This window comes from Caldalkalibacillus mannanilyticus JCM 10596 (genome assembly GCF_000615945.1).
GTDB lineage: Bacteria > Bacillota > Bacilli > Caldalkalibacillales > JCM-10596 > Bacillus_AT > Bacillus_AT mannanilyticus.
The window spans coordinates 1-43723 of the sequence record NZ_BAMO01000042.1; the positions used below are offsets into that span (position 1 = coordinate 1).

The 43723-nt window shown below is 37.6% G+C and carries 42 protein-coding genes and 8 pseudogenes; 7 read left to right on the top strand and 43 right to left on the bottom strand.

Annotated elements, in window-relative coordinates; all coding sequences use genetic code 11:
* Positions 1 to 426: 426 nt before the first annotated feature.
* The 20 genes and pseudogenes from JCM10596_RS19240 to JCM10596_RS29805 form a co-directional block, all read right to left on the bottom strand.
* Complete coding sequence (locus tag JCM10596_RS19240; RefSeq protein WP_025028524.1) at positions 427 to 1236, bottom strand: hypothetical protein; 810 nt, start codon at positions 1234 to 1236, stop codon at positions 427 to 429.
* Between the two features lie 798 nt (positions 1237 to 2034).
* Positions 2035 to 2631 (bottom strand): AAA family ATPase, encoded by a 597-nt coding sequence (locus tag JCM10596_RS19245; protein ID WP_025028525.1) that lies wholly within the window; start codon positions 2629 to 2631, stop codon positions 2035 to 2037.
* 47 nt (positions 2632 to 2678) lie between these two features.
* Positions 2679 to 3074: an aminoglycoside 6'-N-acetyltransferase gene (gene aac(6') / locus JCM10596_RS26540; RefSeq protein WP_199900160.1), complete on the bottom strand. Its 396-nt coding sequence runs from the start codon at positions 3072 to 3074 to the stop codon at positions 2679 to 2681.
* Between the two features lie 231 nt (positions 3075 to 3305).
* On the bottom strand, positions 3306 to 3962 hold the full coding sequence (locus tag JCM10596_RS19255; RefSeq protein ID WP_025028526.1) for an alpha/beta hydrolase: 657 nt from the start codon (positions 3960 to 3962) through the stop codon (positions 3306 to 3308).
* 126 nt (positions 3963 to 4088) lie between these two features.
* Positions 4089 to 4721, bottom strand: a complete 633-nt coding sequence (locus JCM10596_RS19260) for a hypothetical protein (protein WP_025028527.1) — start codon at positions 4719 to 4721, stop codon at positions 4089 to 4091.
* 645 nt (positions 4722 to 5366) lie between these two features.
* Entirely contained in the window at positions 5367 to 5987 is a 621-nt protein-coding gene (locus JCM10596_RS19270) for a DUF3885 domain-containing protein (protein ID WP_025028529.1), read from the bottom strand.
* Between the two features lie 484 nt (positions 5988 to 6471).
* Positions 6472 to 6657, bottom strand: coding sequence for a DIP1984 family protein (locus tag JCM10596_RS30480; RefSeq protein WP_234410569.1), 186 nt, complete (start codon positions 6655 to 6657; stop codon positions 6472 to 6474).
* Positions 6639 to 6932 (bottom strand): DIP1984 family protein, encoded by a 294-nt coding sequence (locus JCM10596_RS30485; protein ID WP_234410570.1) that lies wholly within the window; start codon positions 6930 to 6932, stop codon positions 6639 to 6641. Before JCM10596_RS30485 ends, JCM10596_RS30480 begins: the two co-directional genes overlap by 19 nt.
* Positions 6933 to 7205: 273 nt before the next feature.
* Positions 7206 to 7559 (bottom strand): DUF4279 domain-containing protein, encoded by a 354-nt coding sequence (locus JCM10596_RS31515; RefSeq protein WP_148302647.1) that lies wholly within the window; start codon positions 7557 to 7559, stop codon positions 7206 to 7208.
* Positions 7560 to 7665: 106 nt separating this feature from the next.
* Positions 7666 to 8244: a hypothetical protein gene (locus JCM10596_RS19285; protein WP_025028531.1), complete on the bottom strand. Its 579-nt coding sequence runs from the start codon at positions 8242 to 8244 to the stop codon at positions 7666 to 7668.
* 139 nt (positions 8245 to 8383) lie between these two features.
* On the bottom strand, positions 8384 to 8563 hold the full coding sequence (locus tag JCM10596_RS19290; protein WP_025028532.1) for a hypothetical protein: 180 nt from the start codon (positions 8561 to 8563) through the stop codon (positions 8384 to 8386).
* 6 nt (positions 8564 to 8569) lie between these two features.
* Positions 8570 to 8809, bottom strand: coding sequence for a hypothetical protein (locus JCM10596_RS19295; protein ID WP_025028533.1), 240 nt, complete (start codon positions 8807 to 8809; stop codon positions 8570 to 8572).
* A 619-nt stretch (positions 8810 to 9428) separates the two neighbouring features.
* Entirely contained in the window at positions 9429 to 10151 is a 723-nt protein-coding gene (locus JCM10596_RS28240; protein WP_025028534.1) for an HNH endonuclease, read from the bottom strand.
* A 183-nt stretch (positions 10152 to 10334) separates the two neighbouring features.
* The gene (locus tag JCM10596_RS19310) at positions 10335 to 10937 is read right to left on the bottom strand and encodes a DUF2087 domain-containing protein (RefSeq protein ID WP_025028535.1); all 603 of its coding nucleotides are present in this window, start codon (positions 10935 to 10937) and stop codon (positions 10335 to 10337) included.
* Between the two features lie 222 nt (positions 10938 to 11159).
* A complete protein-coding gene (locus tag JCM10596_RS19315; RefSeq protein ID WP_025028536.1) occupies positions 11160 to 11771 on the bottom strand; it encodes an FMN-binding negative transcriptional regulator in 612 nt (203 codons plus the stop codon).
* Between the two features lie 2 nt (positions 11772 to 11773).
* A pseudogene (locus JCM10596_RS26555) lies at positions 11774 to 12297 on the bottom strand (YfiT family bacillithiol transferase).
* A gap of 68 nt (positions 12298 to 12365) precedes the next feature.
* Positions 12366 to 12812 (bottom strand): GNAT family N-acetyltransferase, encoded by a 447-nt coding sequence (locus JCM10596_RS19325; RefSeq protein ID WP_025028537.1) that lies wholly within the window; start codon positions 12810 to 12812, stop codon positions 12366 to 12368.
* A gap of 28 nt (positions 12813 to 12840) precedes the next feature.
* Positions 12841 to 13349 (bottom strand): annotated as a pseudogene (locus tag JCM10596_RS26560) (DinB family protein).
* Between the two features lie 19 nt (positions 13350 to 13368).
* Positions 13369 to 14127 carry a metallophosphoesterase family protein gene (locus JCM10596_RS19335; protein WP_034681792.1) on the bottom strand — a complete coding sequence of 253 codons (759 nt, stop codon included), beginning with the start codon at positions 14125 to 14127 and terminating at the stop codon, positions 13369 to 13371.
* Positions 14128 to 14337: 210 nt separating this feature from the next.
* Positions 14338 to 14484, bottom strand: a complete 147-nt coding sequence (locus JCM10596_RS29805; protein WP_199900161.1) for an eL24 family ribosomal protein — start codon at positions 14482 to 14484, stop codon at positions 14338 to 14340.
* A 301-nt stretch (positions 14485 to 14785) separates the two neighbouring features.
* On the opposite strand from JCM10596_RS29805, the gene JCM10596_RS19345 reads away from it, so the two are divergent.
* Positions 14786 to 15037, top strand: coding sequence for a hypothetical protein (locus JCM10596_RS19345; RefSeq protein WP_025028539.1), 252 nt, complete (start codon positions 14786 to 14788; stop codon positions 15035 to 15037).
* Positions 15038 to 15119: 82 nt separating this feature from the next.
* Here the strand turns inward: JCM10596_RS19345 and JCM10596_RS26565 are convergent, their stop codons facing one another.
* Both JCM10596_RS26565 and JCM10596_RS28245 read right to left on the bottom strand, forming a co-directional pair.
* Positions 15120 to 15452 carry a DUF309 domain-containing protein gene (locus JCM10596_RS26565; protein WP_234410571.1) on the bottom strand — a complete coding sequence of 111 codons (333 nt, stop codon included), beginning with the start codon at positions 15450 to 15452 and terminating at the stop codon, positions 15120 to 15122.
* 298 nt (positions 15453 to 15750) lie between these two features.
* Complete coding sequence (locus tag JCM10596_RS28245) at positions 15751 to 16857, bottom strand: DUF5667 domain-containing protein (protein WP_025028540.1); 1107 nt, start codon at positions 16855 to 16857, stop codon at positions 15751 to 15753.
* Positions 16858 to 17017: 160 nt separating this feature from the next.
* On the opposite strand from JCM10596_RS28245, the gene metA reads away from it, so the two are divergent.
* The 4 genes and pseudogenes from metA to JCM10596_RS19385 all read left to right on the top strand — a co-directional run bounded on the left by metA (position 17018) and on the right by JCM10596_RS19385 (position 21573).
* The gene (gene metA, locus JCM10596_RS19365) at positions 17018 to 17926 is read left to right on the top strand and encodes a homoserine O-acetyltransferase MetA (RefSeq protein ID WP_025028541.1); all 909 of its coding nucleotides are present in this window, start codon (positions 17018 to 17020) and stop codon (positions 17924 to 17926) included.
* 162 nt (positions 17927 to 18088) lie between these two features.
* Positions 18089 to 19102, top strand: coding sequence for a cell wall hydrolase (locus tag JCM10596_RS28250; RefSeq protein ID WP_025028542.1), 1014 nt, complete (start codon positions 18089 to 18091; stop codon positions 19100 to 19102).
* A gap of 79 nt (positions 19103 to 19181) precedes the next feature.
* Complete coding sequence (locus JCM10596_RS19375; RefSeq protein ID WP_025028543.1) at positions 19182 to 19580, top strand: YhjD family protein; 399 nt, start codon at positions 19182 to 19184, stop codon at positions 19578 to 19580.
* A gap of 1307 nt (positions 19581 to 20887) precedes the next feature.
* Positions 20888 to 21573, top strand: a pseudogene (locus tag JCM10596_RS19385) (methyl-accepting chemotaxis protein).
* Between the two features lie 100 nt (positions 21574 to 21673).
* On the opposite strand, the gene JCM10596_RS19390 reads toward JCM10596_RS19385, so the two are convergent.
* Complete coding sequence (locus JCM10596_RS19390) at positions 21674 to 22027, bottom strand: HesB/IscA family protein (RefSeq protein WP_025028546.1); 354 nt, start codon at positions 22025 to 22027, stop codon at positions 21674 to 21676.
* A 127-nt stretch (positions 22028 to 22154) separates the two neighbouring features.
* Complete coding sequence (gene thmT, locus JCM10596_RS19395; RefSeq protein WP_025028547.1) at positions 22155 to 22340, bottom strand: 2-hydroxymuconate tautomerase; 186 nt, start codon at positions 22338 to 22340, stop codon at positions 22155 to 22157.
* A gap of 234 nt (positions 22341 to 22574) precedes the next feature.
* Between thmT and JCM10596_RS26580 the strand changes: the two are divergent.
* Positions 22575 to 23098 (top strand): annotated as a pseudogene (locus JCM10596_RS26580) (YwhD family protein).
* Positions 23099 to 23206: 108 nt separating this feature from the next.
* Here the strand turns inward: JCM10596_RS26580 and JCM10596_RS19405 are convergent.
* From JCM10596_RS19405 to miaB, 10 genes and pseudogenes are all read right to left on the bottom strand, one after another.
* Positions 23207 to 23641, bottom strand: a complete 435-nt coding sequence (locus JCM10596_RS19405) for a BrxA/BrxB family bacilliredoxin (RefSeq protein WP_025028548.1) — start codon at positions 23639 to 23641, stop codon at positions 23207 to 23209.
* A 77-nt stretch (positions 23642 to 23718) separates the two neighbouring features.
* A complete protein-coding gene (hfq, locus tag JCM10596_RS19410) occupies positions 23719 to 23952 on the bottom strand; it encodes an RNA chaperone Hfq (protein WP_025028549.1) in 234 nt (77 codons plus the stop codon).
* Between the two features lie 39 nt (positions 23953 to 23991).
* Positions 23992 to 24930 carry a tRNA (adenosine(37)-N6)-dimethylallyltransferase MiaA gene (miaA, locus tag JCM10596_RS19415; RefSeq protein ID WP_025028550.1) on the bottom strand — a complete coding sequence of 313 codons (939 nt, stop codon included), beginning with the start codon at positions 24928 to 24930 and terminating at the stop codon, positions 23992 to 23994.
* Between the two features lie 5 nt (positions 24931 to 24935).
* Positions 24936 to 25718 (bottom strand): class I SAM-dependent methyltransferase, encoded by a 783-nt coding sequence (locus tag JCM10596_RS19420; RefSeq protein WP_025028551.1) that lies wholly within the window; start codon positions 25716 to 25718, stop codon positions 24936 to 24938.
* A pseudogene (gene mutL / locus JCM10596_RS26585) lies at positions 25718 to 27630 on the bottom strand (DNA mismatch repair endonuclease MutL). Before mutL ends, JCM10596_RS19420 begins: the two are co-directional and overlap by 1 nt.
* Before the next feature lie 15 nt (positions 27631 to 27645).
* Positions 27646 to 30260: pseudogene (gene mutS, locus JCM10596_RS26590) on the bottom strand (DNA mismatch repair protein MutS).
* A gap of 57 nt (positions 30261 to 30317) precedes the next feature.
* Positions 30318 to 31640 (bottom strand): putative amidoligase domain-containing protein, encoded by a 1323-nt coding sequence (locus JCM10596_RS19435; RefSeq protein WP_025028552.1) that lies wholly within the window; start codon positions 31638 to 31640, stop codon positions 30318 to 30320.
* Positions 31641 to 31753: 113 nt separating this feature from the next.
* Positions 31754 to 32322 (bottom strand): annotated as a pseudogene (locus JCM10596_RS26595) (outer spore coat protein CotE).
* Between the two features lie 120 nt (positions 32323 to 32442).
* Positions 32443 to 32877, bottom strand: coding sequence for a YlbF/YmcA family competence regulator (locus JCM10596_RS19445; RefSeq protein WP_025028553.1), 435 nt, complete (start codon positions 32875 to 32877; stop codon positions 32443 to 32445).
* A 3-nt stretch (positions 32878 to 32880) separates the two neighbouring features.
* Complete coding sequence (gene miaB / locus JCM10596_RS19450) at positions 32881 to 34425, bottom strand: tRNA (N6-isopentenyl adenosine(37)-C2)-methylthiotransferase MiaB (protein WP_025028554.1); 1545 nt, start codon at positions 34423 to 34425, stop codon at positions 32881 to 32883.
* A 230-nt stretch (positions 34426 to 34655) separates the two neighbouring features.
* Here miaB and JCM10596_RS19455 point away from each other — a divergent pair, with 230 nt between their 5' ends.
* Positions 34656 to 34850: a hypothetical protein gene (locus JCM10596_RS19455; RefSeq protein ID WP_025028555.1), complete on the top strand. Its 195-nt coding sequence runs from the start codon at positions 34656 to 34658 to the stop codon at positions 34848 to 34850.
* Positions 34851 to 34912: 62 nt separating this feature from the next.
* Here JCM10596_RS19455 and JCM10596_RS19460 read toward each other — a convergent pair whose 3' ends face one another.
* From JCM10596_RS19460 to JCM10596_RS19500, 9 genes and pseudogenes are all read right to left on the bottom strand, one after another.
* Positions 34913 to 35233, bottom strand: a complete 321-nt coding sequence (locus JCM10596_RS19460; protein WP_025028556.1) for a cytochrome C oxidase subunit IV family protein — start codon at positions 35231 to 35233, stop codon at positions 34913 to 34915.
* A 115-nt stretch (positions 35234 to 35348) separates the two neighbouring features.
* On the bottom strand, positions 35349 to 36182 hold the full coding sequence (locus JCM10596_RS26600) for a cytochrome c oxidase assembly protein (protein ID WP_051541389.1): 834 nt from the start codon (positions 36180 to 36182) through the stop codon (positions 35349 to 35351).
* A gap of 182 nt (positions 36183 to 36364) precedes the next feature.
* Entirely contained in the window at positions 36365 to 36703 is a 339-nt protein-coding gene (locus JCM10596_RS19470) for a cytochrome C oxidase subunit IV family protein (RefSeq protein ID WP_025028557.1), read from the bottom strand.
* A 15-nt stretch (positions 36704 to 36718) separates the two neighbouring features.
* The gene (locus JCM10596_RS26605; RefSeq protein ID WP_034681794.1) at positions 36719 to 37333 is read right to left on the bottom strand and encodes a cytochrome (ubi)quinol oxidase subunit III; all 615 of its coding nucleotides are present in this window, start codon (positions 37331 to 37333) and stop codon (positions 36719 to 36721) included.
* Positions 37333 to 39198: a cytochrome c oxidase subunit I gene (gene ctaD / locus JCM10596_RS19480; protein ID WP_025028558.1), complete on the bottom strand. Its 1866-nt coding sequence runs from the start codon at positions 39196 to 39198 to the stop codon at positions 37333 to 37335. Before ctaD ends, JCM10596_RS26605 begins: the two co-directional genes overlap by 1 nt.
* 30 nt (positions 39199 to 39228) lie before the next feature.
* Positions 39229 to 40245 (bottom strand): cytochrome c oxidase subunit II, encoded by a 1017-nt coding sequence (coxB, locus tag JCM10596_RS19485; protein ID WP_025028559.1) that lies wholly within the window; start codon positions 40243 to 40245, stop codon positions 39229 to 39231.
* Positions 40246 to 40507: 262 nt separating this feature from the next.
* Positions 40508 to 41683: a glycine C-acetyltransferase gene (locus JCM10596_RS19490; protein WP_025028560.1), complete on the bottom strand. Its 1176-nt coding sequence runs from the start codon at positions 41681 to 41683 to the stop codon at positions 40508 to 40510.
* Positions 41684 to 41697: 14 nt separating this feature from the next.
* Positions 41698 to 42737, bottom strand: a pseudogene (gene tdh, locus JCM10596_RS26610) (L-threonine 3-dehydrogenase).
* 127 nt (positions 42738 to 42864) lie between these two features.
* Positions 42865 to 43602, bottom strand: a complete 738-nt coding sequence (locus JCM10596_RS19500) for an MBL fold metallo-hydrolase (protein ID WP_025028561.1) — start codon at positions 43600 to 43602, stop codon at positions 42865 to 42867.
* Positions 43603 to 43723 lie beyond the last annotated feature (121 nt).

A 43723-nucleotide genomic window follows, 5' to 3' on the forward strand; every position in this document is an offset into this window, starting at 1 on the left:
TCTCTTAAGATAATAGGTATTTCTAACGAAGCCATTTCAAAGATCATGTTAGTTGAATTACCTAAAGCCTTTTCATTTATAGCATTTGAATTATAAAGTATTTCTGCTTGATTCAATATTTTTTTACATGTTCACTCATTCCCATATCCCTTTTTTCTCACCATCTTCATTTTTAAAACATTTTCTTCTCCTAATCGAATGTATGTTTCTGTTATATCATAATAATGAAATAACAGGGTAATCGATTACGTATTGTTTGTTCTATAGCAATTAAATATAACATGCTATTAGATAATGATGTGGTTATTTGGTCCAGATGTATCCCCGTTCTCGTTCCTTGCTCATATTTCTGGTACTCAGGAGCGTATGTCCCAATACATGAACATAGAGTGTAATGCGACGTTTCCGCTTCTCAGAGATACCACTCTATCGTTCTGTCCATGTAGTTCTTACATATCCTAATCTCATACCTACACGTTCCATATTCCTGTGACTTTGAGATATATAGGCACACTGTCCGACAACCAATTCACAATTTTGCTTGAAAGACTCATGAATTCTAAAGTTGAGTAGATACTTATGGAGTCCTTGTTCCCTAAACTCCGGTAATGTAGCTGCAAAAGTCAATGAACAGATTCCATTCTTGATGAACATTACTCCCGTTGCAGCTGGTTGCCCAGATACACATGCAATATAAAACTTCCACCCCGGACGCTGCCACAATATCCTGTTATTCTCTGCTACGTAGGGTATCCCATTGTCCGGTAAACCTGTTCCCCGACAATGTATCCTCGCGTATGTCTTAAAATCCTCATCACTTATTTCCCTGATTTCTACATGACTAGGTACATGAGATAACTCGCTAAACGGAAGGCAGTAGGTAGAAGCATGAAATCCAGACTGATACATACCACGATCATTCAGTTCAGATAATATCCGCTGATCGACTCTGGATGGAACAATTTCAAATTGTACCTTTCGATCCCTCATTCTAAAAAAGTCAATAATATCATCTAATAAATCTAGATCCTCGCTATTTAGGCCTTTAACAGTATTGAAAGTTGTCCATGGCATTGTCTTGCTATATAAACACATTGCATTACCAAAATAAGCAATCTCAACCCCTTCAGGATTACCATCTCGGTTTTGAATGGCTTCCATCCTATCTTTCATATATTGCTTCTCTGATTGTTCAATCTTCATTATCAAATCTTTTGAAGGTAGTTGTCTATCCATGTTTCACCTCAAATTGTTTTTTAAATGTCGTACCATCATTGGCCAAGGCATTAATTACACTTCTCGGATTGCTCTAAGTATTGAATAAACTCCTCTACCTTACTTAAAGTAGTTGGTTCACCATGACCATGTACATATGTATCACTAGAAAAACTATACATTTTTTTTAATATATCTAAAGAGTATGAATCGTTTTCATTTTTTAAATGCAATGGAGGCGGGTAAAAACAATCTCCTACAAATAAAGCAACCAAGCTTCCACAACGGCGCTGAGTAGATATAGTGTTAGAGGATTAGTAGCCTTCTCCGAGATTTACCCTCTAATAATTAAATGTTTTACTTCAGTAGTTGACAACTCAGCTGCTGATAATTCGCTCTTCAAAAATTCTGGCAATACTTTATACTCTTCTAGTTCATCTATATTAATCCATCTGTTTCGATACCCTACTTTTTTACCGATATACTCACTTGACTCTATTTTATGTTTTTGATTTAACTCTACTAAGAAATAAAAACCAATTTCATGAACCTAGAGATGCTTTTCTTGGTGAAGTCGAGCAGACGCTCGGAGAATAGAGTTATCAAGGAAGGCTTTCATGGACGGCAAGTACTTTCTTGTTACTATTTTAGATTATGTAATTTTTCAGTAATTTGTTTTAAGTAGTTCACAAGTTGTCGCCTGATTCCGTTTCTCCGAAATACCTCGGGCGATCGAGGGACTGGCTGATCCAGACCAGATGTGTAAATGCGGTGTTAGCTAAAGTCATTGCCTTCTTCGAATATACTGAAAGCCTTATTCTACTTAATAAAACGGATATAACTTAGTTGTGTGATAACTTTATCAAATTTCCTTCTAATACTTCCTCTATTATCGGGTAAAAGTTTAATATCCAATTTATTAGCTATCTGTTCCACTACATCTTCGATAGACATAATATTTGTATCAAGGTGGTATCCAAACACTTCATTCGATAGTCCTTCTAAACATCTTTTTATTTGTTGAGCAGCCCAAGATGTCCTGCCTTCTCCTCTACTTCTTAGTCTCTTTAGCAAGACTTCTTCTGATGCACATAATGCAAAATGATTAACCGTTATACCTTCAGTTCGTAAAAGACCTACAAGTTCACTGAAATATTGTGGATTCACTATTGTCATAGGTACTATAATTGTTCCCTTGAAGTTATTGTTCAAATATTTGAGCATTGAATAATTAATTTCTCGCCACATCGGATAATCTTGAAAATCATTCAATTTAGTCGTTGTAGGAGTGTTTTTCTGAATAAAGTATCCAACATTTTCAGGATCATAAATAAAGGAGTTCGTAATTCTTCTATGCAATTCATGTGCTGTTTGGGTTTTTCCCGAACCAAAAGCACCATTAATCCATATAATCATAATTTCACCTCGTACTTTTATCTTCTTCGAATCTATCTTAATAGTCTTTAGTCTATTTTTTTGACAAAGGTCACGATTCTTCCAGCTTCTGCGAAACCTAATTTCTTGTGAAATTCTTGGCTTCCGTAATTGTCTAATTCCGTATCAGAAGCAATCTCACTACATCCTAATGATTTAGTCCATTGTTCACCTAATCGAACCAGTTCTTTAGAGATTCCTCTATTTCTATAGTTCTCATCTACATAAATTCCTTCTATGTATCCTACCGGGCTTGAATGAGATCCCTCAACATAGTCATTTCTAATCGACAGTTGAATAAATCCCACGTAAGTATCACCAACCAAGGCAATATAAACTATGTCTTTCTCTGATTCTAGTAAAACTTGTAATTCGGTTCTTAGATTATCCCACGTATTGTCTGGCCAAAGCTTAAGGCTAAGCAAGTTACTTCATTAAGCTCTGCCATTGTTGCTTTCTTTATTATCATCGTGGTATACCTCCAACTATGGAAATTTAGCTTATATAGCTCTTAACTTGGCGATACCGACCGACTCGATTAGCGAAGAGGATATGTCTTTGTTTCTGCTTTTTTGCTATGAGTCTGCTCTAATCGATTGAACACCCAATATTCCTAGCAACTGAGCTGCCTACTCGCGGCGGGCATGAAAACCTTCTTATCTGCTAGTGTCTATGAAGTTTTGAATCTCTTTTACTATTCCTTCTATAATCTTTATTGACTGTTGAATATCACCACTTACTTCAAGACTATGATCCGCATTAGGGATAATAACGTTTTTATAGTTTTGTCTCACACCTATAAGATCAACGTTTTCTTGAACATAACACGGATCATTTGTCCCAATTATAAGTAACGATTCGTTTCCTATTTCATTTAAATCATTCACAATTTCATCTATATGAGTTAAAGGCGTTAGCCATATTATCTTTGCATTTTTTAGCTCTTTAATAGTTTTTAAGCTTTCTATTCCAGCAATAGTACCAATTGATTTACATACCAAGATAATCTCTTCGAATTCTCTTTCTTTAAGTATTGTTTCAATGGAAGCTATTACATCAGCCCTTATCCAATTTCTTTTTTCTTCATGTGACGTATTATAAAACTCCTCATTATCGTTGTAACGATAATTAACCTTTAAGATACTATACTCTTTTGAACTAAGGATCTTTGAAGAATAATATTGTAGGGGCATGTCATTGTTATAACCAACTCCAGGAAGTAAAATGGCTAACCGTTTTCCTTCAGCATCAACAAGCATATTTACTAATTCTTCTCTATATCCCATTACAATACTCTTAGTGATGTTCGCCATTCTTTTTTCCTCTTTTCTTCATTGAAATTTCCCTTGAAATAGACACTTGCAGATAACGGGCTATGGGCTCACGATATGTTACCGAAACCAAGCAGAACTTGAGGTTACAATAATTGTAGGAAAATATCAGAACACATCATAAATTTCACTTGTACCATCTTCATATTGGCAAATAATTAGTTGTAGACTTTTCATACTCCAATCTAAATTTGCTCGGAGATAGATAAAAGAATTACCCAACTCTACTATAGTGTCACTTATAAGATATTGAAAATAAAAATACTTATCATATTCTTCATTATATCCTGGTGTTTTAATTCGGGTTGGGTTAAACACGTTAATCGGTTCTTGTAATATGATTTGCATTTCTCTGGTTTTGATATTATATTTGTGAGTAAATTTGAGTCCGCCGTTCATATCATCATTTCCAATATAGATTGTGGTGCCATCCTGTGAAACAGCTGCGTATAACATTGATATATCATATGACTCAAGATGCTCAAACGAAATTCGATTAGTAACGATCGAATCATTTATGTTGAATACTACTAACCCGAATGTCCCCTGCATAACCGCTACATTTTTATCGGCATATAATAGTCGAGGCATTTCAGAGCCAATATTCATTTGTTCAATGTCTGACAAGTCTACAGCTAACTCACTAGTATCATTTATGGCAACTTTGTAATAAATAAATATAGAAACTGTGATCAATATTAATATAAAAGCTACAATAAATTTTTGTTTTTTATTAATCATAAATCAATTAACCCCCGTTTTGATTAACAACCAGTATATATCACTTCTTATAAAAAGTGTTCTCCATAGTACGACCCCGACATCACTATTTTCTATAAGGTTTAGTGTTCACGACAACCAAGCCGCACCCATGCGCCGGTTATATGGAGCCCCATTCTAAGAATTAATAAAGAAATGCAAAAATATTACATATACTGCGAGAACCCAATCATATGCAAAACAAAATGGTACATACCATTTTGGTATCTTTGTCTTTATTAACCTATCACTATGCAATAGATCCCAAATTCCATGTAAAATCAACAAACCACCTAATATCAATACGGAGAACTTTATACCTAAAATTACAAATATTAAATAGAATATGCCATGCAATATTTCAATTATAAGATTTTTTTTATTACCACCTCGAAAGCCAAAGACTATGTATATTGCTGGTATTACCAATAATATTATTCCTATAATTATGATCTGTTCTTCAATTGAAGATAAAGAAATTAAAAATATAGAGATTATAGCTAATACAATCCCTGATAAAATAGGCTTAAAATTAAAAATACATACCCCTCCTTTATTTTCATTGAACTCGCTTCAAAACCTAGAGCGCTTGTCACCCACTGCTTAGATATTTTGTTAGACGTTGGATTATGCCTTCTTGAATATGCTATCAAAATATTCACGCCAATAATCAACAAGCCAATCATTATACTTATGATATAAAAAATCTAGTTTATCGGAATGGTCCGAATCTATAGTACATCCTCTATCGTCATACATATGGAATATAATATCTTTAGAAGGACAAATAAAAAACACTGATTGACTAATAGAGGGTTCTCTCCCCTGCTCATAGTTGCCTATCCCTTCAAGAATTTCTTTATATGGAATACTGTTCACCATTGCATAAGATATCTTCACTTTATATTCTTTCTTAATCTCAACTACCTCTCCTGATTCATCATAGTCCTCATCAAGTTCATATAAAGTTTCTTCTTCAAGAATGTGCTCCCTTAACAATTCATAAATGTAATCGGGTGTAGTGTTTCCGAACATTATGTCTTCTGTTTCCCAATCTTTGATGTAGATATATACATAATCATTAGGATTAAATACTTCTTCAAATAACCTACAGACTCTCTTAACTACTTGTTGAATCCTCTCCTCTGTCCCATTTTCATATGGTTCTCCTAATTCAAATCTTAGATGTGCATCTAGAGACAGGTTTGGGCATTTTGCAACAATGTATGTGAATAGTTTTTCTTTCAATGAATTTTCTCCTTTGTTCTTTAGACAAGCATAATCTTTCTTCAAACTGTTTATATATGTTGGACAAGCATAGCGAGTTCTGAGTATATCAGCGACACCCGGTCCTTAGAAAGCTCTTTCCTTAGGCTCGGGCAAGTGACTCGGTTAGCGAAGAGGATGTCTCGCTGAAATTTCCTCTATACATTTCGCGACATCTAGCGACCAATCCATCTTGTACGGCACAGCGTAGATGCTTTTGGTTATATGATGGAACTCGTTCATCTTTGAATAGCTAAAACCCCTTACCCGCCCTCAACAATTTATAGCCAACACACGGTAGTTACAATTATGTGTACTCTATACTTACATGCGATGTCGCAATCTTGTTACATTTTTGGGCTAACTTTAATATGTGTTGGACATGGCCCTGCATCCAACGATCGGAGGTCCAACTTACCCTGTTGGCTGGGTTGTGTTCACATCTATAAATTGTTTACCTGCTTAACTATTCTATGACATTAACAGTCCAATTCTTTTCTTGTATCTTAAAGTCTAACTCCCGATATTCTTTTGATAAACTATCAATCTGGTTTTGTATTTTTTTAATATCTACTGCTCTATAATATTTAACTTCTGATCTACTGTATCTATCTTGCCTTATTGATGCATTTTCTAGTATTTCATCAAGCATTTTTTCGTTTCTGCATTAATGCTGTCTCTCTCAGCTAATACGTCTGCTATACTTCGATTTTCATCAAATTTAGTAAGTGAGTTTGTCTTATTAATTGATACGATTAATCCTGTTAGCTCGTTTATTGTTTCATTTAATTCATCAAGCAACAAATCAGGGTTTTCAGCAGGTTCATCACCTTCCTGCACTTTTACTATGCGAGCAAGTCGCTCTCTAAGCTGTGAAATTCTTCTTTGACAATCTACTCTTAGAACTAATGCTTCTGCGAGTTTCATTCATTCTCCTCCTCAATGTAAACTGTAAATAATATACGAGTTCTTTCATATAAAGTTTCGTATCTACGGCGCCCATGAGCCTTACAAGCGAAGTCCTGAACCCAGAATTGCTTTTATTGATGCAAGCGAACTGACTCGGTTGGCGAATGGCATGGGTCCTGCGTCTAATCTTGTTCCAAACTTCCAGCGACCAAGGATGCTTGTGCTTGCTGCGAAGATATTGTGTTATAAGATGTTCCCACTCTCTTTGAAAACCAATAATAATTTCCCATTTTAATATTCTGATTCATAAGGGTTTGCATATAGATCAAAATGAATCTCTGCATTTATACGGTGCGCAAACGATATCATCTCCGAATTTAAAGATAATGCGGGTGTATATCCATTATTCATTATAATTACAAACATAAATAAACAATTCAAATTAAACCTTTGAGTAATTTCATTTATGTTTTCTTCTTTATTTCTTAATTGAGCTAGGACTTTGTTTAGCTGTTCACCTGTATCAAATGATTCTTCGTAGTCGATACCGATTTCCCAGCTAGTTTCTTTCCAATAATGTGTCCCAGAGTATGTAACGTATGGAGTAGACTTTCTTTGAATAATCTCACCTTTACAATTGCGCATAACGGGCGGCGGGATCACGATGTGTTACAAAACCAAGCAAAGCTTGAGTAGTGTAATATTTCGTGAACCTGAATGTCAGCGTCTTCTTCGAATTACTTACTACTATTTAGTTACGAGCAACATTTCTAATGATTAATTCGGGTGAAGATTTCGTAGAGTTCCAATCAAAATGAGAATGCCCTGAATAAGAAGTAGCAAGATAACAGCAACTATGAACAAGCAATTCAAACCCAAGTTTCGATGAATTTAGTATCGCCATGTCTTTATCTGTTTTTATTCTAAGTTGTTCGTCATATTTCCAATGCTTCCAAGTATCCCAAATCTTTTCATCATGTGTACTCAATAATGAGAGTTTAAAAGTTTCAGGTTTAGAATATTCGAGAGAAGATTTGATCTTCCTTAAATCTTTCTGTGTTAAGGGATTTATAGCCCCATTTAAAACAAATAAATCTGTAAACTCCAAGTCTTCTCGCTCTAAAAATATAATATCGTTAGTTAGCATTGAATGTTGAAATAAACTCGCTAACAAGAACATTTCTTCACTATCAATTGTGTCAATTAATAGAATTTGTCCCAGTTCTTCTTTAACAGCAATGTTAATATCTTTTTGTTTTAACACCACGGTGGTAAAATCTTTTGAACCTATTTTATTTCTTACTCGCTTTAATAGAAGTGATTTGAACATATTTTCCTCTCCAAATTTTTGAAATTGTATTGATTTCCTATAACATTTCCGTATCTCCGACGCCCATAAGCTTACAGGCGTAGGTTGAACTTAGTAATGCTTTACTTTGTTCGATATTTACAATTTCATAATTCAAGCTCTAGTCACTATCTTCAAACCAACTTCTATGCAACTCTAAAAATTTAGCTTTTTCTCTAATAAGAGTTCCATTAGGCATAATTAAAATGATCTCTTCAAGTCTAACTGTTGAAATAAATTTGTTCAGATTTTTATTCTTCATAGAGTTTAGGTGTAGTTCTAGCGTATTTCTAAAATCCATATTTTTTTACCTCCGTTTATTATTTTTTTCATTTCCACGTTTAAAATTTCCAGTAATTTTAGCCATAATCAGTTGCGATTCTATTTCATCTGCCTTTGCTACTCTAGCTAAAAATTTTTCGCTCTCTTTCCCTTTTAATATCATTACTTGTTTTTCATGCCAAAATATAAATACCTTATTATCTTTAAAAACTCTATATGAAAAAAATTTTTCTTCAAGTCTATTACGTTTATCTACATAATCCAATTTGTATTATCCTCCTACCAATTCTTCTAAGTTATTTCTATGATAAATCTTAGTATGAAGGCAGACACATCACAGCATGTCATCTAACTACTGCATTCACGAACCTTTATTACGTGAATGCCTTCCTAAAGACGAACCTATTATTCAATCTCCTGAAACATAATCCTATCTAATGGACTTTGGATACGCATCATATCTCTTCTCCTCACGTGGGTATATCGTTCTGTTGTTTTAACATCTTTATGTCCTAACAGTTCCTGTATGTACCTTAGACCTGTTTGACATGAATGACCACACGCCCCTGAATCCGTCTCGTTTTCTCTACTCTCTTTGGCTCGTACGGAAACTGGACTATAAGTTCATGATCATTACCACTTATTATAGTTATATTCATTAGAACATCACATTTCTGCAAGAAAGTTACACAATCATTCTAGTTTCGACAAATATTCTGCTTTCCCCTTCTAAAATATGAAATTTTTACAAAATTGGGTAGGAGTCTACTCATTAATTGAGTAGACGATTACAGGTAGAAAGGTTAGACTAAATGCCTTATTAACATGGTTTATGATGTTAGTTAAAGTAAAAACGGGCAAGCATTACGCAAACCCGTTTTTTACTATTCATAGCCGTGTTTCACCCTATGTTCCTTTAAAAATTCATTAGAAGGCATATCATATATAGGCTTTGTAAAAGTTAAATTTTTCCCAATTCCTTGACCCTCAAAATTAAAAGAAGGAGAATAAAGAACTTTGTAATCGTTAGTTAAACTGATAAACCCATATTCAAAAAGACCATCATGCAATTTACAAAGAAGTATACTATTTGCTGGATTTATCCTTTCATCAGCAGATGATACAGACCACGTCTTAATATGGCTTGTTATTAAGAGTTTAGGATGGTTAATTTCACACATAGCACATTTAGATTGATAATTTTGTAGTAATACTTTACGTAGTTTATATTGACCTTGGCGGGCTTTTATGGTGCGTAATACATCTTTACCGTCACCCTCCGTAAAGTTAACTTTTAATAAAATTTCCTTTTCATTACTTGTAGCTAAATGATATTCTTCTAATTCCTCAACATTAACATTTAATAAGCTCTCTTTTATCTTTTTTAGAGTTAACGTAGGGTACTTAGCTTTGCTTTTACCGTCAAAACCGTAAAAATGGATAACCGCCCACGCTTGCCAACCATCTTCTTCAGCTAATGCATCTATTAACGTTTCAATTTTCCGGTTACTTGTACCTACCTTTAAAAACTCATATAAAACTTGTGCTCTTACGTCAATAGGTAAGTCTTTAACAAAATTAATCCTTCTTTGGTCTAATTTAGCCATTCTAACCCTCCGTAGCAACTCACTAATTTTACGCCTTCACTAATCTTCCTTTTTCAAGTTGATATTCGTACATATTAAATAAGAACGGTACTACCTTTTTAGCAGGGCCAATTATTACTTTATTCTTCATTGGAGGACAGATCAATACCTCTTTCATCTTCATCATTGAAATTACGCCGCATTCTATAAATCCTGCCACTTTGCCCACATTTCTCGTGGATTAACCTCATAGATTCCATCTTCACGATACATATATTGCTGCATGATAAATTCTCTGCGAATCGTAGCAAAGTCTGGGTGATATTGCTTGATATATTGATTCAGTTCTTGTTCTGAATACTTTTTTCCTCTCTCCAGCTCTTCCATTAGTTGTTCTAACACAATTAATTTTTTCTTCAGTTGGGCAGGAATTTGTTTTAAAGTCCCTTCTTTAGTAAAAAAGTTCTCCAGTACAGAGAGTTTTAACTTTTCGTTCTGATTCATAATTTCTGGCATCTCTTCATCTCCCTTCTTTTCTCTGAGCAATAAATCTTGAATGACTTGATTTTTTTGTTGCACAACCTTCGTGTTCAGCGAAAAGAAAATCGTGTTCTTTTCTCTTCTTTCTTTTATTAGCGTTGCTTCTCGCAATATTTTAATATGATGTGTAATGGTCGGCGCACTAACACTTAACTCAGCAGCTAACTCTTGTCCACTTCTCTCCTTAGTCTTGAGCAATAAAAGAAGCCGAATACGTGTCGGATCTGCCAAAGCTCGATGATAGGTCACTAGCTTATCTAATTGCATGGTGATTCACCTCTATTTCTTCCTTGATATTCAAAACCTGATTTATGCTATCTCTTGCCACGTGATATCCCATTTTAGTGTAAATTTCAGCTAATTAAACATGCGTTAAATTAGATAAATATATAATTAGATAATATGCTAATTACAGGTTTGAAAGCAAGAAAAAAAATCCACCTCTTTGACTACGGTGGATCAAACATATTAACACATTTTAACATTTTTTTAATTGTTTATATTCTTCCTCATTAATCTTGCAATATCCACAGCATCCTCAGTCCCTACTTGCTCTAGCGCATGAATGACCCTTTCTTGCCGTTCTTTCGAATGGTTTTGACTTAATTTCCACTTGCCTTCAAGCCGGTTTATCTTCATTTTAAATCCAACAATCCCCTTCATTAATCCTTCAACCACTGCAATATTAGAAGGGTCAATTTTATAGCTACTTTCAGACGATTCATACTTTGTCACTAAATCATTAAGAGTCCTTAGTAATTCCTGCTTATCTTCCATATACTCAATCTCTCCATACGCGTGGACAGCAGTATAATTCCAAGTCGGAACCGATTGATTAGACTCGTACCAAGAAGAAGAAATATAGCTATGCGGTCCATGAAATATGATAAGTACCTCCTGATTGAGGATGTCTGTCCATTGAGGATTAGGCTTGGCAAAGTGTCCAATCAAATATCCATTCTCTCGATCCAACGTAAGTGGCAGATGGGTCGCAACAGGGACCTGATCAGAATTTGATATAAGGATGCCAAAACTATGCTCCTCAATGAAATCGAATAAAGTATCTTTGTCTTCCACTACAAAAGGTGTTGGTATATACATGATTAGATCCCCTCATTCTTTCTTAGCATCTCAATATGAGCGACATGATGTTTTCCATGCCAAGCATACATACCTAGAGTGTAATCTAGCTTCATTTTTTTCTGAGATTCAGGGTGATAGAAGGTACGGTTATAGTCTGTTTCCTGCAAACTTCTCAGTAAATAAACCCATCTCTCATGAAGAGCTTCTAGAAGGTGAAGTGATATAGACACATCGGCTTTGCTTGAATCTTGTAGTTGAGCCCATTGGTCCTCCAAATAAGGCTTGATTGTGGGAGTATCTTCTGTTAGTGCCAATTTGAATCTAATCAAGCTGTTCATGTGGCTGTCTGCCAAATGATGTACCACTTGGCGCAGTGTCCAGCCTCCCTCGCGATAGGTAGATCTAAGTGCTTCTCTTCTAGACCTTTGATTGCTTCTTTTAGCTTCGTAGGCAGCTCTGCAATCTCCTCAATCCATTCATTTCTTTGAGCTGTAGAAATCTCACCTTCACATTCGAAAGTTCCAATTGGATATCTTTTATCCATGACTAGCTCCTCCTCACCTGGTATGTTCAAGCACCTGTTTTTTATTCCAACTATTCTTTAGCTAACTATTAGGTAATATTTCGATAAAGAAATGCATTGTTTTTTATTTCCGCAAAGCCGTTCTTATGATAAAACTGGAAGGCAGGAACATCTTTTTGTGTAGATAAAATAATAGATTCAATCTCATTCTGCTTTAAATGTTCATAGATTCTTTCGAGAAATTGACTGCCCAATCCTTGGTTCTGCATGGCTCTAGATACAAAAAATTCTTTAATATAGTACTCTCTTCCTTGCCACCATGAAAAAATATAACCTAGTGATACCCCAACAAGTCTATCACTATCATCATATAGTACGAGTGATAACGAATTTTTGTTATCTATGAGCTCGTGTAAGTATTGTAATACCTGTTCTTCACCCTTCCATTCGTCATACCAAGGAGCATTAGAATAGACATCGATAAACAAATCCTTTACCACGTTAATGTGTTCATTTTCCAATAATTGAATCTTCATTGTTCTTTCTCCCATCTATTTTTATTTTTCAATTACTTTCTTTCATTTTCTTTAGCCAAGCAATGTTTGCTTGATGGTATCGACTATGATCTGCCACATGCCATATTCCCCATCTTATCGTGCAAATGCCCCTTTTTCATACACCACTTTTTTTTCTAAGTCATCAGTGGCTAGCTGTTTACAGGTTTCCTTAAACATCTCCTGCACTTCATCATATTGATGAATAAGCTCTTCCAATGTGATTCCTCTTACATCTGGTATGCTCCCATTGTCATCAATCATAGGCCCATATTTTTGAAGTAATCTCTCAGGAACATCCTCTCCCTTTAATCGATACACCCAGTGCAAATCAACCACTGCTAAATGTCTTAAGAGCTGCGCCGTACTATTAAACATCTGATTCGGTCCTTTGTATTCTAGTTCATCCTGATTCATATCTTTACACAAATGCTTTAGCCGAACGTAAGTATCCTTGACAGTTGCGTATAATACTCCAACCTCTTTATGCATTCCATCTTCTGGTGTTAAATCAAACAATTGCATCACTTCACCTCTTCTATCGCTCTTGAACACGTCCTGTTTTTATGGCATAAGCATAGTCATTACGAGCGTTCTGCTGAGCCATGTCACTAGCTCTATCCCAATCATAGGGTACTTGAATATGCTCAATCAGCCAATGATTGTTATTGTTATTCTTTTTAAGAATGACATACTTCGCATACGGAGAAAGGGATTCCATACAATGAGGAGTAGGTTGTTCGTCATCGTAAGCAGGTAAACCAACACTTCCTACATTAACAATCGCCTTTCTAGTTTTGGGGACAAAAACGGTTTTAGAAACATGACTATGACCACACAAGATATAATCACTCTGAACCTCTACTAATTCTTCATCTAAATGTTCAACAGATTTATAAGTGACCCCAGCCGTAGTGGTTTCTTCTAGCAGATACCTTTCGTTAGACACGGGAGTCCCATGACAAAACAATAGATTTTCAAAAAACCATGTTTTCTTAAAAGTAAAAATCCAATCTAATATTTCTTTGCTAAGTAATGGATGGACAAATTGATAGGTAAGTGAATTTACGTTGCTTCTTAACAATATCTCATCGCAATTCCCCATAATATTGACCACATGATCTAACTCCATGAGCCGCTTGGCTGTTCCTACTGGATCAAGAGGACCAAATAGGACGTCTCCCAGATTAACGATTCTCTCTATTTTTCTCTCAGATATATCTTTTAACACTGCGTCCAATGCTAGTAGATTTGCATGCACATCCGAAATAACAGCAATGGATTGCATATGTTGCATCACCTCTTTTTAGACAGCTCCTACCCATTCTATTACTTTAAAAGCACCGACCTATCCTTGAAATTGTTGAGGAGCCTCCTTTCTATTCTCTTTTCTCTAAAAATAACTCTATAGAAATTATACCTATGATGACAAAAACATACAATTCATAATGATTTGAAATAGATCTGTAAGGCTATAAAAAATGAATTCGATCAGCAGCCTTCATTTTCACTCCTTAATTCCCTCTAACCACTCAGAATAACAATCGTCACATAATGGTTCGTCCTTAGGATGCTCTGATTCATATAGATGCGTAATATGAACATGACCTGGCTCAATCTTTTCTCCACAATAAAAACATTGATATGTTTGCATAGCTCTTCCTCCTCATACATTTATCTCAATATTCTGTTAAAAAAAAATAAAACAGCATGATTCTATTCTCACCATGTTTTATTATCTCCTCGTGCTCTACTTCTATGTATGGAGAGAGGAACATTTCCTGGGCAAGCGCAGAAACTGACAGAAAATCATAAAAACCGCATATTTCGACTTAAACATTTGTTTAAAAGTGCCGCCTTTTGCTGAATGTTAGGACCCTCATAAGAATAAAAAGATCTGGTACGGAAAACATATAAGATAACATTTCAGATAATAAAGGAAGGAAGAGAAAAGAATGGAGCAAACACTGGGTTATTTAAGAGAATCTCTTTCGAATTGGGTTGAAAGAGACCCAACAGCACAGCATTTGTATCAAAAAATCGAACAAAAAAGCTATCATGATAATGCTAATTTTATCGAGGATCTAGATGAGAAAGAACGGACATATATAACAGAAATGCTTCAATACGAAATGGATTACGCTAAAAATGAACAGGATCAAGTCCGTTATGATGCTCTGCGTTCCATCTTTGATCTTTTAGACTAACCCTATAACCCTAGGCATTTTAGGAATTATGACTTAATGGACTCAACCATTTCTGCAAGCTCAGGATCAATGATTTCAATCGTCAAATCATAAAAATCAAAAGGATGCTGGTCATAATTCCTAAGTTTCTGAAGATATTCTGCCGATTCCTTCTTATTTTACCTAGATGAATTCCCCGCATCATCTCAGGATAAGGCTCTAGCTTAGCTACTGCCCCTTCAAACAAAAGAATGGAGCCAGGAATATTATTCCACCTAAAATGATATAAACCCACCGCTATTTGAAGTAACCCTTGTAAGAAAAGATTTCTTTGTTCCTCTAGCCATAGATCTTCCATTACATCGTGACATTCATAGTAGTCTCGTTTGTCATTGAAATAGTACAAAAATAGAAGGTACTGATATGGATATTCCACCTACATCACTCCAGTTTTATCTTTCTTTTAAGGGCTGTTGTAAAGAAAAGAAGCCTTGTTTATTTAGAAACAGGCCTCTTCTCGTTATTAGTATATCACATATTTTCTACATCATTTTTTTGATCTTTATTTACCTTTACCTTTATTTACTTCATCTTGATTTGTTTTTGCTTTATTTGATTGAGGTTGAGCTTTTGTCTGACCTTTAGAATCATTTGTACTATTCTTTTGGTCTGCTCCGTGCTTAGCTTCCGCTTTACTTTGATTTTTAGCTGCACCATTTCCCTTTAGCTCTGTTTTATCGTTCCCTTGCTTCTTTTCTTTTAGTGAAGGTGACTCCTTTTTCTTCTTTTCCTTGGCTGTTTTTTTCCACCCTTTGTTCTTTAGCCTTCTCTGTTTTTTCTACCTTCTTTTCAGCACTTGTTTTCTTTGCTGCTACGACTGGATTGGTTAATGGCTCAGTCTGATCTCCAACTTCATTAGTAGCATCTTCTGACTTTTCTATAACTTCTTTTCCTTCTTCCACTTCTTCTAGATCTATTGCTTCTAATTCTAAGCTCTCTTCTTCTTGGTCAGCTTCAATTGAAACGGCCGTATTCTGCTTCGCTTGGCGCTTTTCTTGTTTTTCTATTTTCTTTTCTAGCTTAGCAAAGCTTTTCTCAATATTCTTCATAATGGCAGCTTGAGCTTTAGGATTTTCTAGCTTCTCTAGTACTTTGGTAAGAGCTATTATATTGTTAGATAAATGAACTCGAACTTCATCAACCATTTGCTGATTCTCTTCCTCTGTTAAGATTTCTTCATTTACCTCGCCGTTTTGGGCTTCTTCTAAAGGCGCTAACTCCTTTTTTAAATCTGATTCGTCCGTTGTTTCCTGCTCTGTGTCTGCAGGCTGTTCAGTCAATTGTAGGGATCTCTCTTGGTGAGCGATTGCCTCTTGAAGCGTTTGCTCAGCAAGCTCTGTTTCTCCTGCTTGTATTAATGCATTCGCTTCTGCTATTCTTTCCTGAGCAAAATGAGCAAGAAGCTTTGCTTTTTCATAATCATTCGAGCTGATAGCTACCTGAATTTTTTCAAACATGACCTTGACAAAATAAAAGAAATCTCCTGGAATTAGTGATGGTTTCTGGTGCTCGTCCAATTCCAATTCGGCTTCTGTTTCTGTTTCTGCTTCTGTTTCTGCTTCTGGTTCTATCTCTTGTTCTACCTGTTGTTCTTGCTCCAATTCCGTTTCAAGCTGCTCTTCTACCTGAGTATCTAATACAGCCTCTGACTCTTCATACGTTACAGCCTCTACAGCTTCATGATGACTTTGATCAGCTAATGCATAGGAACTGCTGCTAAAAACCAACACTCCTGCCAGTAATGATGTAGCTATTCGATTTGTTTTTCTTTTCTTTGTCATTTTGTCACCTCTAGATGTATTTTTTAGTGCTTGTCTATACTTTTCGGATATGGCTTCTTTTTGAGGGGGTTGAAAATAAAAAGTATAAATCGTTTGAAAAATATTTGTAATATTTCTATAATAGAGTGATATCATAAGTTTTTATTAAAGGAGATTTGCCATGCCTATTAATATACCTGGTCATCTTCCAGCCAAAGAAATTCTGCAAAATGAGAATATTTTTATTATGGATGAAAAACGCGCCTATGCGCAGGATATTCGCCCCCTAAATATTGTCATATTAAATCTGATGCCGGAAAAAGAGAAAACAGAGACACATTTATTACGCTTATTGGGAAATTCAGCGCTACAAGTAAATATTACCTTCCTACGCCCTAAGACTCATACTTCTAAAAACACGGCGTATGAACATTTACAACAATTCTATAAAACATTTCATGACATCAAGGAAACCAAATATGATGGGATGATTATCACTGGTGCTCCTATCGAGCATCTAGAATTTGAAGAAGTGACCTATTGGGAAGAATTGACAGATATTATGGAATGGTCAAAACAAAATGTCACGTCGACCCTCCATATTTGCTGGGGAGCACAAGCAGGGCTATTTTATCACTTTGATGTTCCTAAATATCCCGTATCGAAAAAAATATTTGGTATTTTCCTGCATGAAACGTTACATGAAACAACGAAGCTAGTCAGAGGATTTGATGAACATTTCTATGCTCCCCATTCACGCTATACTGAAGTCAAGAAAGAAGACATTCTTGCCAGACCGCAATTAAACCTCTTAGCTTTTTCAGAAGAAGCTGGCGTCTACTTAGTGGCAAGTAAGGATGGACGACAAATCTTCTTAACGGGGCATCCTGAGTACGATTGCTATACTCTTAATGAAGAATATCAAAGGGACGTACAAAAACAGATTGAAATCGACTTACCGAAAAACTATTTTCCTAATAACGATCCCTCAAAAAAACCAGTCCAGCAATGGCGCTCCCATGCCAATCTACTGTTTATTAATTGGCTTAACTATTATGTCTATCAAGAAACTCCTTACCATTGGAAATAAAAAAACGATTTTCCCTACAAAGTGGTCTATATAGATCACTTTTTTGTTTCTTGATTTATCTGAATATTTAAAAATTTATAAATCATGTATAAAACTATGATCTGCTGGATAAAGTAGAAACTAAGTAAACTTGATGAGTAAATCTATGATGGGGAGGACTATATGAAAAAACTTCATTTTACTATTTTAGGTATTGTTTTGTTACTTTGTATTGCTAGCTCTCAAAGTGTACTAGCTATGGAGGACCTAGACTATGAAACATATACGATTCAAGCAGGAGATACTCTCTGGAAAATCTCAAGAGAATTTAAAATAGATCTAAATGAACTAATAAACTATAATCAGCTTGATCATCACAACTTACAAATTGGTGAGGAAATAAAAATTCCTCTCTATACTTATAATAGATCACATTATGTGGTTACACAGGGAGATACTCTCTGGACGATCGCTCAAAGATACCAAGTAAGTATTACACATATAAAAGAAGAAAACTCCTTGGATCGTTCTCTCTTGCAAATTGGTCAAATTTTACGGATTCCACCCAAGACAGATGAACTTGAAAAGTCAGACAAGCATGACAAGCATAACAAGCCCGAAGCAACGAATCCTCTACATGAGCATCGCGTCTTTTATTACATCGTCCACGGCATGGATAACTCTTACTACCTTAGCCTTGAACCCACAGAAAACTATGTTTCCATTGACCTCAATACAAAAGGTAAACTCAAAGCAGCCAGTACAAGAATAGAAGAACATGATGAAACCATTCATTCTACTTCAGAAAATCATAGGCAGATGTCTTATACGAAAGAGGACTTAAAATGGTTAGCCACCATTATTGAAGCGGAAGCAGAAGATCAATCTTACTTAGGAAAATTAGCTGTTGGTAGTGTCGTGATCAACAGATTAAATAGCAAGGCATTCCCTAATACTGTAAAAGAAGTGATTTTTCAAAAAAATAAAAGAGTATATCAATTTTCTCCGGTGGGAGATGGTAGGTTTAATCGCGTCAAACCCTCCGAAGATTCATACAGAGCAGCAAAAGAAGCATTTGAGGGTGAAGATCCTACCAATGGCGCCATTTTCTTTTATAATCCTAGAATCGCCAAAAGCAAATGGATTACCACACGTGAAGTAGCCGTTGTGATTGGCGATCATCGTTTTGCTTACTAGTAGGTGGATAGTTACACTTGCATTTCCACACCAGAGCTTATATAATAGGAACAAATGTTCTTATAGAAGGTGGGAAAGCATGTACAAAACAACTGACAAAGAATTAAAAATCATCAAGGAGTATATCTTACTGCCCTTTTTATTTTCTGTCATGGATCGAGATCTAAAAACCCTATTCTCTACACAGCTTAAAATAAAAAAGCCCTACTTGGATTTATTAGAAAACTGCATGCATAAAATAACCAGGGATTTTGCTGAGATTAAAAAAGAGATGGATACACATGGCATCAAATTATACGAAGAACTGAAAAAAAAGGATGGGGTCTACTGTAAGTACCAAATCAAAGGATATCATGGTGAGTTCACTATGCTTTGGGACTATGTCAAAGGGCAAATTGAACTCAGGATGCACCACTACTTACATCATTCATCACATCATTCCCAGCATTCCTCACAGCATACCACTCACCATCTATAGCACATATCAAGCCTCATTGCTCTATTCAAGCAATAGGCTTTTTTCTTTTTCTTCATCCTCCCATCCCTACTCCCTTCTTCCTTTTTATATTATAATTCTACATTTTTCGACAAAATATTTTTTCGGTGATATAATAATTAGGGATTCTAAATTTCATCACTCATCATCTAAGTTTGTACAAAAATCAACAACAATGCTTTGGAAAGGAGAAAGTAATGCTTTTAAAAACATCTAGTAAAAACAACTCAAGAACAGTCAGTTCAAAGATCATGCTCCTCCTCATCGCTGTGATCATCTCATTATTGATCTTCAACACTGGCTATGTATTACTCTACACCACCAAAAAAACGGTTGAAAGTTCCATAACGAACTATAGTACAGAGATCGTCAAAAGTATTGCATCGAAGACAGACATCACCATGTATGAAGAATTTTTAAAAGACAAGACAGAAAACGAACATTACTGGGCATATAGAGAGCACTTAAATGAAATCAGAGAATTTGTTGGAGGGCTCTATCTGTTTACCATGGAAATTGATACGACCAATGAAACGGTCACCTTACTTGTAGATGGAAAACCAAGAGATGATGAAGTAGTATCTCCATTAGGTGAAGATTGGTCTGATCAATATGATCTACTATTACCTATTTTAGAAGGAAACACAGCAACAACCAGTATCATTGAAGATGAATATGGAGATTATATGAGTGCCTATGCTCCGCTGCGAAATAGCAATGGTCAAATCATAGGGGCTTTAGGTCTTGATATAAGTACAGAACAACTACATGGAATCTATAAATATGTTCGACAAGAAATCATTGCTCCCTTAATCATTGCCAATATATTAATTATGACCATTGGTTGTGTTATCATTTCTATTTTTATTAACAGAAAATTAAAACCACTTGTAATCATTAGCGAGATCGTGAACAAAATGGCAGAGGGTAAAATATACTCAGCCAAAGAACAAATTTCCACTCTATCTGTGAAAGGAAAAGATGAAATTAGTGAACTTGTCCAGTCTTTCCGAATCAAGATTGATAGCATCTATTCCCTATTAAAACAAGTTTCCCAGGCCTCTGGAGTAGTAAAAGAAATGACAGAGCGCGTAGATGCTTCCATCCATCAATCGAATGAAACATCTGAACAAGTAACCCAAGCTATGCAGGATGTAGCAAACAATAATACAGAGCAGTCCTATGAGGCGAATACGATATTATCCACCATGCAGGACACGATGGTGAAAATCAAAGAAGGCAACAAACAAGGGGAAATCACTCTTAATAATGCGAAATCCTCCACACAAATGGCAGTAAGCGGAGAAAAAGTTATTTTACAAGTTTCAGAAAGCTTAAATAGTGTAACCAGTAATGTTCATGATGTGGCTACATTAATTGAGCAATTGGAAAAACGATCATCGGAAATAGGAAATATTATTCATGTGATCACAGAAATTGCCGAGCAAACCAATCTATTAGCTCTAAACGCAAGTATTGAAGCTGCCCGTGCCGGAGAACATGGAAAAGCTTCGCCGTGGTAGCTGATGAGGTCAGAAAGCTCGCAGAGCAGTCGAAACAAGCGACCGAGCAAATTACGACACTCGTGAAAGGTATCCAAACAGATACACATTCTACCTCAACCAAGATGGAAGCAAGTTTAGAAAGTATGACAGATCAAACGCGTATTCTCCAATCCAGTTCACAAACATTAAAAGATATTGTAGAAAATGCGGAACAAACAGAAACAAGCACCAAAGAATTGCAAAATGTTTTCAGTGGACTTGAACACTCTTTCGAAGAAATACACCAAGCCATTCAAAACATTACTGCTTCCATCGAACTATCGGCTGCTGCAAGTGAAGAGGTATCTGCTTCAGCACAAGATCAGAGAAGCATCTATAAAAATATCTTGCAAGATGTAACAGAACTAAGTGCTCAAGAAAAACAATTAACCGAGCTGCTGCAACGTTTCAACCTGAAAAAAGAAGAGTAAAAAGGAATAGGAAAGAAGTCTACCTAGATATTTCGTCAAGGTAGACTTCTACTTGTTTTGTTTTTATTATACAAGCTTCTACGGATTGATCTGATTGATCTCAATCACATTCCTGAGGCGTTCCCTCAGCTTCAGCCGTTCTAAAGGAGCTTCCACAGCCGCAGGTATTCGTTGCATTAGGGTTATTAATCGTAAATCCTCCACCCATCATTGACTCCTTATAGTCAATAACCGTTCCTTTTAAGAACCTTTGGCTTTCTGTATCAACAACGATAGGAATCCCATGTTGACTTAACTCCGTATCACCTTCTCGCTTTTCACCATCAAATCCCATTCCATATGAAAATCCACTACACCCTCCGTCTTTGACACCAACACGCAGGAAAGCGGCTCCTTCTTCACTCGCCATCATTTCTTTGATTTTATTTCCAGCACTTTCTGTAAGAGTTATCATGTAATCCCCTCCTTTTGCATCATTAGTATACTCTTCCTCTTCTAAAGTATACCGTGAAGAGGAGCCGGAAACAAGTTTGCCGCTTCTGAAATAGCGGGGTTCTTGCCTGTTTCATCGATATTTTGCTTTATTCGTCACTTAATCTCTTTCCGGCAACAGCATAATGACTTTTTGACATTTCTTCAATAAAGACAACGATTTTTTCCTTGGGAGCTAGAGTTGTTTCTGCTACAGCTGCCGTTACTTTTTCAACGAGCGCTTTCTTTTGTTCCTCTGATCTTCCTTCAAGCATTTTTACAGTTACATATGGCATCTTTCAAAACACTCCTTCGTGGGATAAAGTAGACTTCCTTCAGATGGAGTTTTTACTCCACCTGATGGTTCGAACGTGATAAAGAAAATGAATGTACCTTTATTGTTAGGTCTTCCTTGTCCTAAGTATAACTTAAGAACAGATTATGGTAAAATAGAAGCATACGCTGTAGCCAAAAGATTCTTAGTTGGCTATACTACTATGTACAATGGAAATGCTGAAAGGATGAATAAGATGGATTTATTTGATAATAACAAACCAAAAAAGGGAGGCAGCTTCACCATTCTCAGTAATAATTCCACTGAGAATAATCACAAAGGATTTGGAATGGGAACCTTAAGCTTAGATAATATCTCTCCCGTCATTGTAGATGTAGAAGCTGAGGAAGCTATATTGATATGGGAGCGCTCCATGCAAAAAGTGCGATTGAAAAACGAATCAAGTTTCTGCCTAACAAAGAAGAAGTTCCAAATGGTCGTCCTTATTGGCTAGTCTGGGTAACAGTCGATCGGAATGAAACTGGACCTTATTATGCTGGAGTTACAGCCTGCGAAATGACAGTCGATGAAGAGATTCGTAGAGGGTACAAGAGTCTACCTGAGCACGTCAATCGAATGGATAAATCCCTGAAAAGGCACATTATGGTCGCTCATATGGACGAAAAATCGAAAAAGATTTTAGAAGGCTTCTTAAAAGAATTCAATGAAGAAATGTGGAATGGATCGTCTGTACAATTAAAAGAAGATTTACATAGCTAGATTAGGTCGCGAAAAAAAATCAAAAAGTCAAAAAAACCTGTGCTCCTCTTGGAAGAATGGCGCACAGGTTTTTCTTTATAGCTTTAGCTTGATCGATCAATTCAAAAATTAAGCATTCGCCTTCTCATAAAGAGCTGTGAGGCTATCAACGATCTGTTCTAAACTACGGTCTTCAATTTCATGACGTTGAACCATTCCGACGATCTCCCCGTCCTTTAACACAGCAAAGGAAGGCGAAGATGGAGGAAACCCTGTGAAGTATTCACGCGCTTTTGCCGTTGCTTCCTTATCCTGACCAGCAAAAACAGTAAGTAGATGATCTGGTTTCTTCTCATGCTGAAGAGAAGCGACTGCTGCAGGTCTAGCTAATCCAGCCGCACAACCACAGACAGAATTGACCACGACAAGAGTAACTCCCTTTGTATTCTCTAGCTCATTTACCACATCATCAGGAGCAAGCAGCTCTTTAAAACCGTTCTTCGTTAGTTCCTCACGCATTGGTTGAACCATAGACGCCATGTAGTCGTTATAAAACATGTTCATTATTTATAACCTCCCAAAAATCTTTGTTTCTCTTGGTCTTTATTATCACCGATTAAAACAATCGCTTACTCTTACTTTTACTCTTGCTCTTGTGGCATAAGCGATACTGCTCTCGCCGGTGTAAAAGTAGAAATTGCATGCTTATAAACAAGCTGCTGCTTACCTTCACTATCGATGACAATGGTAAAGTTATCAAATGCTTTGATAAAACCTCTTAGCTGAAAACCGTTTAGCAGGTAAACAGTAACAGGGATATTATCCTTTCGAATTTGATTTAGAAATGTATCTTGAATATTGATTGTTTGTTTCATTGTGGTTCCTCCTCACGTATACTTGATTAATTATATTCTTCAATAACTATAACTTTCCTGCACATATTGTGCAATTATTTCTTCATTTTCTTTCCATTTACTTAAATCTGTAACATCAAACCAAGTAACTTCCTTCATTCGTCTAAACCACGTTAGCTGTCTTTTAGCATAACGTCTTGAATTTCGTTTTAGAAGCTCAATCGCTTCGTCTAAATTCATCTGTCCTTGTATGTATAATATTAATTCTTTATACCCTATTGCTTGTAGTGCTGTTGTATCTGGAGGTAATCCTAGAGAAAGTAGGCGTTTGACTTCCTCAAGCAGCCCTTCTTCTATCATCTGATCGACTCGCTGGTTAATTCGGTCATATAGAACCTTTCGATCCATCGTAAGCCCAATCATAACTAACTGATAAGGGGATGTTCGATCCCAGTCTTGTTGATATGCCGACATACTTTGACCTGTACTATCGATTACTTCTAGCGCTCGAATCACCCTGCGTGCATTATTAGGATGGAGCTCTTTAGCATATTCAGGGTCTTTCATAGTCAGCACTTGATGGAGAGCTTCTGCTCCATGCTGTTGTAAATAAGCTTCCCATCGCTCCCTTACCTCTTTGTCTCCCCCTACTTCAGAAAATTGAAAATGATGAGTGACAGATTGCACATATAAGCCAGTTCCTCCCACCAGAAGAGGGAGCTTATCCATAGCATGTATTCTGTCAATCTTCTGCAAAGCAAGAGCTTGGAAATCTGAAACAGAGAAGTCCTCATGAGGCTCTAAAATATCAATTAGATGATGGGGAATCCCCTCCTGCTCCTCTGGCTTAACCTTGGCAGTCCCTATATCCATCCCTCGATAGATCTGCATTGAATCACCTGAGATAATCTCTCCATTATATTGTTTCGCCAGATGAATACTTAATTTTGTTTTACCTACAGCTGTAGGTCCCACAATGGCTAGTAACTTTTTCTTCATCTTATCTACCCCAATTCTATGACACCAAACCAATGAGAAGCGTATTTGCGCTCAATGGCCTTAAATCCCAAAGCATGAAATCTAGAGCTGTAGCTTGAGTCTTTTAAGATCACTTTTTGTCGTGCCACTCGCTTTGCCTCTTCAATGACCTCTACCGATAATGGACTGTAATTAGCCATTTTTTTTAATGGAGATATCCCTGTTGACTCGACTTGCTGATTTTCAAACATCGGATCGAAGTAAACAATATCAAAGCCATCAGTTGGGCTTTGTTTAAGATATTCCAAATGCTCGGCATTCTTTACTTGAATTCTCTTCATAGCAGCATTCATGTCGGCAATGCCAGCATCCCATTCTTGCAATCCCTGTTGCACAAGATAGGCAAAAACGGATACTGACTCAATTCCTACTACGAATCCAGTGGGGCCAGTAGCAAATGAAGCGACAATAGAATCTGAAGCTAGACCTAGGGTACAGTCAAGAAAGGACATCCCTTCTTGTAACTCTGCTGCTTGCACTAAGGGATCATGTTCTCCCTTTCCTAATCTTTTGATGCGAAACATAGCGGAGCTGGGATGAAAAAAGAAAGGATTCTTTATATCTTCCTTGAATATACATTTGATTCCTTCAGTTTCCACTAGAATAAGATACTCAGCTTGACACTGCTTCAACATCTGTTGAACAGAGTACCTCTTTCTTTTAATATAGGGAAATTGAAGCTCTTCCGCAATCTTTCTTGCCTGATCTTCTAATTTTTCTTGTCCGCGTGTACTGGTTGTGACTAACATTACATCACTCTTTTGAACATTTTTTCAATATCGTATTTTGTTATTAATACCGTAATCGGACGTCCATGGGGACAAGTAAAAGGGTTAGAAGTCTTTCTTAATTGCTCTAATAAAGCTTCCATTTCTCTATGTGTAAGATATTGGTTTGCTTTGATCGATTGCTTACAGGACATCATAATGGCAACTTCGTTTCTAAACGTAATCCACTCTATCTTCCCTTTTTGCTCTAGTACTCTCTGGATCATATCACGAATTAGTTGTTCTTCTCCTCCAGCCGGAAACCATTGAGGATGAGAACGTATCATATAAGAATGATGTCCAAATTCTTCTAAAAATAGACCTATTTTAGCTAACTGAGTTAAATTTTCTTTAAGTACAGCAAATTCCCCCGAAGTGAAGTCTAGGGAAATTGGAATTAACAACTCTTGACTTTCCTGTGCAGGATGACTTAGCTTATCATAAAAGAATTCATACCAAATTCTCTCCTGCGCTGCATGCTGGTCGATCATATATAGACCTTGTTCATTTTGCGCTAAAATATAGGTTCCATGAAGTTGAGCTAAGGGAGCGAGTAAAGGGATTGCCTCACTCTCCTCCGTATAAGAATCTGCAATGGATTCTGAATCTGCGGCTTTTGCTAGTGAATTCGTCAGATTCGTCAGCTCAATAGATTCAGTATCTATATACTCCTCTGGAGATGGCTCCTCACGCACGACGCTTCCCCTAGGTTCAAGTGATCTTGCAGCCATTGCTCGCCCTTCCTGCTTCACCTGCTCCTGTATCGGTACTCTATTTTTATTCTGCTGCCCTTCTACAGAAGCGCGGGGAGAAGGAGGAAAGACCTCTTCGACTGGAAGCTGAAATCTAATCGCCTGTTGAATGCTTTTTTCTTTTTCCCTTTTTTGTAGAGGCTTAGGAATCAATTCTTCCTTCCCTAAGGATGCTCGAATTTCTTGCTCCAGCCATGCTGTAAGTTCCTGTTCTTTACTTATTCGTATCTCCAATTTAGAAGGATGCACATTAATATCCAATAAACTAGGGTCCATCGAAAAAGAAAGAATAGCAAGAGGATAGCGATGAATCGGTAACAGAGTTTGGTAACCCGCTACAATGGCTTGTTGCAGTGCATAGCTTTTTATATATCGACCATTAATAATTGTGGTCAGGTATTGTTTACTAGAACGTGTAATTTCGGGTTTTCCTAGAAATCCCTTCACCTCGAAATCAATATGCGTCGCTTGAAAGGGAACCATTTGCTTCGCTGTACTTGTCCCAAAGATCGCTGAAATGACATGAAGAAGCTGCCCATTTCCGCTCGTAGACAAGAGTTCTCGGGCATTATGTGTCAAGGTGAAAGAGATTTCGGGATGAGCCATTGCCATTCGATTCAAAAATCTGAGATATGACTTAACTCTGTATGAATGGTTTTTAGATACTTATACCTAGCTGGAGTATTATAGAAGAGCTCTCTCACTTCGATAGACGTTCCTTGTCGAAGAGGAGCATCCTCTATTTCCTTGATCTTTCCACCTTCAATACTGACCCTAGTCCCTACATCGTCTATCCCATTCCACGTCATCAGGGTTAGCTTAGAAACGGCCGCAATACTAGGTAATGCCTCTCCTCGAAAGCCAAGCGTAGAGATACGAAAAAGATCCTGATCGGTCAACAATTTACTTGTAGCATGTCGTTCAAAAGCACGTGTGCTATCCTCCCGATCCATGCCTACTCCATCATCAATAATTTTAATAGAATCTAATCCACCCTCTGAGATATGGACCTCGATCCGGCTACTCCCCGCATCGATCGCATTCTCAACCAGCTCCTTGACAACGGAAGCAGGTCTCTCTACCACTTCTCCAGCCGCAATTTTATTCGATAGATGTTCGTTCATAACTTGAATTTTTGGCATGTTTCTACCTCAATTCTATGATTGGCTTTTTTTGATATTTTGCTGTAGCTGAAATAAATAATTGAGTGCTTCTAGAGGTGTCATCGTGACTAGATTCAGGCCTTCTACATCCTCCAAGCAAGCTAACAATGCTTCTTCCTGAGGATTCTTTCCCACTTGATCAAAAAAGGATAGCTGCTCAAGCGGTGGGCTCTCTGCAATTGTCGAAGCAGACTGTTTGGCTCCAGAAGCGAGAATGGTTTTTCCCTCTAATTCGATAAGAATCTCTTGAGCCCGCAGAATTACTTCTCGGGGCAGTTCTGCCAACTGAGCCACATGTATTCCATAGCTTCGGTCTGCTTTTCCTTCCTTCACGGTGTGTAAGAAAATAACTCGACCGTCCTTCTCTGAGCATGCTACATGAATATTCGTCAGTCGTTCCAAGCTAGTAGATAGTTCGGTTAGTTCATGATAATGGGTTGAAAAAAGAGTTTTCGCTTGAACATGATTATGAATATATTCAACCACAGCTTGAGCCAGCGACATACCGTCATATGTTGACGTACCTCTTCCTATTTCATCCAACAAAATTAAACTCTGAGCTGTTGCTTGAGTAATGGCTTGCTTGGTTTCCATCATCTCCACCATAAAGGTGCTCTGACCTCCAACAAGATCATCTGCTGCGCCTATTCTCGTAAAGATTTGATCAAACATAGGTAGAACTGCTTCTGAGGCAGGAACATAACACCCCATTTGAGCCATAATGGAAATCAAAGCGACTTGTCTCATATAGGTGCTCTTCCCTGCCATATTAGGTCCTGTGATGAGCAATAGCTGCCGCTTGTCGTTATCCATATAGACATCATTGGCAATGTATTGTGAGTCTTTTAACACTTTTTCTACAACCGGATGCCTTCCTTTTTTTATCGCTAAGGTGCCTTCCTCGCTAAATATAGGCTTCACATAGCGATATTTCTCACTCACTTTTGCAAATGAACACAGCACATCCATTTCAGCAACCTTTTCAGCTAGCTTCTGTAGTTTTGGAGTGAAGCGATTCACTTCCTCTCTCAGTTCAAGAAACAATTGATATTCAAGTTCTGTTAAACGGTCATTTGCTTCTAAGATAAGGCTTCTTTTTCCTTCAGCTCAGGAGTAATATAGCGCTCTGCATTCGCTAAGGTTTGCTTTCGTTCATAACGCCCTTCCTCCAATAGATGAGTATTCGCCCGTGTCACTTCAATGTAATAGCCAAATACCTTGTTAAAGCCGACTTTAAGGGATTTAATTCCTGTACGCTGGCGTTCAGAAGCTTCTAATTCTAAAATCCATCTTTTCCCGTTTTTACTAGCCTCCAGCAAACGAGCCAGCTCTGCATGATATTCTGCTTTAAAAATACCTCCATCCTTGATGGAAAGCGGTGGCTCCTCTAGCAAAGCACGCTCTAAAAGCTCTGCAAGATCTTGACATAGATCAAGCTTGTCCATTTCTTTTTGAATATACGAATGGGTTATTGAATCTACGACCCTTCTAATTTCAGGTAAGACTAATAGAGATTTTTTTAACTGGACTAAGTCCCTAGGGCTTACATTTCCAAATGAAACTCGAACCGCTAGCCTTTCAAGATCGTAAACTTGATCAAGGAGTTGAACTAAATCTTCTCGTTCAATAGAATGTTGCAAAAAGGAAGAAACGACATCAAGTCGCTCTTCAACTTGACGCTGGTTTCGAAGCGGACGTTGAATCCATTTTTTAATTAAGCGTCCCCCCATAGCCGTACTGGTCTGATCAAGAAGCCAGAGCAATGAACCTTTTTTGTTCCCTTCTCTTATCGACTGGGTAATCTCTAAATTCCTTCTTGAAAAACTATCTAGCTTCAAGTAAGCCTTTGACTCATACATTTGAAACGGCTTCAAATGCTGAATGGATCTCTTTTGTGTTTCATCTAGGTAGAGAAGTAACAATTCTAGACTTGTGCGGAGCGCTGGGTGCTCACCGATTTGTTCTAAGAGAGGAGTCTGATCCTGCCAACCTCTCTTTTCCTTCATCTTCTTCCATTGAATCGAATCCCTATAGTACTGTTGCAGCATCTCTTTTTCCTGTTCGGTAAAAGAAGCGTCTAAAACAACGATCTCTGAGGCGTAAAAAGAAGGGATTTCATCAATGACCAGAGAAATTTCATGAATTTCTGTACCAACAACTTCCCCCGTAGATAAATCGCAAGCAACCAGAGCAAAAACCCCTGTTTCCTTAGAAAGAAAGAGAATATAATTGTTCTCTCTCTCACTTAACATTCCAGGATCCATCACTGTTCCCGGTGTAATCACTCGGATCACTTCACGCTTGACTACACCCTGTGCCTGTTTAGGATCCTCTGTTTGTTCACAAACAGCTACTTTATACCCTTTGTCAATGAGTTTTTTTATGTACTGCTCGGAAGAGTGAAAAGGAACTCCACACATCGGGATCTTATCCTCACTCCCCCCAGCTCTACCAGTCAAAGTAATTTCAAGCTCCCTTGAAGCTAGAACTGCATCTTCAAAGAAAAGCTCATAAAAATCTCCTAATCGAAAAAATAAAAAAGCATCTTGATACTCAGATTTAATTTGCAAATATTGCTGGATCATTGGTGTGTATTGTGCTTGAGCCATAGTATCCTCCACCCTTGAAAATCGATATGATTATTATAGCACAATTCCATAGATTCTTTAACTTTGATAAGGGGGAAGTTTCCATGGTTCACGAAGATCAGAGTGCTCATCCCAGCTGTAATTTTTCTTGATCAATGAATAAAAGGCTTCGAGTTCCTTCTTATAGTCCTCAAATGTAGGACAATGTTGAAGCTCTTTCCATAAACTCTGTACAACAGGAAGAATGCTCTTTTTATCCCCGTTATAAAAGGCTTTTTGAATCTCGTACCGATTCAGGGGCATTGTTTTTAACTGTCTGTAATCTGATGAAATCACTTTTGCCAAACAAATCACTCCTCTGGCAATTGTCGGTGTCGTAATCCAGCTCGGAGGCGTTCGATACTCAAACCCACCATGAAACTGTTCTCTATAGTCACCGATAAAACCATATTTTGGCCTTCGACTGATGGATAGATCACTTTCCAGTAAAAAAAGAGGCAACGTTAAGTAATTATCCAAGGCACGAATGAAGTGAGAATGCAGATCCACACGGCTAAAGTGAATATGCCCTCCTATCGGGTAGCCTGAAAGGGGTTTCCCTCCAGCGAGAAACTCAATCTTAGGATGATTTACTTTTTTCACAGCGATACGGAGACATTCATATATATTCGCAAATAATTTCTTAGGATTTTCCGTAGGAGCAGGACGCAGTTCTCCAATGGGGTATTTATTCCTCTTCCCTCGCAACCAGATGGCATCATGCCCAACCCTTCCATTTCTAGAAAAATACTTGGAGGCAATTACATACTTTCCATTTTGGTGACGTAAGACAAACTCAAGATCTGCACCAAGTACAGCAGAAGATGTTGTTTCTCCATCTTTTAATATTTTTTGAAATTTTTTGTTGAATTTCTCCTGTGCTTGAGAACCCATTTCTTCTATAGGAGCGATAGAGACCAGTCGCTGTTTTGGCGCAGTAGATGTCACAATAACATCCACCATTCCCATATCATAGCCTAAGATGTAGAGTGAACGAATCGCCATCCGTTTTACCTTAAGTAATTCTCGTGTTTGAATTTGCGGATTCAATCTAGTCCATTTTATTTTTGATTTTTTATGAATAGCCATCCATGGCTCATTCTCTTCTTTTTTTCCACGTTGAAATAAATCAATACACTCTAGTTGGAAGACATAGACACGATAATAGCTTTTGTACTTTTGATTTTTCGTTGTTTTGGTGATGCCATTCCAAGAGAGTAAGTCCTTCTCTCTTTCCTTCCTCTCTTCCGTTGTAGGCTTCACATAGTTTCTAACAGGAATCCCTGCTTGAACATATTGATCCATTGGTTCCTGAGCATTATGATCAAGATAATCATGTAGTTCTTTCGTGTTTATTGTCATATCCTGCACCCTTTTCTTCAGGAAATACACCTTCACTGTATCAACTTATGCTCTAGACGAATAATGAGTGAAAAAAGGGCAAAGAAAAAGGAGGCCGAATAACCTCCCCCAAATTAATCTAAATCATCAATGAGAAACTCAGGATCTAAATCTTCATAATCTTGATCCACATCTTCATCAAAACCAAAGTCCTTATCATCAAAATCACTACATCCATCAGGCATACCATTACACACACTTTAGTTTCTCCAATCACTTCCACCCCAAATTCTCTTTCTACTTGAACAAGAACAGAGTTTCCAGAGTTGGAAATGGTGGCCTCGCAAGCTGTAGGTTGTTGTATCACTTTGGCAACCACATCCATATCACTATCTAGACAATTTTTATCTACGACAGTAAGAGGGACATGATCCACATAAGATACGGTTTCCGTTGCAACTTCTGTTTTTGTATTATTGTTGAACGAGTACCAAAAGTGAATATCATACGTACCGCTTACTTCCACTGAGTCACCCACCTTTTCAGTAGTCAAGGTATGATTAATAATCCAACATCCTAAAATACTGGTAGGAGAGTGTGTAGGTGTAATCGTATGAGTAGCTTGAGTAAACTTTCTTCCTTTACCACAAACTGCCTTTGTAATAATCTCACGACATTGAACATCTTTTTCTGTATGAGACATTTCTAGCTACCTCCTCCAAACATCGCGTTCAGTTAATTGTATGCAGGACATCCGTCTACGGTGCAAAAAAAGCATCGAATTTCTTTTTAAGAAATTCGATGCTTTTCTTTTGAATCCATCCTAACGTATTGGACAGGACGGATTTGAACCACCTGTTTGCCCAGATAGAGGATCTCCACCTGTGGAAATAATAATTTGATCCGTAACTGTATTGGAAATCACAGAAGTAATGAGTTGTAGTAATTCATTTACTTCAAGCTGAGATTGCTTAAATTCTTGCACAACAGGGATTTCGTCAAGCTCTTGATGTAATTTCTCCAAGGAATCCTCTACTTCTCCCAAATGCTTCTCTTTTTCATAGTGTTCTGCATGAACCGCTTGCTTTTGCTTAAATTTAATAACGTTGATTAGTTTCTGTACTTTCTCATTCTTTTTAATTTGTTGCTCTGCTTTTTTGAAGAATTCTACTTCTTCTGATTGTGAAATCAATAAAGCTAGTCTTTCCGCTTGCTCCATAATCTCTTTTCTCGTTACCGTTTTCTCCGTCTTTTCCATGATTTATACCTCCACCGTTTGTATCTGCTCACCCTTGAGTGTCCATGTTTGTGGTTCTGTTATCTTCACTTGTACTAATTTACCAATACTTTCTTTAGATCCCTTGAAATTGACTAACTTATTCGTACGGGTACGTCCAGCAAGAATCTCTGGATTATTCTTACTTTCTCCTTCAACCAATACTTCCACCACTTGATCCTGTAACGCTTCATTTTTTTGGCGGCTGATTTCATTTTGAACCGCATTTAAGCGATACAGCCGGTCTTTCTTTTCTTCCTCAGTCACATTATCCTCCATACCCGCTGCAGGCGTACCATGACGAGGGGAATAAATAAAAGTATAAGAGGAATCATACTCAACTTCACGTACCAAGGAAAGTGTTTCTTGGAATTGTTCTTCTGTTTCACCAGGGAATCCTACGATAATATCCGTTGTGAGCGACACATTAGGAATCGCTTTTTTGATCTTACGTACCAACTCAAGATATTGTTCTCGTGTATATTTTCGAGCCATTTTTTTTAATACCTCACTATTTCCTGATTGCACTGGTAAGTGAATATGCTCGACTAAATTCCCACCCTTGGCTAAGACTTCAATGAGGTAATCATCGAAATCCCGTGGATGACTTGTTGTAAATCGCACGCGAGGAATATCTATTTTACGGATGTCATCGAGTAAGTGTCCTAGACCATACTCTATATCTGTGAAATCTTTTCCATAGGCATTTACATTTTGACCTAAGACCGTGATTTCCTTAAATCCTAAGCGAGCCAGTTCTCTCACTTCAGCTAGAATATCCTCAGGTCTTCTGCTTCGCTCCTTTCCTCGGGTATAAGGAACGATACAGTATGTACAGAACTTATCACAGCCATACATAATGTTGACCCAGCCCTTAATGCCATCCTCTCTCTTTTGAGGCATATTCTCAACAATATCTCCTTCTTTGGACCAAACTTCAATCACCATTTCCTTAGACATTAATGCATCTCTTAATAAAACGGGCAAGCGATGAATGTTATGGGTTCCAAAGATCAGATCTACTTGAGGATAGCTCTGCAAAATTTTGTTTACTACGGATTCCTCTTGAGACATACAGCCGCAAACACCAATAACAATCTCTGGGTTTTCTAGTTTGCGTCTTTTCAGCCGACCAATTTCGCCAAATACTTTATCCTCCGCATTTTCTCGAATCGCACAGGTGTTATATAGAATGACATCCGCAGTATTTTCGTCCGTCGTAGCAGTATAGCCCATTGCTTCTAACAGTCCTGAAATATGCTCACTGTCATGAGCATTCATCTGACAGCCATAGGTATATAATAAATAGCTTTTGCCTTTTCCTATATTCATCATCTCATCAGGGATTTCAGATTGAAGGATTTGAATATCTTCTTTTCCTCTTTTCTTCCCCTCTTTATAATCTGGCTCAGAGTAGATTGTAACTATCTTCCCCTTGACCCTAACCTTCTTTTTGTGATCATCTGATTCCAAAACACGTACTTGGTCTAATCCAAAATACTTGCCGTAATCTTTTTCAGACATCGCTATACACTTCCCTTCTATAACTCAAACAACCATGTTGTTGTACGATAGCTAACCCATAATTCTCAATAAAAAATTATAACATTTAACATATATTATATCCATCTGTAAATATGAAAATAATAAGAATGAAACAGAAAAATTTTCGTTTAATGAGCTTTCTTCATTCTTATGAATGTTTTGAAGCAAGAAGGAAAACCTATTGAGTGATCCTATTCTTTGGGAGGTGTCTTTTCTTGGGAAAAAGCTTATTTCGTAATAAACGAGATTTTGCCCGAGCAGAGTTTGCCACCGAGTTCTATAAACCACCAGGTAGACCTAGACCAAGGGAAGCAAAGTCACAAAAGGGTCAATACTATCCCGAACATTACGAAGGAAATAAGAGTGTTAAAAGAGCTTTTCACGAGAAGATCGGTTCACCAAACGAATAAGATCACCAAAAAAGGCTGCCACAGGCAGCCTTTTTGTTCCCTATTTAAAGTGAAATTCGTATTTACCACCATAGCCATAGATTAATCCCAATTACAATAACAATCGCAAATAAAACACCGGCTAGAATAAATGTTAAGGGGAAAAAATGCCCCTTTTCCTTTAGGTGCATGAAGAAAAATAACTGGAACGCGATCTGAATGACAGCTAACAAAATAAGGAACATCAGAATACTAAAGGAACTTTGAAAAACATTCCAGCCAACGGCAAGAAAAGCAAGCACTGTTAAAGCAATAGAAACAAAATAACTCCACCACTGTCTACGAAACTCCAGACCATAATGTTTGGCTTTATGAGAAGACATTACATCATCTTGTTGATCCATGAATACTCTCTCCTTTGTCGTCAGTTAACCGTATTATTCCCAGTAGCTGAAAGTTCCAATACGACATATCCTTCCACAAAGGAGAAAGAACCTACACACAGAGGAGGAAAACACTTTACTCTAAGCGATACCTTGAGTATCCTTCTGTCTTTCTTTTCTCGCCCAAGAGAAGAAGACAACACCAATGGCAGTCATGTAAGAGAGTTCTTGAATAACTTTCATAATGATTCCACAGTTGCTGATCATCAAGGGAAGGAAGCAAAGAAAATATCTGTGGTGCTCCCATGTACGTTTCATACATTGGCATCCGCGAAAAAATAATCAGCGCACAGACCGGAGTAAGCAAAAAACCGCTGACAAAAATATAGGCTATTTTTTTCAAATCAGATAAGCTCTCATACTCTGGTAAAGGAGAACAAATTGGCCACCACATAAATATGGCACCCATAATCAACGCAGAATGATATATAAAATGTAACCAGCTTACTTGCATCACTGTATCAAAAACCACTGGAAAATGATACAAAGAAAAAATCATGTTAAAAAACAAAATAGAAACTAAAGGTAGCGTGAAGAAATAGACAAATTTACTAATCATGACAGGCTTTAAAATCGCTTTATAAATCCATGCCGGAATACTTAATAGTAAGACAGGCGGTAACACCAAATACAACAAGGCCATTTGAGCCATATGAGCACTAAACATAATATGATGTCCATAGGCTGCAAGAGGAGTTCCTTTCGCTAGGTAGATAATCAATAAGCTAAAGAAAAAGAGCGTTTTTTGCTTAGATGTTATTTCTTCTGAATCAGCAAAATGCTTACGCCATGCCCCTGTTAAGAAGTGATACATAATCGCGATAACGACAAGAAGTAAGATAATATCTGGTCTCCATAATTCAAAAAAGCTGAACATAGGGGCTGTCATTTCATGATGATTATGATGCATTAAAATCTCCTCCTTTTGGAGAGTTTCATTATACTTAATATTTGTTGGAGCAACATAGCCCTACTTATTCGTATTAGCTTAATTTATATAAGCTTAATAAGAATAGGAAAAGAGGCTGCAAGGATGAGTATAAGATACGTCCCAATGCAGCCTCTGCTATACCAATGATCACATGCAGTAGATTACCACCAGATTAATAGCATTAATGCTGCAACAGTGATAACAGCTACAAACACTCCACTAGCAATAAACATTATCGGTATTGAATGTCCTTTTTGGTTCATATGCATCCAGACAAATAACTGGAATACAACCTGAATACATGCTAAAAGAACAATAAACATTCCTAACACAAGTGTACTTTCAATCACATTTGTCCAAACGGCGATAAATGCAAATATGGTTAAAGCAATAGAGGCAAAATAAGACCACATGTGGTGCTTAAATTCGTGAGAATGAGCAGCCTTACTATGTGTTGTCACTGGCTTGATGTTAGTTTCATGTTGTAAATTTGTTTGCATACACTATCCCACCTTTCACATTACTCCCATTAGATAAACTACGGTAAAGATAAATACCCACACTACGTCTACAAAGTGCCAATACAATCCTGCAAGGTAGAACTTTGGCGCTGTTACGACAGTAATCCCTTTTTTCATTGCTTGCAACATTAATGTAATGATCCAGATTGTACCAAAAACTACGTGAGCACCATGGAAACCAACAAGAGTATAGAAGGCTGAACCAAATGCACTTGTCGTAAATCCAAGACCTTCATCAAGGTAATGATAAAACTCATACACCTCAAAACCTAAGAAAGCAAGACCTAAAAGCACCGTAATTCCGAACCACAATTGCATTTTAGGCAAGTTATTGCTCTTCATAGCCATTAAAGCAAAAACACTTGTTAAACTACTTGTTAAAAGGATGAAAGTCATCGCTGCTACTAATGTTAGATCAAAAAGATCAGCTGGTCCAGGACCATTATTTAACTGTCCCTTCAGACCCAGGTACGTTCCAAAAAGCGTAGCGAATAAAACAGTTTCTCCACCAAGAAAAAGCCAAAAGCCAATAAACTTATTCTTTCCTTCTAGTGTTGCTTTCTCTGGATCTGGAGGGAGAGTATTTGAGTTTGCATGTAAATCTGCCATTACGCATTCGCCCCCTTATCTCCGCCCTCTAGATCTTCCTTGTGGATGTGATATCCAGGATCATCATAGAGAGAACGTGCAAACATACAGATTGCTGTGATGATTCCTCCGACAATCGCCATAGCAATAGCTGTTGTTGGATCAATCAACTTTTTCAAACAGAACGCAAAGCCTACAATAAACAATCCAATTGACATGATCAATGGCAGGATTGAAGGAGAAGGCATATGAATGTCCCCAACTGGTTCAGCATATGTTACTTCTTTCTTCCCATCCATTTTATCAAGCCAGAAGGTATCAAGTCCACGTGTAAGTGGTGTTTGCTTGAAGTTATATTCTGGAGGAGGTGACGGAATTGCCCATTCTAAAGTACGTCCATCCCATGGATCTGCCGGAGCCTTCTCCCCTTTAATAGAAGCTACAACACTTAAAATAATGATCAGTGTACCTAGTCCCATTCCCATGGCACCAATGGTACTTATGAGGTTTCCTGCTTCTAATCCTAGCCCTTCATTATACGTAAATACACGTCTTGGCATTCCCATTAAGCCTAAGAAATGCTGAGGGAAGAACGTGAAATGGAATCCTGCGAAGAATAACCAGAAGGCAACCTTGCCCCAGAATTCATTTAACATGCGACCAAACATCTTAGGCCACCAGTAGTACATTCCAGCAAATAAGCCGAAGACAACTCCACCAATAATAACATAATGGAAATGAGCAACAACAAAGTAGCTGTCATGGAATTGGTAGTCAGCTGGAGGCATACTTAACATAACGCCCGTTGTTCCACCAATAACAAAGCTTGGGATAAAGGAAACAGCCCATAAATTCGCAGCAGTGAAGCGAATTTGTCCTCCCCACATGGTGAAGATCCAGTTAAAGATCTTAATCCCAGTAGGAACTGCGATGGCCATGGTTAACACGGCAAAAATAGCATTGGCTACAGGCCCTAGACCAACTGTAAACATGTGGTGAGCCCAAACCATGAAGCCAAGGAATCCAATTAACAATGTTGCAAATACCATAGAGGTATATCCAAATAGACGCTTACGAGCAAAGGTACTTAACACCTCAGAAATAATACCGAAAGCAGGAAGAATCAAGATATATACCTCTGGGTGACCAAAGATCCAGAAAATATGTTGCCACAAAATAACGTTACCGCCTGAAGCAACATCAAAAAATGCTGAACCAAAAACGCGGTCAAACATAAGCAGGAAAAGTCCTACTGTTAGAGCCGGGAAAGCAAATAGTATAAGTCCTGATGCAACAAACGTAGTCCATGTAAATAATGGCATACGCATAAAGGTCATTCCAGGAGCACGCATGGTAATAATCGTAGTAAGGAAGTTAATTCCTCCCATTAATGTCCCTGCACCTGAAATCTGTAATCCCAAAACATAATAGTCTAAACCAGTGTAGTTTAGTTCTGAAGCGAGAGGAACATAAGCAGTCCAACCAGCTTCTGGAGCACCATTATGCATGAACCAGCTAAGATTCAATAAAATTCCGCCTGCAAAAAACAACCAAAAACCAAGTGCATTGACAAATGGGAAAGCTACGTCACGAGCACCGATTTGTAGCGGAACAATAAAATTCATAAATCCAAATAGTAGAGGCATCGCCGCTAAAAAGATCATCGTCGTACCATGCATTGTTAATAGCTGATTAAATGTCTCACCTACAAACAATGTATTATTTGGAAAAATCAATTGTAAGCGGATAAGCAAAGCTTCAATACCACCTACAAGGAAGAAGAAGAAACCCGCAGCCAGGTACAAAATACCAATCTTTTTATGGTCAACTGTAGTCAGCCAATCCATTAACACGCTCTTCTTCGCATGAGTTGCTGAATTACCCACGATTTGTTACCCCCTTATCTTACAAGCTTGCTACTCAAGCTTCAATGTTTTCATATACTCTACTACAGCAGCAACCTCTTCGTCAGAGAGACCTAGGTCTGGCATGACATTTCCTGGTTTAAGACCTTGAGGGTTCTTAATCCATTCAGTGAGGTTCTTTTCATCATTGATCCACCAACCAGCTACATATTGACGATCGGCAAATCCAGCCAGGTTTGGATATGGAGATTTCGTGTTTGCATCAATAGCATGGCAACCAATACATTGATTAGCATAAATCTCTCTACCTTGTTGTGCCACTGCCGTTGTTGGTTCTACATGTTGACTTGCCATCATTTTTTGAGCCCAGACATCATATTCCTCTTGTTCTACTACCGTGACTTTGAAGTCCATAAGGGCATGAGAAGCTCCACATAGTTCCGCACACTTACCATGGAACGTCCCTACTTTATCCGCTTTCAACTTCATTCTGTTCACAAGCCCAGGGTTGGTATCCATCTTACCCCCAAGCGCTGGAACCCAAAATGAGTGTATGACTCCATTATCCGGAGCCGTCAATTCAAAAAACACCCATGTATCCTTAGGAATCACCAGCTCTTGAGCAGTGTAAATTCCTTCTTCAGGATACTCAAATTCCCACCAATATTGATGAGCGACAACATTGACACGTAAGCCTTCCTCAATGCCCGTTTCATCTGCTAAGGAGAATGTCGTCATAACGGTTGGAACAGCAATAATAATCAGTAATAAGATTGGGATTACTGTCCAAATAATCTCTAATGTATGACTTCCTTCTACTTGCTTAGGGATTTCTGTTTGACCTGGACGAGCGCGGAATCGGATTAACACATACGTGTAAATCACAATAACTGCAACAATGACGAAAATCATAACGGCCAAACTGATATAGATTAATGATAATTGCTCTTCTGCTACAGGTCCACTTGGATTAAGAGCAGATAGGTATGGATCTCCACACCCAGTAAGTACTAACGCTAACATTACCAAAAGAGGAAGTAAGCGCCATGCTTTAAAACTTTGAGTCATCACACAACCCCACTTTCATTGTTGATACTATCTACCTAAGCCTTCTTCTATTGTTAACCATTTGAGCTAAATATAGTCACAAGACTTAGAGCAGATGGAAAAAAAGCAAAAAAAAAACAAAATCGGCATAGGGCTGACTATGCCAATCGTACAAGTCACACATAAATAGGATAGCATAGAAGAATTGCTTCGACAACATATTCACAATTTTGTCACATAGATTAAGGGCAAAAGTTATCTTTTTTATTGAAATCCTAGCCTATTATATGATATCTAACTTTCGACCTACTTTCTCAAAAGCTCCTAATGCTTTTTCCAAGTCTTCGGTTGTATGAGTTGCCGTGACTATTGTCCTTATTCTTGCTTTTCCTTTTGCTACTGTAGGAAAGGCAATCCCTTGAGCAAAAACACCCTCATGAAATAGTTCATCTGAGAAGCGCATACAAAGTCCTCCATCACCAATGATTACAGGAGTAATAGGGGTTTCACTGTTCCCAGTATCAAATCCTAACTCAGCCAGACCCTTCTTAAAGAACTTTGTATTATTCCATAGTTTTTCTATCAACTCTGGTTCTTGCAGCAATACATCGACAGCAGCTTCACACGCCGCTGTTACCGCAGGCGGATGAGATGTACTAAACAAAAAGGGTCTTGCTTTATGAATTAAATAGTCCCTAACAGACTGGGTACTGGCAATATATCCTCCCAAAACTCCAATCGCTTTACTCAGTGTCCCAACTTGAATATGGACACGACCATTCAAGTCAAAATGATCCACAGTTCCTCGACCATTTCTCCCGAGTACCCCACTTGAATGCGCATCATCTACCATCACTAAAGCATCATATTTTTCACACAGTTCTACAATTTGAGGTAATGAAGCAATATCTCCATCCATACTAAAAACACCATCTGTAACTACAAGTCTTTTGCGATAGTTTTGCGTTTCTTGCAAGGCTTGTTCTAAATCCTTCATATCACTGTGTTTATAGATTTTGCGCGACGCCTTCGTTAGTCTAATTCCATCAATAATGGAAGCATGATTCAATTCATCGCTAATCACAACGTCTTGATCGCTTAATAAGGAAGATAAAACACCTACATTGGCAGTAAAACCAGATTGAAATACAATAGCAGCCTCGGTGTGTTTAAATTCAGCTAATTTTTGCTCAAACGCTTCATGCATCGTAAATGTTCCAGCAATCGTTCTAACTGATCCGGTTCCTACTCCATATTTCTCTACTGCTTGAAGTGCCGCCTGCTTCATTCGCGGATGATTCGTTAGGCCCAAATAGTTATTAGATGAAAGCTGAACCACTTCTTTTCCTCGTATGATGACTCGATTTCCTTGATCACTTTCCAGCTCTATTAGCTTTCGAAAAACTCCCTGCACCTTTAATTCTTCTAATTCACTATCTAAGTACTCAAAACCTTTCATTTCCTTTCCTCCTTCTAGGGTATTAGTAATACTTTACCGCATTGACCATCAATCATTTTTTGAAATCCTAACTCAAACTCTTCCAAAGAATAGGTATGTGTGATTAATGAGTCTAAGCGAACAGCTCCTGATTTTAATAATCCAGAAGTTTGATACCAGGTCTGAAACATTTTTCTTCCTGTTATGCCGTGAATTTCAATTCCTTTAAATACAATATCATTAGTAATATCTAATTCCACCTTTTTGCTTGGCAGACCAAGCATCGAAACCCTACCTCCATTGGTCACCATTCTAAACCCTTGTTGAATAGCCACAGGATGTCCAGACATCTCTAAAACAACATCAACACCATTTCCTTCAGTATGCTTCACCATTTCTCTAACAGGGTCCACTTCACCTGTATGAATCCTTTCATGAGCCCCCATCTTAAGCGCCAAATCCAGTCTATATGGATTCACATCTAAGGCGTAAATCCTAGAAGCCCTGATGCTTTAGCAACCGCAACCGCCATCAATCCAATAGGTCCACAACCAATAATAGCCACTGACTTACCAACAATCTCTCCAGAAAGAACAGTCTGTACGGCATTCCCCATTGGCTCCTGTAAAGAGGCGTGATCAAAAGGGATCAAAGGATCGTTTTTCCATATGTTTTTGGCAGGTAGTGCTACATATTCTGCAAAGCATCCGTGAGTATCTACCCCTATTATTTTTGTTTCTCTACAGATATGCTCTTTTCCTGTTAAACACTGGGGGCACCTTCCACACACGATATGCGTTTCTGCTGAAACAAAATCGCCAACCTCTACGTTTTTAACCTCATTGCCGACTTCCACAACTTCCCCTGCAAACTCATGTCCAAAAGTATAAGGAGGGTTCACTCTACTTTTCGACCAATCATCCCAGGTATAGATATGCACATCAGTACCACAAATAGAAGATACCTTCACTTTGATTAGTACTTCATCTGATTTAATCGCGGGAATGTCCACCCACTGTAGCTCAGCTCCATATCCTGCTTTATGCTTGACTAACGCCTTCATCTTTCCACCCAAGATAAACCCACCTTTCAAACGCTTACAATGATGAAAAACCTTATGTAATAAGATTATACATATAATGAAATGGATAGTAAATGCTTATGTCTTTTTCAGGAGTACAAAAGTAGTCAGGTGAAAGATTTTATAAAATAATTTTCAAACCCTTGGATGGAAGAAGAATTTCGTTCGAATAATGAAGCTGTGCCTCCTGCAAATAGAACTGTGGATTCATTTTCGGATAGAAATGAGTTAACAATAATCTTTTTGATGTAAACTGATTAGCGATTTTAGCGGCATCCGCTGCTGTTAAATGCTTGACTTGCGGGTTCCTATTTTTTTCTAAAAACGTTGATTCTAGAACCATTAGATCTGGTTGAGCAGCCAAGCTAGGCCATTTTGTTTGTGGACCTGAATCAGCTCCGTATAGAAGCATTTTATATCCTTCTTCAATGACCATTCCATAGCATGGCCCATCATGATCTGTTTGGAAATACGAAATACGAAACTCACCAATCGTATGAGTTACATCTTCTGCTATATCTATGGCTATAGTTACATCCTTATACATTCTGTGAGCAGATCTATCATTAGGTTCAGATGGACCATATATTGGTAGTACTTTGCTTTTATTTTGTAGCTTGTTTTCCATGAGAATAGCATACTGCAGGATTCCAAGATCGGCTACATGATCAAAATGGTAGTGTGAAAGAAGTACAGCATCTAGTTGATACGGTTCTATCCATTCTTGCATAGCACTAACAACTCCGCTACCACACTCTAACAAAACCTTAGTCCCGTTTTGGCTCTCCAACAAATATCCTAATGTTGCTTGTTGAAAGCCTGGATAAGGGGACTGATATCCTAAAACCGTTATGTTCAATTTTTAGAGCACCTCCACTATTTTAGGCTAAAAAAATAGAGGAGCATTACGCTCCTCTACTTTATTATTTGCCCATATTATTACTTACATTCTTATTACTTTAAATCGTATTACATAAATT

Excerpts from the sequence above, each read along its gene's own strand:
- JCM10596_RS19285 (WP_025028531.1), bottom strand. The coding sequence starts at position 8,244 with ATGTTCAAATCACTTCTATTAAAGCGAGTAAGAAATAAAATAGGTTCA.
- JCM10596_RS30480 (WP_234410569.1), bottom strand. The coding sequence starts at position 6,657 with ATGCTTGATGAAATACTAGAAAATGCATCAATAAGGCAAGATAGATAC.
- metA (WP_025028541.1), top strand. The coding sequence starts at position 17,018 with ATGCCTATTAATATACCTGGTCATCTTCCAGCCAAAGAAATTCTGCAA.
- JCM10596_RS19345 (WP_025028539.1), top strand. The coding sequence starts at position 14,786 with ATGGAGCAAACACTGGGTTATTTAAGAGAATCTCTTTCGAATTGGGTT.
- JCM10596_RS19490 (WP_025028560.1), bottom strand. The coding sequence starts at position 41,683 with ATGAAAGGTTTTGAGTACTTAGATAGTGAATTAGAAGAATTAAAGGTG.
- JCM10596_RS31515 (WP_148302647.1), bottom strand. The coding sequence starts at position 7,559 with ATGCGCAATTGTAAAGGTGAGATTATTCAAAGAAAGTCTACTCCATAC.
- JCM10596_RS19470 (WP_025028557.1), bottom strand. The coding sequence starts at position 36,703 with ATGCAAACAAATTTACAACATGAAACTAACATCAAGCCAGTGACAACA.
- JCM10596_RS19375 (WP_025028543.1), top strand. The coding sequence starts at position 19,182 with ATGTACAAAACAACTGACAAAGAATTAAAAATCATCAAGGAGTATATC.
- JCM10596_RS28245 (WP_025028540.1), bottom strand. The coding sequence starts at position 16,857 with ATGACAAAGAAAAGAAAAACAAATCGAATAGCTACATCATTACTGGCA.
- coxB (WP_025028559.1), bottom strand. The coding sequence starts at position 40,245 with ATGACTCAAAGTTTTAAAGCATGGCGCTTACTTCCTCTTTTGGTAATG.
- JCM10596_RS26605 (WP_034681794.1), bottom strand. The coding sequence starts at position 37,333 with ATGGCAGATTTACATGCAAACTCAAATACTCTCCCTCCAGATCCAGAG.
- JCM10596_RS19245 (WP_025028525.1), bottom strand. The coding sequence starts at position 2,631 with ATGATTATATGGATTAATGGTGCTTTTGGTTCGGGAAAAACCCAAACA.
- JCM10596_RS19290 (WP_025028532.1), bottom strand. The coding sequence starts at position 8,563 with ATGGATTTTAGAAATACGCTAGAACTACACCTAAACTCTATGAAGAAT.
- JCM10596_RS28240 (WP_025028534.1), bottom strand. The coding sequence starts at position 10,151 with ATGGCTAAATTAGACCAAAGAAGGATTAATTTTGTTAAAGACTTACCT.
- JCM10596_RS19335 (WP_034681792.1), bottom strand. The coding sequence starts at position 14,127 with ATGCAACATATGCAATCCATTGCTGTTATTTCGGATGTGCATGCAAAT.
- JCM10596_RS30485 (WP_234410570.1), bottom strand. The coding sequence starts at position 6,932 with ATGAAACTCGCAGAAGCATTAGTTCTAAGAGTAGATTGTCAAAGAAGA.
- JCM10596_RS19405 (WP_025028548.1), bottom strand. The coding sequence starts at position 23,641 with ATGAACATGTTTTATAACGACTACATGGCGTCTATGGTTCAACCAATG.
- JCM10596_RS28250 (WP_025028542.1), top strand. The coding sequence starts at position 18,089 with ATGAAAAAACTTCATTTTACTATTTTAGGTATTGTTTTGTTACTTTGT.
- JCM10596_RS26600 (WP_051541389.1), bottom strand. The coding sequence starts at position 36,182 with ATGCATCATAATCATCATGAAATGACAGCCCCTATGTTCAGCTTTTTT.
- JCM10596_RS29805 (WP_199900161.1), bottom strand. The coding sequence starts at position 14,484 with ATGCAAACATATCAATGTTTTTATTGTGGAGAAAAGATTGAGCCAGGT.
- JCM10596_RS19255 (WP_025028526.1), bottom strand. The coding sequence starts at position 3,962 with ATGGCGAACATCACTAAGAGTATTGTAATGGGATATAGAGAAGAATTA.
- hfq (WP_025028549.1), bottom strand. The coding sequence starts at position 23,952 with ATGAAACAAACAATCAATATTCAAGATACATTTCTAAATCAAATTCGA.
- JCM10596_RS19315 (WP_025028536.1), bottom strand. The coding sequence starts at position 11,771 with ATGTATATACCAACACCTTTTGTAGTGGAAGACAAAGATACTTTATTC.
- JCM10596_RS19240 (WP_025028524.1), bottom strand. The coding sequence starts at position 1,236 with ATGGATAGACAACTACCTTCAAAAGATTTGATAATGAAGATTGAACAA.
- JCM10596_RS19260 (WP_025028527.1), bottom strand. The coding sequence starts at position 4,721 with ATGATTAATAAAAAACAAAAATTTATTGTAGCTTTTATATTAATATTG.
- JCM10596_RS19445 (WP_025028553.1), bottom strand. The coding sequence starts at position 32,877 with ATGGAAAAGACGGAGAAAACGGTAACGAGAAAAGAGATTATGGAGCAA.
- JCM10596_RS19460 (WP_025028556.1), bottom strand. The coding sequence starts at position 35,233 with ATGGATCAACAAGATGATGTAATGTCTTCTCATAAAGCCAAACATTAT.
- JCM10596_RS19310 (WP_025028535.1), bottom strand. The coding sequence starts at position 10,937 with ATGCAATTAGATAAGCTAGTGACCTATCATCGAGCTTTGGCAGATCCG.
- miaA (WP_025028550.1), bottom strand. The coding sequence starts at position 24,930 with ATGAAGAAAAAGTTACTAGCCATTGTGGGACCTACAGCTGTAGGTAAA.
- thmT (WP_025028547.1), bottom strand. The coding sequence starts at position 22,340 with ATGCCATATGTAACTGTAAAAATGCTTGAAGGAAGATCAGAGGAACAA.
- JCM10596_RS19435 (WP_025028552.1), bottom strand. The coding sequence starts at position 31,640 with ATGACAATAAACACGAAAGAACTACATGATTATCTTGATCATAATGCT.
- JCM10596_RS19420 (WP_025028551.1), bottom strand. The coding sequence starts at position 25,718 with ATGTTAGTCACAACCAGTACACGCGGACAAGAAAAATTAGAAGATCAG.
- JCM10596_RS19325 (WP_025028537.1), bottom strand. The coding sequence starts at position 12,812 with ATGAAGATTCAATTATTGGAAAATGAACACATTAACGTGGTAAAGGAT.
- JCM10596_RS19390 (WP_025028546.1), bottom strand. The coding sequence starts at position 22,027 with ATGATAACTCTTACAGAAAGTGCTGGAAATAAAATCAAAGAAATGATG.